Here is a 57,671-nt window from a genome sequence, read left to right as displayed (position 1 = left end):
TATCTTTAGGCTGAGCCAATTGACAAGCCGTTTTAATTGCCTGTTTTCTATCTGTAATTCGCAGCATTTTTTTATAGTTCTGAGGCTCAACTCCCTGCTCCATTTCATCCAAAATAACTTCTGGATCTTCATTTCTTGGATTATCTGAAGTCAAAACTGCTTTATCACTCATATCTGAAGCAATCTTTGCCATTATTGGACGTTTTGTTTTATCACGATTTCCTCCACAGCCTACTACAGTAATTAGCTGTTCGTTTTTAGTGCGAATATCATTTATCGTTTTCAAAACATTCTCCAAGGCATCTGGCGTATGTGCGTAATCTACAACAGCAGTAATTCCGCCATCTGATACGATATACTGAAAACGTCCTGAAACACTTTCTAAATCAGACAGTAAACGCAACGCTTCAAGACTATCAATTCCTAGTTCTACAGCAGTTCCATAAATCGCTAAAACATTGTATGCGTTGAAAGTACCAATCAGTTTTACCCAAACTTCATTATCGTTAACTTTCAACAATAATCCAGACAATTGGCTTTCTAAAATCTGCGCTCTATAATCTGCATAAGATTTTAAAGCGTAAGTCAATTTTTTAGCCACTGTATTTTGCAGCATCACCGATCCATTTTTGTCATCAATATTCGATATAACAAAAGCTGATTTTGGAAGAGAATCAAAAAATGACTTTTTAACATCTCTATATTCAGCAAATGTTGGGTGATAATCTAAGTGATCGTGAGAAAGATTCGTGAAAATTCCGCCCACAAAATGCAAAGCTTCTGTACGTTTCTGGTGAATTCCATGCGAACTTACCTCCATAAAACAGTGCGTAACTCCCGCTTCAACCATTTCATTCAAATAATGATTAATAGTTAAAGAATCTGGTGTTGTATGCGTTGCTGGATATTCTGTTTGATCTACTACAATTTTTACCGTTGACAATAAACCAACCTTAAACCCTGCTTTTTGAAACAACTGAAATAATAAGGACGCAATAGTTGTTTTTCCATTTGTTCCTGTTACACCCACTAATTTTAACTTTGCAGATGGATCTTCAAAATAATTAGCGGCCATAAAAGCTAAAGCCGTATTGGTATCTTTTACTTGAATATAAGTTACTTCATTAGCTGTATTTTCAGGAAGCGTATCACAAATAATCGCTTTAGCTCCAAGCTGAATTGCTTTTTCGATATAATCGTGTCCATCTGAAAGTGAACCGCGAATTGCCACGAAAATATCATTTGCTTCTACTTTACGAGAATCAAATTCGATTTTCTGAATAGCAATATCTGTTGAACCTTTTACAGATTCAATAGCTACTTTATATAATATGTCTTTTAATACTTTCACGATAATTCTAATACAATTGTTGTGTTTTTACTTATACTGGTTCCCGCTTGAATCGATTGATTCTTTACTTTCCCCATTCCATTTACTTTTACTTTCAAACCTAAATTTTCTAGTAAAGCAATCGCGTCCATTCCTGGCATTCCTTTTAAATTCGGAATCTGGTTAAGCTTTTTATTAGCTTCAGCCGTATATTTATCATAACTAGCATCCTGCTTCGGAATTCTAGAATCTAATTTTTTGATTTTATTTGTCGAAGGCGCATCGGTAAAAATCTTTTGCGCAATTCTCTTAAAAACCGGTCCGGCAACATCTGCTCCATAGTAATTATTTCTAGACGTATTAGGTTTATGAACTACTACAATACAAGAATACTTTGGATGATCAGCTGGAAAATAGCCCGCAAAAGAAGATGCATAATACATTCCTTCTCTTCCTGCGTTGCCATAATTCACCATAGCTGTTCCCGTTTTTCCTGCCATTGAAAAATCTTTCGAATACAACTTAGAACCTGTTCCTTTTTTCACCACATTCGCCAAAACTGCTTTTACTTTTTTAAGTGTCTCTGGTGAACAAACCTTTGGATTCATTACTTCTGTATCAAACTTTTTAATGGTTTTGTTCCATTCTTTAATTTCTGATACAAATTGCGGTTTTACCATTACCCCATTGTTTGCAACCGCATTATACAAAGTTAAAGTCTGCATTGGCGTAACCGAAACGTTATATCCAAAAGCCATCCAAGGAAGCGTAGTTCCCGACCAATGTTTGTCTCCAGGCTGCGGAATATAAGGCCTTCCTTCTCCTTTAAAATGCAATCCCAATGGTTTATTTAAGCCTAAATTATTGATATGATTTACAAATTTAGAAGGGTTGCTTTTGTAATTTTCGTAGACTGCCTGAACCATTACGGTATTGGACGAAAGCTCAAATCCGCGTGCCAAAGTAACTTTCCCGTAACCACCTCTATGCGAATCACGAACAGCTCTTCCATAATATCTAATTTCTCCGCCATGACTATCGTAAACTGTACTTGTATCAGCCACCTTATCTTCTAAAATCGCCATTAAATCAACTAATTTAAAAGTCGATCCAGGTTCGTGAGATTCAGCAACTGCATAATTGGTTGTTTCATAATAAGAACCATCTTCTGCTCTTCCTAAATTTGAAATCGCTTTTATGTATCCTGTTTCTGTTTCCATTACTACCACACAACCGTGATCTGCTTCGTAATCTTCCAATTGTTTCAACAAAGCGTGGTGTGCGATATCTTGAATGAAAACATCTATAGTCGAAATCACATCGTAACCGTCAATTGGATCCACTTCGTTTACATCACGAATTGGTTTCCATTGTCCTTTTGCAATTTTTTGCTTTAGAATTTTACCATCTTTTCCGTTCAAATAGCTTTTAAAAGCCCATTCAATTCCTTTTCCTACTTCTATTCCAGTTGCTGGATCAATACGGTCGTAGCCAATTGTTCTTTCTGCAATTTTACCTATTGGATGTTTTCTAACAGTTTCTTGCTCAACAATAATTCCACCTTTGAAAGCACCTAAATTGAATAATGGAAACCCTTTAATTTTTACATATTCCGTATAACTCAAATTGCGGGCAATCAAATAATAACGGTTTTTATTCTCTCGTGCTTTTCTTAATTCTTTTTGAAAATAGCCACTTGGCTTATCTAAAACAGTTGCTAGAGAATCTGACAATTGTTTTACATACTTTTCGAATGTTTCTTTTTTTGGCGCTTTTGCATCAAAACGAATTTCATAATTCGGGATAGATGTTGCCAATAAACTTCCATCAGCAGAATAAATATTTCCTTTATTGGCAGGAATTACAAAATTTCTAACGGTACGCTGTTTCGCCAGTTTTCTGTAATAATCTCCATCAACCCACTGAATATTGGTTAATTTAACGACAATAGCAATTGCCATCAAAAAGATGAAAACTGCTACGAGGTAAATTCTGTAGGATATATGTTTATCGTCTACTGCCATATTCTTTTAAAGAAACTTTTTTCTTCTTCTTTTTTAACTTCTATTTTCACTGGAGGAACCGTCGACGGAAAAATTTGTTTTTCTAACATTTTATCCGAGATAGTTGACTCCATTTTTAACTTCATCAATTCTGAACGGCGATCTACAAATTCAGATCTTAGTTCTTTTACTTCATTATTTAATTTCGCGATTTCAAAAACCTTTTGTTCGTATCGCTGTGTATTGGCAATCATCAAAATGGCCAGCAGAATTATAAAAACGATAAATCGCCAATTTTTTACTGCATCTTCATGAATCAGGAATCTTGCTTTTAATATGCTAAATACACCACTTTTCATTATTTCCTACCTTAATATATATTATAGCTTTTCTGCGACTCTTAATTTGGCACTTCTTGCTCTATTATTAATTTTGATTTCTTCGTTGTCTGGAACAATCAGTTTTCCGATAGTTTTGAATGGAACTGAAAAATTTCCGTAAAAATCTCTTTCTGGCTCTCCTTCAAACATTCCGTTTTTAATAAACCTCTTTACCAAACGATCTTCTAAAGAATGATACGAGATTACCGAAAATCTTCCTCCTGGTTTTAAAACTTCCAACGACTGCTCAATAAATTCTTTTAGAACATCCATTTCCTGATTTACCTCGATTCGAATTGCCTGGTATATCTGAGCCAAAACTTTGTTTCGAACTTTCTCTGGCAAAAACTTTTTCAGAACATCTTTCAATTCTTCAGTCGTTTTGATTGGGTAATCTTTTCTTGCCTCAACAATTGTTCTAGCCAAAACCGGTGCATTTTTCAACTCCCCATAATCAAAAAAAACACGACGTAAATCCTGTTCTTCATATTCGTTAACCACTCGATAAGCATTCAAATCATTCTTTTGACTCATCCGCATATCTAGTTCGGCATCAAATCGGGTAGAAAAACCTCTTTCTGGAACATCAAACTGATGTGATGAAACTCCCAAATCTGCCAAGATTCCATCTACTGCTTTTACTCCGTGAAAACGTAAAAACCTTTTTATGAACCTAAAATTTTCGTTTATCAAAGTGAACCTTTCGTCTGGCAGTGCATTGGCAAGCGCATCTTCGTCTTGGTCAAATGCAAACAGCCTTCCGTTTGGCCCTAATCTTTTTAAAATCTCTTTTGAATGACCACCGCCTCCAAACGTAACATCTACATACACACCATCAGGTTTAATATTTAAACCATCTACTGTTGGATGAAGCAAAACCGGATTATGATATTCCATCTTCGTCGTCATTAATATTTCCCATTACTTCTTCGGCTAGATCTGCAAAATCCATATCTTCGCCACTAATTGATTTCTCGTATAAATCTTTGTCCCAAATCTCAACAATATTAACCGCAGATGAAAAAACCACATCTTTAGAAATACTTGCAAACGTTACCAAATCTTTTGGAACAAGCAATCTTCCTAATGCATCAACCTCAACCACTTTAACACCAGCAGTAAACCTTCTAATGAAATCGTTGTTCTTTTTTACAAAGCGATTAAGCTTGTTGATTTTTTTCATCATCGCATCCCATTCTACCATAGGATACAATTCTAAACACGGCTGAAAAACAGAACGCTTCAAAACGAATCCGTCTTGAAGAGAAGCCGTCAACTGCTTTTTTAAAGGTGCAGGCATCATTAGCCTCCCTTTAGCATCGACTTTACATTCATATGTTCCAACAATTGTGTTCAAAAAAAACTAGTTAACATGTTATACAGCAAAAATATAAAAAATATTACCACATATTACCACTTTATACCACTTTGTTAATAAGTTTAACCACTTTGCTACCACTTTCCATAACCTGCATTTAATCAATACTTTAACTATTAATTAACAGATTCTTAAATACGTTATTCATTCAAAAAAATAATGCGCTAATTTTCTTAAAAAATTGATTATAATGCACATTTCTTAACATTTACGTATTTTAACAAATATCATCTTAATTACTGATTTTTAACATTTTACATATTCTACTGAAATTATCTAGTTAAAAAATGGCATCAAAAATTCATTTTTGTTGAATTAACCCTATATTTGTCGAAATTGAAATTGGCATTAGATTAGATGGACAAACACTATAAAAAAGAAGGCAAATACAGCTATTTCGAAGCTGGAGAAGGAACTCCGATCGTTATTCTGCATGGTTTAATGGGAGGTCTAAGTAACTTTGATGGTGTAGCACAATATTTCCCAACGAAAGGATATAAAGTTGTTATCCCAGATTTGCCAATATACACCCAAAGCATTTTAAAAACGAACGTAAAAAGTTTTGCGAAATACGTAAAAGACTTTATCACTTACAAAGGGTTTGACAAAGTTATTCTTCTAGGAAATTCTCTTGGAGGGCATATTGCTTTGTACCATACAAAACTTTATCCTGAGAAAGTTGCCGGACTTGTAATTACTGGAAGTTCTGGACTTTACGAAAGCGCAATGGGAGATAGCTATCCAAGAAGAGGCGATTACGAATACATCAAAACAAAAGCTGAAGCTGTATTTTATGACCCAAAAATTGCAACTCCCGATTTGATTGATGAAGTTTACGCTACAGCTAATGACCGCATCAAATTAATCAAAACTTTAACCATTGCAAAGAGTGCCATTCGCCATAATATGGCTAAAGATTTGCCAAAAATGGACGTTGAAACTTGTATTATTTGGGGTCGAAATGACTCTGTAACTCCTCCAAATGTAGCTGAAGAATTTGATAAATTGTTACCAAATTCAACTTTATACTGGATTGACAAATGCGGACACGCAGCGATGATGGAACACCCTCAGGAATTTAATGAAATTCTTGAAAAATGGCTTACTGAAAAGAATTTTTAGCCGTCAAAATTTATTTTTTTTAGGAGGTTTTAAAACGAAAGAACATGAAAATTAACACCGCCGAATTTATTGTCAGCAATTCTGATGCATCAAAATGTCCAAAGGATTTTTTGCCAGAATATGCTTTTATAGGAAGATCAAACGTAGGTAAGTCATCTTTGATTAATATGCTTACCAACAATAAAAACTTAGCCAAAACATCTGGAAAACCAGGAAAAACACAATTAATAAATCATTTCAAAATCAATAACAATTGGTTTTTGGTCGATTTGCCTGGTTATGGTTACGCTAAAGTTTCTAAGAAAACAAAATCAGTTTTTCAGCAATTTATTACTGATTATTTTGAAAACAGAGAACAACTGGTTTGTGCTTTTGTTTTAATTGACATTCGCCACGAAGCTCAAAAAATAGATATCGAATTTATGTCTTATATGGGCGAAAGCGAAATTCCGTTCTGCATTATTTTTACTAAAGCAGATAAAATTAGCAAAACAAAAATAGATTCGCATATTGCAGCTTACAAAAAACAGATGTTTGCCAACAACTGGGCCGAAATGCCTCAATATTTTGTAACCTCATCTACAGAATCTACCGGAAAAGAAGAACTATTATCTTATATAGATGAAGTGAATCAGGAAGTTTTTAAAAACAACTCGGAGTTTTAAAATTTAAATTCCAATTTTTTGAAATTCCAAATTCCAAACTTACGAACTCACAATATTAAAATCCCAAATTCCAATTGTAATCCTGGAATTTGGGATTTTTATTTTTGAAAGTAAAACCTTAAAATAAATCGTTTTTTATAGCCTGAAAACTATCTTTTAAACTACATTTGGCACAACCAAAAATAGTTTATGAAGAACCCAAAACCATTCTTTTTTATTTTCTTGACTCTGATCCTTGCATCTTGCAAAACACCAACTTATATGTTTACATCTGGACCAAGATCCGGTGTTAATTTTACCTCAGGAAGATGGTTGATGAATGAATTAGATTGCCCTAAAAAATCCAAAGACAAATTAACGGAAGAATCTTTAGCCTTTTTTAAAAAGAATTTGGGAGACCGTTTGTTTTATATAAATGATGTTAACGGACTATTAATTAGCCGAAAGATTCATTTAAATCCTAATAAAACAAAATTAAAAGAACTAAAAGACGGAACCGGTTTTGATTTTTTTATCAATATCTCAACTACAAAACGCAAAAGTGATTTCTCATACATTGAACTCTATCAATCCGATGACGAAGTAGGAAAAAACGAAGCCGCCGTACTTGTTGAAATTTACGATCTAAACTCTCAAGAAATCATCTATTCTCAAAATGTGGTCGACATTTCTCAAAAAACAAAAACCGAACCGATGTGGTCTACCGAAAAATCAAACAAGTTTATTGATAATGTAGAGTTCTATAAAACATCAGATAAATTAATGAAAGGAGCTTTAAAAAAGATATTCAAAGATTTAGACAAAAGATCTGTCAAATAAAAAGAAACAACAATCCCGAATCTCAATTGCAAACTTGGAATTTGGGATTTTTTTATTGGAATTTTTTCTTTGCTGTTCTTCTAAAGTTTAAAGCTTTCCATTCTTTATAAATCAAAAATTGATAAAGGATATAAAAGAGCGAATTGAAAAACCAGAAATCAAGCACAAACGGTTCGGTAAAAATTACCGATTCGGTATTTCCTGATAGAAAAATACCCGCACTACTTGTTACGTAGATAATTAACCCATTACAGAAATAGAAATAATTATGCTTATGGTTTTTTAAATTTGAAACAATAAAATAAACCGCATAACACAATAGCGGAATAGACGTTAGAGCTATTTCTACTAAATTAAATTCCCAATAAAGCGAGGGCTTGCTATAATATTGATATCCTAAAAAAAGCAGCACCGAAACGAATACCAGTATCATAACCTGCTTTAATTTCTGGTTTGAAAAACTTTTATAGAAAAAGAGATTAAGTGTGATAAACTGGAAATTAAAATAATAGTGCGAAAGGAAGAAATTAGAATTCGGATAAAGGAATCCGATGATATTACAAAGCAATTCTATACAAAACAGCAGAACCAAATAAGTGGTTACAATACGATACAATACATCTCTGTTTTTGCACGTCATGTAAAACCGTATCGCATTGGCAAGTAAAAAAAACAATCCGACAAGGCTTACAAGAAAAGGAAATAGCATAGAATTTGTTTTACTCAGACAATTTACAATAAAAAGCAAAAAATCCCAAACCCAATCTTTGAAATTGGAATTTGGGATTTTTTATATTAGAATTTCTATTACTTTGTAAGCTCCAGTTTTTCTGCAAAGTAGTCACAGAAATCTTTCATAGTGTCAGACATTTTTTCGTCGTCTGTTGCACGTTTAAAAGTATCAGCCATTGCAACTAAAGTCTGGTGGAAGAAAATCTTCATTTCATCTACCGGCATATCTTTTGTCCACAAATCAATACGCATTGTTTCTTTTACCTTACTATCCCAAATAGACAGCATGATTGCTTTTGCTTCTTCAGCTTGAACTCCACCATCTTGTGCACTCCATGTTAATTTTTCAGGAACACGGTTTTCGTCCAATTCTATATTAAATTTAATCTCTGAGTTTATATTTGCCATTATTTCTTAGGTTTATATTTTGATTTTTCGAAGATTTCTTTTGGCTCAAGCTTGAATAATTCAGCCAAAGTTACATCACTATTGTTTTTCATGTAAGAACGTACCATCTGCCAGCCAATCCAAGCTCCCACTCGTCCTGGAGAATCGTTATCTATTTCTAAAAAGAATTTAGAAAAAGGCGCTGGAGCTATAAATCGTGCTCTCAGCTTTGGATCTTCGTTGTAAAGCATTTCATTTTCTATGAAATAACGCCACATATAGGCTTCGTTTTCTTCACACCATTTTATCTGCTCTGGAGTATATCCCATTTTTTCTGCATCTGTATATTCAGGAATCAGCAAATCTTTTGCGTAAAGCTGTTTCCCTTCAAAAACCATTTGAGCAACCAAACTCTTATCTATAGAATTTGGAATATTTCGATACGAAAAACTAGAGACCACGTCTGGCATAATTTGTCTTTCTTCAAAGTTCTCTTTTAAGTAATTTGGAAACTCATAAAACTTATGGTTTTTACCTAAATACAATTCTAAAGCTACCACTACAAGACTGTCTGCGTAAATAGATTTTGCATTATAATCCATTTCTCCAATTACCGTAATTACCTTCGGAATTTTAGTTTTAGGAAAATAGTATTTTACATGCTGAAAAAGTTCATTAAACTCTTTGCGAACCGGCTCAAAATTGCTGTACTTTTTCTGAACTTCTGTATAAACTTCTCTCCAGATTGGATCGTTCATTTTCTGAACCCAAACGTTATCATCATTACCAGGAAAGAAAAACGGATATTGTTTTTTTACTTTCGCAAGATCTTGAGGTTTAGTTTCAAAAAACACCTTATCAAATCGTTCTACTTTAATATCAACAGGAATTTCTTCCACTTCTTTTTCAACCTTACTTTTTTGGTTGCAAGACAAAAAAAACAGGCATAGAACCACTGCAAAGCGATATATTTTCATTTTATTTTAATTAGATTTGTGTTATCAGAATTTTAAGTAGTTGCATACTCAAAATAATTCTGCAAATATACATCCCTGCATCTTAAAACTTAAACTATTATGGCTAAAAAAAGCACAATTCAGACAGAAAAAGTAAATACGCACATTGTAGAGTGGTTAAAAAATTACGCTGCTAATGCAAAAGTAAATGGTTTTGTAATTGGAATCTCAGGAGGTGTAGATTCTGCAGTAACTTCTACTTTATGCGCACAGACAGGACTGAATGTTTTATGTGTAGAAATGCCTATTCATCAGGCAGAAAGTCAAGTTTCGAGAGGAAGAGAGCATATTGAACAGCTTAAAAAACGCTTCCCGAATGTTTCTGACGTTAAGACCGATTTGACCCAAACTTTTGAATCTTTTAAAAGCGCAGTGCCTTCAACTGAAGATGCAGCAAAAGTTAATTTAGCGTTAGCAAACACACGTGCACGCATTAGAATGACTTCTTTGTATTATTTAGCAGGAATTCATGGTTTACTTGTAGCCGGAACAGGAAACAAAGTAGAAGATTTTGGGGTAGGTTTTTACACCAAATACGGAGATGGCGGCGTAGATTTAAGTCCGATTGCCGATTTAATGAAATCTGACGTATATGCTTTAGGAGAATTTTTGCAAATTCCACAATCTATTTTAACAGCCGCACCTACAGATGGATTATTTGGAGACAATCGTACAGATGAAGATCAATTAGGTGCAAGTTATGATGAATTAGAATGGGCGATGTTAGCCGCGGAGTCAGGAAAAACGGCATCTGACTTCGAAGGGAGAGAAAAATCTGTCTTTGAAATCTATAAACGATTAAACACCAGCAACAAGCATAAAATGGATCCAATTCCTGTTTGTTTAATCCCAAAAACGTTAAAATAATACATTTTAACATTCTCTGCGAGTTATTACAGAATTTATTTATTAATTTTACCATTCCAAAAACATGAACAATTCTAAAAAAGGTAAAAATTATGATTAAAGTATGTCTAGCAGACAATCATCCTGTGACGCACTTTGGCGTTAAGTCTTATTTTAAAGACCACGATCAAATTTCAATTGTTGCCAACGTAGGCAATTTTTCAATGGTTAGAGATATTCTTCAAACGAAGGAGATCGACATTTTAATTCTAGATTTAGAGTTAGAAGGTCTTTCAAGCATCTTTGAAATTAAATCTATCTTAAAAAATTTCCCAAAAACAAAAATTGTTATTTTCAGTGATCTTGCTGAGCAAATGTACGCTCCAAACGCAATTAAAGCAGGAGTTTCTGGGTATGTACACAAAACAGAAAAACTTGAAACATTAGGTCATTCTATTATTAAAGTACACGAAGGAAAAATTATCATCAACGAAACAGTACGTAAAAACATGGCACTTATTGCTAAACAAAGCAAAAGTGAGCGTCTGTACAGAAAACTTTCTAACCGCGAAATCGAGGTTTTACGTTATTTAAGCGATGGTAAGAAAAACAATGAAATCTCTAAAATCTTAAATCTGAACGAAAAAACAATCAGTACTTACAAACTGAGATTATTAACAAAATTAAATGTTACTAATCTTGTTGACTTAGTGAACAAAGCTAAGACTTTAGAAATTATTTAATCAAGTCGAAAATCTTAGCCTTTTAAGAGAATCGAAAAATTATAAAACTCTATCTATTTTGAATTATCAAATTAGATAGAGTTTTTTCTTTTAGTGATAAGGCACTACTACTCGACCTAATTTTTTCGAAAAGTTATTCAGCAATTTAGAATAATCGATCACCATACTCAAAACTTCTGAATTATCTTCCTGCGGATCGGTTAAAAGAGAATTCTTTAATTCTGCTATAATTCCAGACACCAAATACCATCTCATAGAAAATATCGTATCTGAAACATTCTGCTCAATGGTTTCACTTTTATGTTTTGGGTAAATATTCTGCCCTTCCCAATTATGAATGGTTAATCTTTCATCTTCCATCAAAATATTGGTTACTTCTTGAGCAAAATCAGGTTCTAAATGCATCAAATATTTATCGAGACTAAATGTTTCATTCTGATTATAAAAATCAATGATGTTCGTGTAAATATTCTGAAACAAAATATTAGACAACTGCACCTCATCTTCTTGAAGACTTAGATATATTTTTTCGAATACCTTATATTGTCTTTTTTCTGAAACTTCTTTTACATTTCCTTCTTCATCTGCCCTTAAAAAAACATCTTCAAAATTTTCTACTACACTTCCGTACAATAGCAAAATCTCAATGACTTTTCTTTCGAAACCATATAAAATATCTACTTTTTGATTTTGTTCTTGCGGAAAATATCCTGGATCTCCCGGATAATCGTAACCTTCGGGAGGGCCAGTTCTTGGATCTTCTGGATCTCCTCCTGAAAATGAACCTGCCTGCGGAGGCTGATTTCTAACTACCTCAAAAGGTTTTTGTTCTTGTTTCTGCTTTTTATTAGCGTCAGCTATATCTTTCTGAATCAGCTGTGCCAAAGTACTCGTCAAGACCTGCTCCGAAATATCCATGATTCGAGCACATTCCTGAATATAAACTTCACGCTGAATACGGTCTGGAATTTTAGAAATACTCGTAACCATATCGCGAATCAGATCTGCCTTTTTTATTGGGTCATTCTTAGCTTCGCCCATTAAAATCGAAGCCTTAAATTGTATAAAATCTTTACTGTTGTTTTCTAGATAAGCGACTAAATCGTCATGAGAATTTTTACGCGCAAAACTGTCCGGATCTTCTCCCTGAGGAAAAGAACAAACACGAACATTCATACCTTCTTCCAAAATCAAATCAATCCCTCGAATGGCCGCTCGTAAACCAGCTGCATCTCCATCAAAAAGAACGGTGATATTTCGCGTCAGACGATTTATCAAACGAATCTGATCTGGTGTTAAAGCTGTTCCAGATGAAGCCACAACATTTTCTATACCTGCTTGGCTAAACTGAATCACATCGGTATAACCTTCAACCAAGTAACAGTTATTTTGTTTGGCGATAGATTGTTTTGCATGATAAATTCCATAAAGGACTTTACTTTTATGGTAAATATCACTTTCAGGCGAATTGAGGTATTTTGCAGCTTTTTTATCATTCGTTAAAATACGTCCTCCAAAACCTAAGACACGACCCGACATACTTTGAATCGGGAACATTACACGCCCTTTAAATCGGTCAAATGGTCGATCTTCTCTCGGAATTGTCAAACCTGTACTTTCTAGAAATTCTAATTTATATCCTTTCCCTAAGGCTTCTTTCGTCAAAGCATCCCAAGTTTCTGGAGAATATCCTAAATTGAATTTTTTAATGGTTTCATTCGTAAATCCTCTTTCTTTAAAATACGATAAACCAATTGCTTTTCCTTCTTCAGAATTAACCAAAACATCCTGAAAATACTTAGCAGCAAATTCAGAAACCAAATACATACTTTCACGAAGATCTGTATTGGCTTTTTCTGCTTCAGTCTGCTCCGTTTCTTCAATTTCGATATTGTATTTTTTAGCTAAATAGCGAATGGCTTCTGGATAGGTAAATTGTGAATGTTCCATTAAGAATTTAACAGAGTTTCCGCCTTTTCCGGTACTAAAATCTTTCCAGATTCCTTTTGCCGGAGAAACCATGAACGAAGGAGAGCGCTCGTCTGAGAACGGACTCAGCCCTTTAAAATTACTTCCTGCACGCTTCAAATTCACAAAATCGCCAATAACCTCCTCTACTCGAGCAGTTTCAAAAACAGAATCAATGGTGGTTTGTGAAATCAAAGTGTATTAAATTTTAGAAGTTGAGAGCTTGCAAAAATACGTAAATCTTGTTGGAATTTTAATCATTTTTAAAGCAAAAAAAGCATCCCTCACGAGATGCCCTTTTACTAACTAAACTTAATTTTCTTCTTAGTTGAAATCGAATCGAATACCTAACGAAATATTATTCTCATCGACAGCATTATTTTTAAATATTGGATTTAAATCATATTTCAAATACAAGCTTATTTCTTTGTAACCTATATAAGAACTCAATCCGTAAATGAAATTATTTACATTGTAATCGCCTTTTGTTTTTTGCGTTGTTTTATAGTCGTTATCTTCAAATTTTAATATCTGTTTCGATTTTACATTGATTCCCGCATAACCTCCAAATCCCATTCGGAATCCTTTATGTGTTCTAAAATAGGATTTCCCGTCGTGGTTTCCGTCTTTCGAAAAATCAAATTCTAAATGAACTGGCGCCACTAAATACACATTTCTAAAACGAGATTCTTTTAAATGTATCGGATTTGTCACTAAATCTGTCTGGTCGCCATTTACAACAAAACTGCGATTGTCTGTTGGTCTAAGATTATTATACATTAATGAAAGTCCGTATTTGGCGTGCAGCAAATTGTTGTCATTCAAAATTCTGGAATTAAGAGTTAAACCCCATTCGTAAAAATGGGATCCGATAAAATCATAATTGGAATCCTGCAGTTTACCGTCAGCCATTGTACTGTTTAAACCCATTGCAAACACAAATTGAGAAGTTGTTCTTTTAGATTCTCTCTTCACTTTATCATCTTGACCGTTGTACACCTTCATTGCAGGAATCTTTATTTCGGTTTCATGCTGTCTAATCGAATCGCTGCCTGTACCAATTAACAAAACCGTTCCTCCTTTTTCTTTATTATAACTCACTTTGCCATCGACTTTTTCCTGAACCAAATCTTGCAATTTCTCCTGTTCTACAGCTACTCTATTCTCTATATTGCGCGCTCTTTTTTCTGCAAACTCTTTTTTCTTTTTTTCTGCTTCTTCTTTAGAAATTGTTCCTTCTACCAATTGATTGTTAACCTCATCGACTTCTTTCTTTAATGCCGCTTTTTCTTCATTGGTTATATTTTCGATATTAACTGCAATTGTTTTTGCTTTGTTTTCAAAAGTTTCTTGCCCTACCATTTTAGTAACAAACAGGAATACTAAGAGAAATAGATAAATTGTAAAATTTTTCATGATTACTTTTTTTGATTGATTGATTTGATTGATGATTTAATTTTTAACGTTTCGATTTTCAACAGCAACTTTAACGGTCTGGTAGCTTTTATTGATTTTTGCAATCATTTTTTCTCTAAAAGAAAGCTCCAGTTCGCCGTCAACTTGATCTAATAAATCGTTAGAATTAATTTTGATTTTTGATTTTGATTTAACTGCATTTTCTGCTAAAATTTTAGTTTCAGCTTTTTCCAATAATTGATCGACATTATCTTGTTTAGACGTTTCGGCAATTAAAGTTGGATTGTTTGTTGATTGTTTTTCTTGATTGTTTTTGATGATTGAAGACTCCGTTATTTGATTGGATTCATTTTGAGTGTTTTTATTTGAAATTGGCTCCGAAGTTTCGGAATTGCTTTTTTTGTTTTTGTTTCCTGTTTCTCCCGAAGTTTTTTCGGCAATTGCAGTTTCCGTTTTTACTGAATCAACAGTGTTTAAAACAGGTTCTGTTACCGATTCTTTTTCGGCTTCGGTTTGTTTTTCTTTTTCAACAACTATCGTTTCTGGCGTTTTAACTGCATTTTTATTTTGATTGAAAAACAGCGTTCCAACCAATAGAAACCCGACGAAACTTGCTGCGATATACAGCCATTTCCTTTTCGTTTTTTTTGAATTAAGCTTAACTGGTTCTTTTTCTTCTGCTACAGCCAGCATCGCATCCAATCGATCCCAGGCTTTGTTGCTTGGCTCAATTTCGCGTTGATTTAGTTTTTCACGGAAATCCTTTTCAAAATTATTCGGTTCCATTATCTTGTTTTTTTAAAATAGTAATTTGTGTTTGCAGCATTTTTCTAGCGTGCGATAATTGCGATTTCGATGTTCCTTCATTAATTCCTAACATCTTGGCAATTTCATTGTGTTTGTAACCTTCAATTGCATATAAATTGAAAACCATTTTATAGCCGTCGGGCAAAGCATCAATTAAATACTGAATTTGTTCTACTGTAAATTGGCTGTCGATTTCATTGAAGCTTTCTTCTACAAAAAATTCATCTTCGGCAAATTTTACTTTTTTCTGAACTCTTAAATACGAAATGCATTCGTTAACCATAATTCGGCGGATCCAGCCTTCAAAACTTCCCTTGTGTTCAAACTTGCTTAAATTGGTAAACACTTTCATGAAAGCCGTTATCATTACATCTTCCGCCAATTGTATGTCTTTTATGTACTGACGACACACACTTAACATTTTAGAAGAAAACTTACTATAAATCTGTTGCTGCGCCTGACGATTGTTCTCGACAGCCAGCTTTATGATTTTGGTTTCTTCTTGATGTAACTGGATAATTTTCATTAATAAGCTTTTCGGTTTTTGGTTTTAGAAACAGACTTCTACTAGCATAGACGATTGTCGATTTGAAATGGTTGCATGGGCTTAAAAAAAAATCAAATTTTTAAATTCCAAATTCCAACATACAGCAATACACAACTGATTTACAACAAAGTAAACCAATTATTTAATTGACACATTTTCTGATTATCTAATTTAAAAAGATTATTTTTTTCTCTCAATAACGTAGTTGACCATCAAAGTCAAAGCGTCTTTGTACTCCGAATCTTCGAAGTTTTGAAGTAATGCAAGTGCTTCTTGCTGGAATTCGACCATTTTGTTTTCGGCGTAAGCCAAACCATTATTATTTTTTACAAAGGCAATAACTTCTTTTACGCGTTTTTTGTCTTTGTTGTGGTTTTTGATGGAGTTTATCAGCCACTTTTTTTCTTGCGGAGTACAAGTATTTAAAACGTGAATTAAAGGCAAAGTCATTTTTTGCTCTTTAATATCTATTCCTGTTGGTTTTCCAATGGCTTCTTCGCTGTAATCAAATAAATCATCTTTAATCTGGAAAGCCATTCCGATCAATTCACCGAATTTGCGCATGTTTTCTACCTGAGCATCATCTTCTATTACAGCTTTCGCGCCAAGCGCACAACAAGCAGCAATAAGCGTTGCGGTTTTCTTTCTGATGATTTCGTAATAAACATCTTCAGTAATATCAAGTCTTCTTGCTTTTTCGATTTGAAGCAATTCTCCTTCGCTCATTTCGCGAACGGCTACAGAAATAATTCTTAACAGATCAAAATCGCCATTATCTATAGAAAGCAATAAACCTTTAGACAATAAATAATCTCCAACCAAAACGGCAATCTTATTTTTCCAAAGCGCATTGATTGAGAAAAATCCACGACGGCGATTACTGTCGTCTACCACATCATCGTGTACCAAAGTTGCAGTATGAATAAGTTCTATTACCGAAGCTCCGCGATAGGTTCTTTCGTTTACAGCACCTCCAGAAACCATTTTTGCAGTAAGAAAAACAAACATCGGACGCATTTGTTTCCCTTTGCGGTTTACGATATAATAAGTGATTCGATTTAGCAACGCAACCTTAGAAGTCATCGATTCATGGAACTTTTTCTCGAAAAGTTCCATCTCGGTAAAAATAGGCTGCTTTATTTGAGACGTAATATTCATTTAGATTCCAAATATACTATTTTAAATAAAAATACGTTGTTTATTTTAGGTTAGGATTTAAATATTTTATGTTTTAACCTGAAAAAAAACGCCAAAAATAGCTCTAACTAATACTGATTTGAATTCATTAAGTTAAAAGAAGAACCTAAAACCATTTTTTTATGAAAACAAAACTTTTATTAATTAGTACTTTTATTACTATGTCTTTTTTCATCAGCTGTAATTCTGATGAAAAAACAAATGACGGATCGGGAGCTGCGATTACCAACGAGGAGATTGTAACCAACGCTAAAATCGATGCTTCTGTTGAGGATGTTACGGATATTGCTGAAGATCAGTTTAGCTCTCAATTGAATGTAAATGCCAAACCAAACGGACCTATAAAAAAATATCTTCCTAGCTGTGCTACAATCACTACAGTTTTAACCAATAACACTTGGACAAAAACAGTAGATTTTGGTGTGGAAGGCTGCACTCTTAATAACGGAAATACAGTAAAAGGTAAAATGGTTGTTTCTTTTTCAAACGATTTTACTTCTTCTACACAAACCATTAGCTACACTTTTGAGGGATTTTATCATAATGGTAAAAAAATTCAAGGAAGCAAAAGTATCGTGAGAACTATTAAAGAGACCAATTTATTGGTGACAGCACATCCTGTTTCTACAGCTTCTATAGATTTAACCATTACGTTTGATGATGGAAAAGTGTATACTAGAAAAGGAACCCTAACAAAAGAAATGACTTCTGGCTATGACACATGGTTTGATTGGGATGATAACGTGTTTGTGGTTACCGGAAGCGGTTCTACAACTTTCCCGAACGGAGATACTTTTTCGGCAGAAATTACAACTCCTCTAGAGTTTAATGCATCCTGCAGAAAATCTATTGCAGTAAAAGGAATTGTTTCTATAACTAAAAATGGCGCTACAGCAACTCTTGATTATGGTAGCGGAGAATGCGATACGCTTGTAAAAGTAACAAAAGACGGCGTTACTGAAGAAGTAGATTTGAAAAAATAAGCATCCTTTTTGTCCAGAAAAAAAGCATTAAAGACAAGATATTTCTCGTTTTTAATGCTTTTTGTTTTTATAATCTTAAAAAGACTATGCTTCTTTGTTGGCTAGTTGTCCACAGGCAGCGTCGATGTCTTTTCCTCGACTGCGTCTTACTTTTACTACTACTCCAATATTTTCCAATGCTTTTATGTAGGCCATAATCGATTCTTCTGAAGCTTGCTGGAATTCGCCATCATCAATTGGATTGTATTCGATCAAATTAACTTTACAAGGTACATATTTACAGAATTTAACCAACGCATCAACCGAAGCTTTATCATCGTTAATTCCTTTCCAAACTACATATTCGTACGAAATTTTACTTTTGGTTTTTCTATACCAATATTCTAAAGCTTCTCGTAAATCTTTTAAAGGGAAGTTTTTACTGAAAGGCATAATGCGAGCACGAGTTTCATCTATAGCTGAGTGCAGTGAAACTGCCAGCTTAAACTTCACATCATCATCGGCCATTTTTTTTATCATCTTCGGAATTCCTGAAGTCGAAACCATAATTCGTTTTGGAGACATTCCTAACCCTTCTTCTGAAGTAATCATGTCTATTGCTTTAATGACATTATTATAATTCATTAAAGGTTCTCCCATTCCCATGAAAACAATATTAGAAAGCGGATGATTGTAATACAAACGGCTCTCTCTATCAATAGCTAGAACTTGATCGTAAATTTCGCCAGGTTCTAGATTTCGCATTCTTTTTAATCTTGCTGTTGCGCAAAAATTACAATCTAAACTACAGCCCACTTGACTAGAAACACAAGCTGTAGTTCTAGTGTCTGTCGGAATTAAAACAGACTCTACAACAAGTCCATCATGAAGCCTAACAGCATTTTTTACTGTTCCATCACTACTTCTTTGCATTGTATCAACCTTAATATGATTGATAACAAAGCTATTTTCAAGCATAGACCTTGTAGCTTTGGCTACATTTGTCATGTCTTCAAAACTGTGGGCTCCTTTGCTCCATAGCCATTCGTAAACCTGATTTCCGCGGAAAGCTTTATCTCCATTTTCAACAAAAAAATCGCGAAGCTGTTCTTTTGATAAGGCTCGTATGTCTTTTTTCTCCATTTGCATGCTGCAAAGTTAGTTTATTTCCAGTATTTTCTAAAACTTAAAGCACTTTCCCGCTTTTTTTATTGATTTCTTTCCAAAAAAATTGGGCTGAAAAAACAGTACGAGATGTTTTCGATCCAAACACACAATAAACTAATAGGCAATTACTTACATCTTATTTTATTTCCTTTAAAGATAAAATCTTAGTGTTAATAGGCCATTCCTTCCTTTACTATAACAATTTAATAAAACTTTAGCCATGATTTTTATCATTTCGTTTTCTTCGCGCGCGCGATAATTTTGGTCTAAGAAATAAGGATAATTTTTTGATTCTGCATCCACTAACTGAATTTTAAAATTTCCTCATTTAAATGATTAACCTATACTTTATCAACATGAAAACAATTCAATCATTTTTACTGACCGTAATTTTTACAACAATAGCATTACAGGCAAATGCTCAAAAAAATTATAGTGTAGCTGCAAACTCAACCTTTGAAGTAGCAGGAACCTCTACAGTACACGACTGGGTAATGAAATCTACAGAAGGAACTGGAATGGCCAACTTAATAGTTAAGGATTCTAAACTTGCTACGATAAATAGTTTAAGAATTTCAATATTGGCCGAAAGCTTAAAAAGCTATAAAGCGAGTATGGACAAAGTAGCTTACGAAGCTTTGGATACCGAAACACACAAGAATATTGAATACGTTTTAAAATCTGCTGAAAAGATAGATGATAACACTTGGAACTTAACAGGAGTTTACACGATTGCAGGAGTAAGCAAAGAATACAAAACCCAAGTAAAAGTAACCACTAGTAAAGGAAATATTATTCTGCAGGGTTCTAACCAAATTACTTTTGGAGATTTTGAAATGACACCTCCTAAAGCAGCTCTTGGAGTTGTTAAAGCAGGAAAAGATTTAACTGTAATCTTCAATATTATTTTAAGCTAAATCAAATCGACTTAATGTTAAAAATTGTCTCTCTTTTAAGATTTTTAATTTTTAGAAAAATGTTAAAAAATGACAATTTAATAAAAATCAATACTCTTTTTTGCTTTAGTAATCGATTATGCAGAAAATGAAAACGTTGTAGTTATTAAATACCAATTTAATAAAATTTTAACAATGATTTTTATCATGTACCAAGCTGGTTTATAAGTAGATCTTTGATACAAGTTAAAAACAAACAATAAACACTTAGAGATAGAATTGGCCGAGTTTATCTATTTTTTTAATCAAAATCCATAATTAAAATGAAAACCCATAAAATGAAATTATTCGCCCTTGTTATTGCAATTTTCGGAATTACCTCATTTGCGACAGCACAAAAATCATATGCCTTAGATAGTAAATCAACTTTTTCTGTAGCTGGTACATCTACACTTCACGACTGGGAAATGAAATCGGCGTCTGGAACTGGAACAGCAACTCTAAACATTGCTAACGGAAAGCTAACTGACATAGACGCTCTAACCGTTACTCTATTGGCAGAAAGCGTAAAAAGTGAGAAAAAAAGCATGGATAAAGTGGCATACGAAACGCTAAAAACAGATAAAAACAAGCAAATAAAATATGTTTTGAAGTCTGCTGAAAAAGTAAACGAAACTACTTGGGAACTAACTGGTACTTACACCATTGCCGGCGTTAGCAAAGTTTACAAAACTTCTGTAAAAACGACTGTTACTGCAAATGGATTAAATCTTCAGGGAAGCAACAAAATCACTTTCGCAGACTTCGGAATGAAATCGCCAACAGCAATGCTTGGAACAATCAAAACAGGACAAGACCTGACTATCAAATTTAATTTAAACTTTAATTTATAACCGCCATGAAGAAGATTTATATCCTATTTATTACAGTAATAAGTACGTTCGCTGTAAATGCACAAGTAAGCTTTGGAAACATGCAAAACCAAATTTCTAGAGGGAAAGACGGCATCAACGTTTTTGACGTACAAAAAGACAATAGAGAATTTAAAGGCCTTAGCATTGACTTTGGTGGTGCCTTCAACATGGATTTTCAAGCAACAAATTCATTCAACAACCAACCTGCTAGTTCTACGACTACGACCACTACAGCTACCGGGACTATTACTAGAACAATTACTGGATATCGTTTAATGAATACTGAAAACAATTTTACTCTTCCTGCAGCTGATATGTATATTGGTGCACAATTGTTTGACGGAGTACGAGTAAATTTAGATGTTTATTTAGCTTCAAGACACCACAATGATTCTTATGTAAAAGGTGGATACTTACAAATTGACAAGTTAGACTTCATCAAAAAAGACTTCTTGGCTGATGTAATGAAATATGCTACCATTAAAATTGGACAAATGGAGAACAATTTTGGTGATGCTCACTTTAGAGGTTCTGATAATGGTAATACCATCAGAAATGCATTTGTTGGAAACAACATCATGTATTCTTTCACTACAGAAATGGGTATGGAGGTTTACTACAACAGAAATGGATTGGTAAGCATGTTAGGTGTTACAAATGGTAATTTAAATCAAAGTAATGAGGAAGTTTTTTATACTAATGGTCCAAACACCAATACAACACATAGCCCTTCAATCTTAGCTAAATTGGGTTATGACAAACAGCTTAATGAAGATTTAAGAGTAAGATTAACTGGTTCTTATTACCATAATGCAAATCTTGGTAACGCAAACATATATTCTGCTAATAGATCAGGATTTGGTTATTGGGGTATATTGAATAATAACGCTTATAAAAATACGATTACTAAGACCGATGCTAATGGTACTGTTATTTCTACAACTACTACTGATGTTCCTACTAGTTTCAGTAAAACATCTACTCCAGAGGCAACGTTCAATCCTAATTTCAAAAACTGGGCTACTACATATATGATTAACCCTTTTGTGAAATATAAAGGACTTGAATTCTTCGGAACAATCGAATTAGCTTCAGGAGGAGATAAAGCGGGTACTGACGAAAAACGTACTGCTAATCAATATGCTTCAGAACTTATTTACAGATTTGGAGGAACTGAACAATTCTATATCGGAGGAAAATACAATACCGTATCTGGAAAATTATCTAATGCTGATGCTAAAAAGGTTACCGTAGATAAATTTGAAGCAAGTGCTGGTTGGTTTATGACGAAAAACATTTTGGCTAAATTAAACTACGTGAATCAAAAATATAAAGATTATTCACAGTTTGTAGGAGATCCTGCTACTGGAAATGTAAACAACTTTTATGGCGGTAAGTTTGAAGGTATAGTATTCGAAGCAACCATTGCGTTCTAATATAAAAAAAAATGAAAACGAGATTTCAAATATTAATAATGGGTTTAGCAATGTTCTTTTTACTAGGAAGTGCTAAACCCACTTTTTTCGCAGAAGATAGCGCTGTGGCAATTAATAAAATTAAAATAGAAATCACAGGACTATCTACAGTTGGTAAATATAATTGCTCCAATACCTTTGCTATAAAGGATACTGTTTATGTAAACTCAGTTAAAAAAAACACCTTTAATACTGATATCAAAATGTCAAAATTTGATTGTGGCAATAAGGTAATGACCAAAGATTTGCAAGGAACGGTAAAAGTCAAACAATTCCCAAACAGCACTGTTTCTATAAGCGACATAAAGCCAATGGGAAAGAATTACAAATGCAGACTCAACTTTTTCATAACCGACAAGACGCTCAAATACAAAGATTTTATACTATATAATACTGATGATAAGATTCAAGGAACGCTTAGTTTAAAATTTTCTGATATTGAGTTGGAACCACCAGTAAAAATGGCTGGCTTGATTAAAGTAAAAGACGACATTGTAATTAATTTCAGTTTATATAAAAACTAAATTTTCTTGTAGAAAAAAATGAACACCAAGCTAAAAAAGTCAAAATTTGGCACAAGAATTGTTTTGCTCTTAAAAGAAAAATAATCTTACAAAGAGCTCAATCATTTTAAAATTTGTAATTTTATTTTCAGCCATTTAACCTTTAAGTTTTATCAACCTAAAAAAATGTAATTATGAAAAAACAAATTTTAAGTTTAGCTGTTATTGCCTTATTAGCATTTGCTGTTCAGTCATGTGAAAAAAAAGAAAATAAACCAGCCGAAGATGAATTAACGCTAGGCAATAAAGTTGATTCTCTTACAACAGATATCGAAGAAGTAAAAGACAGTGCTGTAAGCAAAGCAGAAGGCGCTGCCGCTAAAGCAAAAGATGCTACAGAAACTGCTGCTCAAGATGTAAAAGACGCTACTAAAAAAGCGGCAAACGATGTTGAAAATGCAGCTAAAAAAACGGCAACTGATGTAAAAGATGCTACTAAAAAAGGAGCTGAAAAAGTTGAAAATGCGGCTAAAGCAGCCAAAGACGGAACTGTAAAAACAGCCAAAGACGTAAACGAAGCTTTGAAAAAATAAAGCCTTTTTAAATCTTAAAATAAACCATTCGCAAAACGAATGGTTTTTTTATGCCCAATCGCAAGCAGATATTTTTGTATTTTTGCCTTCCAATTACAAGATACTACAACATGCATTTTATATCACAAGAATTAGAAGATTATATCGAACAGCATTCTGAAAATGAACCAGAATTGCTAGCCAAACTTAATAAAGAAACGTATCAGAAAATACTTTTGCCTAGAATGCTCAGCGGTCATTTTCAAGGACGTGTTTTAAGTATGTTGTCAAAATTGATTCGTCCGGTTAATATTCTTGAAATAGGAACTTATACTGGTTATGCTGCTTTGTGCTTATGCGAAGGAATGCAGGAAAATGGTCAACTACACACCATTGACATCAAAGAAGAATTAATCGATTTTCAGCGAAAATATTTTGATATGTCTCCTTGGGGAGAACAGATTTTTCAGCATTTAGGAGAAGCATTAAACATTATTCCAGATTTAGACTTAAAATTTGATTTAGTTTTTATTGATGCTGATAAAGAAAACTACTTGAACTACTGGGAAATGATTGTTCCAAAAATGAATAAGGGAGGTATCATTTTATCTGATAATGTTTTGTGGAGCGGAAAAATCCTAGAGCCAGTCCACCCAAATGATGTTAGCACAAAAGTACTTTTAGAATACAATCAGCTTTTAAAAGACGATCCAAGAGTAGAAACCGTTCTAGTGCCAATTCGTGATGGGTTGACGGTTTCTAGAGTATTGTGATTTTTTAAGATGCTAAGGTTCTGAGATGCTGAGATTCTAAGTTTTTTTTAAAGATGCTAAGGCTCTAAGATCCTGAGCCTCTCAGTTTTTATACTGAATGATATATTATTGAGTTTCCTCTAGAACTGGAGGAACATAATTTAAGATGAAGACTTCCTCTAGCTAAGGCTGGAGGCAATTCAACAACTATTAAAGATGAATTATAACACAGAAATAAGCGCTGAAGGTTTTTCAATCATAAATAATGTTTTTACAGAAAATGAAATTCAGAATCTAATTTCGCTGATTGAAAACAAAACTGCAGATAATCAAGAAAATACGACTTTTAGAAAGTCTCAGGATTTATTTGCGATTAGACAATTTCATAAAGAAATACCTGAAACACTTCCTTTCATTTTTAATAAAAAACTGCAGGATATTATCGAATCTACTTTTGGCGAAGGCTTTTTTATAACAAAATCTATTTACTTTGATAAACCGGAAAAATCGAATTGGTTTGTGGCTTATCATCAGGATTTAACGATTTCTGTTGACCAAAAAATTGAAGTGGAAAATTTTGAAAACTGGACTGTAAAACAAAATCAATTTGCGGTTCAGCCACCTACAGAAATATTAGAAAATAATTTCACTATAAGAATTCATATCGATAAAACTACTAAAGACAATGGCGCTTTAAAAGTGATTAATAATTCTCATGCAAAAGGTATTTTACGAATTGAAAATCTAGATTTTGAAAATCAAAAAGAAACAATTTGTGAAGTCGAAAAAGGCGGTATTATGATCATGAAACCCTTATTATTTCATGCATCAAACAAAACCACAAACAACGAACGCAGAAGAGTCATTCATATTGAATTTAGCAAACAGCAACTTCCAAATGGTTTGGAATGGAGCGAAAAAACAATCATTAACTAAGGTTCTGAGATACTAAGATTCTGAGAAGCTAAGATTCTAAGATACTAAGTTTTACACTAATTACCCATAAAAAAACCTCCAGCTAAAGCTGGAGGCAATTTATAATATATATCTTTAAACCTTAGTATCTTAGAACCTCAGCTTCTCAGAATCTTAGTATCTCAGAATCTTAGAACCTCAGCATCTTAGAACCTCAGCATCTTTAAAAAAACCTTAGTATCTCAGTATCTTAGAACCTTAGCATCTTAAAAAAAATCTATCCTGGAAAATACTGCGGTTTCAGTTTTCTGTAAACTAAATAAAGTAAAAATCCGAATAGTGCTCCGAAGAAATATCCCGTAAGGATATCACCTGGAAAATGCAATCCTAAATAAATTCGGCTGTAAGCAAATATTAAAGGCCAAAGAAATATGAATCCGAAATATTTGAAATAGCGTTTTAAAATCAAAAACAAGAAAGCTGCAACCGCCATAGTGTTAGCAGCATGTCCAGAGAAAAAGCTATACGATTTTCTAACCTGAACAACTCTAATAATTGTATTTACTTCTGGATCATTGCATGGTCTCAAACGCTGAAAAGTGTGTTTAAATAAATTGCAGGTCTGATCTGTAAAAGCAATTAGAACAGCTATAAAAAGCAACAAATACAGGGTTTGTTTTCCTCCTATTTTTTTATAAATAAGATAGAATAGTAATAGAAAAAATGGCGTCCAATACAACTGATTGGTAATAATAAGCCATAATTTGTCGTATGTTTCAGAACCTAATCCGTTAAGAAAGATTAAAAGATCTTTATCTAATTCCTGTATTTTTTCAAGCATTACATTTGGCGTTTAATAGGTCCAGAAAGAGTATCAATATCTTCTTTTACTTTTTCGATTTCAGCTGTAGTGTCTCCTAAAAGGTTTCCAGTATCTCCAAGCAAATTAGATTTTGCATTATCAATTTCTGCGTTGATATTTCCAGTAATATCATTCAAAGATTTCGCGTCAAGACCATTAGCCTCTGCTCCTTTTTGAATTTCACTTTTAATATCATTAGTTGCATTTTTTAACTGAGCCATAGCCTTTCCCATTGTACGTGCAATTTCAGGCACTTTATCAGAACCAAAAAGCATTAGCACTATAAACAGTATGAAAACTAATTCTCCTCCTCCTATACCAAACATAACTTTTATTTTTGTTGTCGCAAAGATATTAAACTTTTCAGGTTAGAGTTTTAAAATTAACTTAAAAAGTCCTTGAAAATACATTTAGTTAAAATAAAAAAGCTCATCAAGCTTTTATAAACCTGATGAGCATTTTATTAATTTCTATTTTATTTAGTCAAATTTTGACTTTGTTTCTGCTTTTGGCCAAGAGTTATTGGTCACATCAATATCTGCTGTTAGCAATTGTGGATCAATTTGAATGCTCTTAATTGCTTTTGTAGTAGCATATACTTTTTTAGCTGTCTCGTTACTTTTTCTCCAGATTTGTGCTGGATATTTGTAATTATCTTTAGAACCATCTTCATAAGTAATCTCAACTAAGATAGGCATAATCATTCCGCCTGGTTTGTTAAATTCTACTTCATAGAAGTATTTAGGAGATTTAATAGAAGCTTTTTCTTCAGCAGTAAAAGTCTGATCTACGTAATCTGCCAAAGACTTGAAATCTTGCACTTTTAAAGCTTTTTTCTTAGAATCGTTTACTTCTGCATTATCTCCAGAAACTAAGTAAACAAAAGGTCCTTTTTCAAAACCAAAACGTCCTTTTCTAACTTTTACATCTTTTATATCTGTAGTTGGCGTATCTGAAACGTAATATTGTTTTACGTCTTTAATTCCGATATCTACAAAATCTGTTGAGTAGAACCATCCTCTCCAGAACCAATCCAAATCTACTGCCGAAGCATCTTCCATTGTTCTAAAGAAATCTTCTGGTGTTGGGTGCTTAAACTTCCATCTGTTTGCATACGTTCTGAATGCGTGATCAAACAATTCTCTTCCCATAACTACTTCTCTCAAAATATTAAGACCTGTAGCTGGTTTTCCGTAAGCGTTATTTCCAAATTGGTGAATAGTCTCAGAGTTTGACATAATTGGCTCTAAAAACTTTTGGTCACCGCTCATGTAAGGAACGATATTTTTTGCTGGTCCCCTTCTTGAAGGGAAATTTGGATCTAATTCCTGCTCTGCCAGATATTCTAAAAATGAATTCAAACCTTCATCCATCCAAGTCCATTGACGCTCATCTGAGTTTACAATCATTGGGAAGAAAGTGTGTCCCACTTCGTGAATAATAACACCAATCATTCCGTTTTTAACTTCTCTACTTGTCACTCCATTTTCATCAGGACGACCGTAATTCCAACAAATCATTGGATATTCCATACCTTGATCTTCTGCCGAAACAGAAACTGCTTTTGGATAAGGATAATCAAAAGTATGAGAAGAATAGCTTTTTAAAGTATGCGCTACAACCATTGTAGAAGTTTCTCCCCACAGTGGGTTTGCTTCTTTTGGATAAACAGATTCTGCCATAACTGTTCTGTTTCCAATTTTCACAGCCATTGCATCGTAAATGAATTTTCTAGAAGAAGCAATTCCGAAATCTCGAACATTTTTTGCACTAAATTTCCATGTTTTTTTCTTTTCAGAAAAACCTTTTTCAGCAGCTTCTGCTTCTGCCTGCGTTACAATAACAACAGGTTTGTCGAATGATTTTTGAGCTTGCTCGTATCGTTTAACTTGTTCAGCAGTAAAGACTTCGCTTCTATTCATTAATTCACCAGTTGCATCGATAACGTGATCTGCAGGAACTGTAATATTTACATCAAAGTTTCCGAAAGGAAGAGCAAACTCTCCGCTTCCCCAGAACTGCATGTTCTGCCACCCTTCAACATCGTTGTAAACTGCCATTCTTGGATAGAATTGTGCGATTACATATAATTTATTTCCGTCTTTCTCGAATAATTCATATCCTGAACGACCGCCTTCTTTTCTGTAGTTATTGATATTGTACCACCATTTTATAGAAAAAGAAATTTTTTCTCCTGGTTTTAAAGGCGAAGTCAAATTAATACGCATCATGGTTTCGTTGATCGTATAAGACAATGCACTTCCTTTAGCATCTTTAACTTGTTCAATATTAAAACCGCGCTCTAAATCTTTTTTCAAATATTTAGAAGAAAAACCATCCAATGGAAGAACTTGACTTATTTTGTCACTTTCCGCTAATGAAGATTGGGTATTTGCTTTTGCTTGATTTTGATCTAATTGTACCCATAAATACTCCAGACTATCTGGTGAATTATTAGTGTAGGTAATAGTTTCAGATCCGCTTAATTTTGAATTTTTATCATCCAATTCAACATCAATTTTGTAATCTGCTTGCTGTTGGTAATAAGCAGGCCCTGGAGCTCCAGAAGCCGTACGAAACATATTTGGTGTTGCCAGCAAATCGTACATTTGGCTAAACTTGTTCGTATCGTACTTTCCCTGTTGTTTGGTTGGTGTGGTTGTTGCTTTATCCTGCGCCACTAACATTGCAGGAAAAAGTAATAATAATGAAAGTTTTTTCATAAAATTTTAATGGTAATTTCTTTAGGCTGTGAAAATAGTAATTAAAACATTAATTTTACCAATACATTAATATTTTAACAATTCTTTCCTTGAAGATTCTGTAAAAAGAACACTTCTTTTCGTATCAAATGCTGAAATATGTGTAATGTTTTGCTGTTCTGAATTCCAATCTACCAAAATCGTATTTGAAATTTCAAGTGTTTTAAACTTATCTATATCCTTAATTCTGGAATAACAGACCAAAACATCATCAGCTTCGACTTCTTTGGATAAAAAATTTATTGCTTTTGATTGCCCGTTTACTTTAATCAGAAAGTGCTCTGATAAATATTTTTTTAATAATTCAACATCTGCCGGAGTTTCCTTGCTTGTACCAACAAATGTCTTTTTGTGATACTTTTTCTCCATTGCATTATTCAAATCATCAATAAAAATGCGTGAAGTAATTTGCAGCATTTTCTTTTCTGCCGCATAATTTACCTGAAAAACACCAACATAAAATTTATGAAAAGCAAATGCCGAAGACAATACAAACAAAACTCCCAGCAAAGGGAAAACTAACTTTTTTTTCATTTTTGAGTAGCCTCAGCTTTCTTAAATTCTTTATTCTTATTAATCATAAAATCCATTAACTGAAACTTCTGATCTGGATCTACTAAGTCTTTAGAATGCGGATCGTTTGAGCAATACATTAAGAAAAGCTCTACTTCATCATCTTTCAGATTAAGCGTTTTAGAATAAAAATCTTTTGTAAAATTATCTTTAGCGTATTCTACAAAAGCAATATCTGTAACTTCTTCCTCTCTTACTTCGTCTTTTTTACTCAAAAGTTTTTTGACATCTTTAAATATTCGAACAAAATCAGTTCCGTACTTTATAGTCTGATCAGAAAGCATTGCATTGTTTTTTGCAGTAGACTGTTGATCGTCTTCAAACTGCATATCTACATATTTCTGCGAACCGCCTTGTAACGCTTTTACTTTTAATTCTTTATGAACAACAACTTCTTTAAGCTGATTATTAACTAAATCTAATTTTACTTTTAAAAGGATCTCAGCACAATCTTTTTCGGTTAAAACTATTTTTTTTGATTGAAATGTAAGGCCTGAGAATAATAAAGTATCTTTTGGCTGTGCAACAATATCAAATAAACCGCCAGAACCAATAAATGTCCTAACATTAGCATTAATATTCATTACATAACCACTTTCTATGGCTAAAAAATCATTTATAACCTGACCGTGTAATGGTTTCCTGAAACCGTTTTGTCCTAATACAATTTGACAAAATAAGCATACAACGAGTACTCCTAATTTATTTTTCATTTTCGAGAATTGTTAGATATTTTCTTGCTAGATCTGTGATTAAAAACATACTCATTGTTTTGTTTTTGATATTCAAAGATACAGCAAAATCAGCATCATCCACACAAAATAATTGAAATCCTTTAATATCATCAACTGGAATTTTCAATCTATCTGTATAATAATTCTCCTCAAAAAGGTATTCCAATTTTCTAAAAAGCGCTTCTTTTTTCTCTACATTAACCTCTTTTTTCAGCATCGAAGTTCGTCCCGAAATCGCATTTAACAACTTATCTACAGAAGTCGAATTTGCAGTATAAAGTTTTCGTTCTGCAGGCGTATATTTTTTTTGCCCGTACGGAATAATTCCTAAATTCTCAGCCGTTATATTCGCATTTTCATTGACAATCACTTCTTTTAACTCCACTTCCTTAGCCGTCATTTTTATAACCAAAGAACTAACAGTCAAATCTTCTGCCGATATTCTTCGCTTAACAGGCTCTAAGTTTACAGCAGAAAAAACCAAAACGTCTCCTTCATGCACTGCAATCGAAAAATTACCATCAGAATCTGAAACCGTAGCAGCTTGTGTAGCATTATTTATAATATTAACACCTTCAATCGAGGTCGACTGTTCTTGCACTCTTCCCACTAATAACTTCAAATCTGTTTTTTGCCCAAAACCAACCTGAACAAAAAAAAGAAAAACAATAATCGATATAATCTTATTTACCCTCACCAGCAATCATTTCTTTATATTTTACAGCCAATTCTCCTAAAAGAAATTCTGTAGAAGTTTTATTTTTAGAGTTCAATATCACCGTAAACTTATCATTTTCTATCGCATAATATTCAAATCCCTTTACATAATCTGCCGGAATTTTTAATCGGTCAATAAAATGATCCAGACTAAACATGTTTTCTAGAAGCCTCATGAAAAATTCCTTTTTCTCAACCGCAACTTCTTTCTTAAGCATAGCTGTTCTTCCTGAAAAGAAATTCAGCAACGGATCTGCAGAAATAGAACCGCCGGCCATTGATCCCGCATTTGCAGTAGCATTTAACGCAGTCGCCGTCTGCAATTTACGTTCCGCTGCAGTATATTTCTTTTGCCCCATAGGAATTATCCCCAAACTTTCGGCATTAATATTATCATACCGTTTTACCACAACCTCTTGCAATTGATACATAATCATAGTAAGATTAACGGCAAAATTAAGATTTGAAAAATCTTCTTGTTTCAGCATCACTCTTTTTTCTTTAAAACTTATTGAAGAAAAAACCAGAACATCAGTTGGTTTTGCTAAGATTGAAAAAGATCCAGACGCATTTGTTGTTACTGTTTCTTCTGTTTGCGCATTGATCACATAAATACCTTCCAAATCTAAAGTGCTCGAAACCACTTTTCCATTCAAAACGGAACGATCTTCACTTTGAGACCAACAAACCTGGCCCGCGACCACAATTAAAAAACAAGTAATTTTCTGAAACAAAATAAAATAAATTAGAAATATTCTTAAAACGGTAAAAATATCTCAAGTCCTTCCAAATTTAATACTAATGACTTCGTAAAAATATGTTAATTAAACCATTAAAAACTTAGACAAAAACAGAGTTTTTAATATCTTTAACAAACAAAATTTGAGTCTAAAAAATCATGAAAAGCGTTATTATTGCAAGCACCTCTACTTTACACGGAGGCAACTACTTAGAATATATTTTACCTACTTTAAAAACACATTTTAAAAACTGTAAAACCATCTTATTTATTCCGTATGCGCGTCCTGGCGGAATTTCGCATGATGAGTATACCCAAAAAGCTGCGGAAGCTTTTGCGAGCATCAACATTGATGTTAAAGGAATTCATGAATTTGAAAATCCGCAAGATGCTGTAAAAAATGCGGAAGGAATTTTCACAGGTGGAGGCAACACGTTTTTACTGGTTACCCAGCTTTATAAAAATAATATTATGCAGTTACTTTCTGAAACTGTAAAAAATGGAACGCCTTATTTAGGATCAAGCGCAGGAAGCAATATTTGCGGTTTGTCAATGCAAACTACGAATGACATGCCTATTATTTATCCTCCAAGCTTTCAGACTTTAGGATTAATTCCATTCAACTTAAACCCGCATTATCTGGATGCCGATTTGCAATCTAAACACATGGGAGAAACTCGCGAAACAAGAATTAAAGAATTTCATGCATTCAATTCGATTCCGGTTTTGGGCTTAAGAGAAGGAAGCTGGCTTGAAGTAAAAGGCGAAAAAATTACTTTGAAAGGTTCTTTATCTGCGAGATTGTTTAGACAAAATCAAGAAGCGCAAGAATTAGAACCAGAAAGCGACTTAAGCGATTTAAAGTAAAATCCAATTTTAAAATTCCAAATTCCAAAATTAAGTCAACATAAGGAATACAGAATTGGAATTTGGACCCGAGCGATAGCGAACAGGCGAAGCAATTTTAAAAATATTTAGAATTTAGGCTTAGTCTAAAAACAAAAAAGCCTCAAACAATGTTTGAGGCTTTTGAAGAGCGAAAGACGAGGCTCGAACTCGCGACAACCAGCTTGGAAGGCTGGAGCTCTACCAACTGAGCTACTTTCGCATTAACCGGGTGCAAATTTAAAAATTTTAATTTTAAAAACAAATAAAAATCAAAAATTTTATTTTCACAAAAACAAAACTAATAAGTTTGTTTTCTAGAGCGAAAGACGAGGCTCGAACTCGCGACAACCAGCTTGGAAGGCTGGAGCTCTACCAACTGAGCTACTTTCGCATTGGTTGTGCAAATATAGAAAGAAAGTTCAGTTAAAAACAAGCTTTTCGGCAAAAAAAATTAATAAAAAACAACAATTATTTATAACTGATTTAAAATTAAAAAGTTATAAATACAATATTTTTAAAAAAAATCATGATCACAATTAAAGAAATTACGTCAAAAGAAACTTTCGCTGTTCGCCAACCTGTATTAAGAAAAGGAAAACCTATCGAAAGTTGCGTGTTTGAAGGCGATGATTTAGAGTCTACTCATCATTTTGGTTTATTTGAGGATAAAGATTTAATAGGAATTATTTCATTATTTGACAAAATCAACACTATATTTGCCGCACAAAATCAGGCGCAAATTCGTGGGATGGCGGTTTTAGATACCCATCAAAAAAAGGGGTTTGGAGAGGCTTTGGTAAAACATTGCGAAACCTATTGCAATGAAAATCAAGTGGATCTGATTTGGTTCAATGCAAGAACAGCCGCCGTAGGCTTTTATCAAAAAATGAACTACCAAACAGTAGGTGAATCGTTTGATATTAAAGATGTTGGCGAACATTATTTGATGTTTAAAAAATTATAATATGAAAAAAATCTACTTTTTAGTAGTAATATGTATTCTTGTGGGCTGCAAAAAAGAGCGCCCCGAAATCACACCCATTGTCAAAAAAAAGGTGCCAGCAATTATACTTACTGATGAGAGAAAAGTTGAAATAGATACTGCAACGATAAATGTTTTTAAAAGCGAAACGTTGAAACAATTCTATATTGCATCTGAAAACCAAACGGTTTGGGGAAATCTTAAAAAGAGAGCTTTTGTTTTATTACAATTAGAAAAATCTGAAGAACTAGGCTTAGAGCCAGAAGATTACAAAATATCTCAGCTTAAAAAATTTGAAAGCAAAGTGACTACACTTAGCGATAAAGATTTGGCCGCTTATGACATTTTACTGACTTATAATTTTGAGAAATATCTAAATCATATATATAAAGGAAAGCTAGACCCTAAAAAATTATATACCAATTGGGATTTGGACGCGAAGGAATTTGATGTAAATTCTGTTTTAATTAAAGGATTCAACAAAAACAAATTGGACAGCGTTGTTGAAAACATTCAGCCTAAAACACAAATTTACAAAGAGTTGCTAAAAGCACTTGAAATCATAAACACTTTTCCAGATGACCATGTAAAAACGATTGAAGCTGCTGATAAAATCGTTTTAAACGATACTAATCCTGCTTTAATAAACATCAAAAAAAGGCTTTTGTATTGGAACTATATGTCAGGAAAAGACAGCCTTACAACAATTTACAATCAAAAAACTTTTGAAGCCGTTAAAAGATTTCAAGAAAGACATGGCTTAGCTTCTGACGGCGTTATCGGAGTAGGAACTATCCGCGCTTTAAACTATTCTAAAGAAAGCAGAAAAAAACAGATAATTGCCAATTTGGAGCGCTGGAGATGGTATCCGTCAGAATTGGCTGAAAATTATTTCATTATTAATATTCCCGATTACAGCTTAAACGTTGTTGAAAGTCAGGACACGACTTTGGTTCGAAATGTTGTGGTAGGAACTAGTAAAAGAAGAACACCTATTATTACTTCGTTTTTAAAAACGGTTGTTTTTAATCCAACTTGGACTGTTCCTCCAACGATCTTAAAAGAAGATGTCGTTCCAGCAATGAAAAGAAACCGAAATTATCTAGCCAATAAAAATATTACGATTTATGATACTTCTGGAAAGGTAGTTTCTCCAATGGCATGGAATGAAAACAAACCTAATAATTATCGTTACGTACAAAGCCCTGGTTCTGATAATTCGTTGGGATTAATGAAAATTTTGTTCCCAAACCATCACAGTGTTTACCTGCATGATACCAATCACCGTGGTATTTTTGGACGTAATAATCGTTCTATGAGTTCTGGATGTGTGCGTGTTGAAAATCCATTAGAACTAGCACAACACATATTAGATGTTGATGGAAACTGGCCTCAAGACAGAATCGACACAATTATTGCAAGCAAAACAACGATGAGCTTTAAGATTACCAAAAAATATGCTTTATATCAATGGTATTGGACGGCATGGAGCAAAAAAAATCAGCTCATTTTCAGAGCTGATATTTATGATTTAGATTCGGATTTATATGATCAATTAAGAAATTAACCTCTCCTCCATCGAAAAGCTTCTAGATGGATGATAGATATATAAACACGATTTGTCTTTTATTAATTGAATAATTTCATTTGTCAATTCAACCGGAACTGCAGGACAGCCTTGACTTCTGCCTAATCTTTTATGATCTCTGATGAAAGATTCAGATACATAGTCTGCACCGTGCATTACAACACCTCTTTCGCGAGCATTGTCGTTTACGCCATTTTCTAGGCCATCTAAACGAAGTGAAGCACCATGTTTTCCTTGATAGATTTCGCCAGTTGCATAAAATCCTAAACTACTTTTAAATGAAGAATTAAGATTTGAAAATGCTGAAGCAAATTCTTCACCCGTATTTCTTCCGTGAGCTACAAGCGAATTAAACAAAATGGTATTGCTAGTCAAATCAATCACCCACAAACGTTTGGAGTTTGATGACAAACTAAAATCAATCAGTGTTAAGATATTTTTCTTAATCACTCCTTTTTCTTTCAACAAATAAAATCCTTTTAAAGCTTCCGAGAAAGTTTTAAGTTCGGGCATTTTAAAGTTGTTTGAATTTAATGAATTATAAACGCTCTCGATTTTAGAATCTACTGTAACTTTTTCGACTTTAGCAATCGCTTTTACAGTGGCATTTTTTTTAAGGTCGGGTGTGCTTTTTGAATCTTTTCCAAAAGACAACAGCAAAAACACAAATAGCGGATAAATTTTGTAAATCATTGAATTTCTTTAGGTTAAACAAAAAATTTGGGTATCGCAAAAATATAAAAAAATCACGCCTTGCAAAATACAAGCCTGATTTTCAGGCCTTTTTTACTTAAACTTTAACATTATTAACATAAAAATGCTTTTTCTGTAAGATTTTGCCTTACAGAAAAAATCACAACATTTTGGCCTATTTCTTAAAAAAAATGAAACAAAAATGGAAATCTTGAAACAAAAACTGTAACAAGTAGAACAAAATAGAGTCTATTGCTACTATAAAAAATACATTTGCATTTTATTTCGCATCAAAAAACCAATGAAAAAAATTCTATTCTTCTGTTTTCTAATATGCTCTGTATGGAGTTATGGCCAGAAAAAATCAATTCAGGCACAAGTAACTTCGCACACTATTTCTATTGATGGAAAACTAGATGAACCTGCTTGGGAAAATGTACCAGTTGCTACAGACTTTATCATGCTGGAGCCAGACAATGGAAAAGCTATTCCGCATGAAAAACGTACAGAAGTAAAAGTCCTATATAATAATGACGCCATTTATATTGCCGCAATGATGTACGATGATGAGCCTTCTAAAATTTTAAAGGAAATCTCTCAGCGTGATAATTTTGGAACGGCAGATCTATTTGGTGTTTTTATAAACGGCTTCAATGACGGACAACAGGACTTTATGTTTTACGTTTCTGCGGCCGATGTTCAAGGCGATTGTATCATGACCGATGCAAATGGTGAAGATTATTCTTGGGATGCGGTTTGGATCAGTAAAGCCGCTATGGCAGAAAATGGATGGGTGGTTGAGATGAAAATTCCGTACTCGGCGTTGCGTTTTTCAGGAGAAAACAAACAAATTTGGGGAATCAATTTCTTTAGAGAAATTAAACGTGACCGTTATAAATATACTTGGAATTTTGTCGACAGAAAGATTGGCACTTTTACACAACAAGCTGGAACATTGGAAGGAATTGAAAACATCAAACCTCCTACTCGATTGTTCTTTATGCCTTATGCATCGTATTATTTAAATGCTGCCGAGGGACAAAAAACATACGGAACAATTAAAGGCGGAATGGATATCAAATATGGTATAACAGATGCTTTTACAGTTGATGCTATTTTAATTCCAGATTTTGGACAGACAAAATATGACGATCAGATCTTAAATCTTGGCCCTTTTGAACAACAGTTTAACGAAAATAGAGCATTCTTTACAGAAGGAACAGATTTGTTTAGTAAAGGAAATATTTTCTATTCTAGAAGAATTGGTGGCACTCCATCGATCGATCCATCATTAAATGAAAATGAAGAAATTACCGAATTGCCCGCCGCAGTAAATTTAGTTAACGCTTTAAAATTATCAGGAAGAACAAAAAACGGACTTGGAATTGGGGTTTTAAATGCTGTTACAGAAAAAACTTTTGCCACCATAAAAAATACCGAAAACGGCGAAACGAGACAAGTAATTGTAGAGCCGCTCACCAATTATAATGTATTGGTTTTGGATCAGCGTTTTAGAAAAAACTCATCGGTTACTTTTATCAATACCAATGTAACTCGAAATGGCCATACTAGAGATGCAAATGTTACTGGTCTGGCTTGGGATTTAAATACAAAAGCCAATACTTATAGTTTATTTGGAAACGTAAAATACAGCCACATTAATGATCTTCAAGATAAAAATGGCTTTTATTCTACTGTAAGTTTAGCCGAAACCAGTGGAAATTACAGATATAGCATAGGTTCTGATTTTGTTACGAAAGATTATGATCCGAATGATCTTGGGATTAATTTCTATACCAATTATTACAACTTTTACGGAAATGCCAATTATAGAATTCTAAATCCAACTAAACGTTTTAATACATTTAGAATCAATTATAATATGTATACCGAATTCAACAAAGAATCTGGAAAACTGCAGGACAATAGTGTAAATGCGAACTTAAATCTAACTACCGTAAAAAATAATTACTACGGAACCGGAATCACTTTTTATCCTATAGAAATTAATGATTATTACGAACCGCGTGCCGACAACAGATATGTAATAATTCCGCGAAAAATAGAAACTTGGGGAAGTATTTCAACCAATTACAATCATAAATTTGCGATTGACCTAAATGGAACACTGAATGTGTTTGATGAGTCTGAACGCATTACGTACGGCTTTGATATTGGCCCGAGATATCGTTTCAGTGATAAACTTTTACTGACTTATTTCTTTAGTTATTTAAGAAAAAACAACAATAAAGGCTACATCGATCAGATTGATGCTGACGATAATGATGCCACCCCAAACGATATCATTTTTGCAAACCGAAACGTCATTACGTATTCTAACACTTTAGGGGGAAAATATGCCATAAACAGCGCAATGACTATAAATCTAGCGGTTCGCCAATATTGGTCTTATGCAGACAATAAAGATATTCTGACTTTAGAATCAAACGGAAATCTTAGTCCGTATCCACAATATACAGACAACAAAAATTCAAGTTTCTATTCTTGGAATGCCGATTTATCTTATTCTTGGTGGTTTGCACCTGGAAGTCAGCTTTCGGCCCTGTATCGAAATAATGCAGCTAATTTTGAACGAGTTATTGATAAAGATTACAGACACAATGTGGCAGGATTATTAAATAATGATGCCCTAAAACATATCTTTTCTATAAGTGTCAAATACTTTATTGACTATAATGCCGTCAAAAATAAAGTCAGAAAAAGAGCTTAGCGTGAATTAATTTTAAAAAATAAAGGCTTCTTTAATTAAATCAATATTTTTTTTTATAGTTCATTTTATTAAATATAAATGTAACATTCCTAAGGTTTCAAACTTTAGAAATGCCTTATATTTGTAGAAAACAAAAATGTAATGAACAAGAAAGTTATCCTTATGATTTTAGATGGTTGGGGAAAATCTCCTGACCCTAAAGTATCTGCAATAGACAATGCAAATGTTCCTTTTATAAACAGTCTATACAAAAATTACCCAAGCGCTCAACTTAGAACTGACGGATTAAATGTTGGTCTTCCAGAAGGACAAATGGGAAATAGCGAAGTTGGACACATGAATCTTGGTGCTGGAAGAATTGTATACCAAGATTTAGCCAAAATAAATTTAGCTGTAGAACACAAAACTTTAGCAAAAGAGCAAGTTTTAATTGATGCTTTTACTTACGCTAAAGACAACAATAAAAAAGTACACTTTTTAGGATTAGTTTCAGATGGTGGTGTTCACTCACATACTTCACACCTTCGCGGATTAATCGATGCTTCTCAAGAATACGGTTTAGATCAGGTTTACATTCACGCTTTTACAGACGGACGTGACGTTGACCCTAAATCGGGAGGAAAATACATTCACGATTTAGAAGAATATATTAAAGATACTCCAGTAAAAATTGCTTCTATTATCGGTCGTTATTATGCAATGGATCGCGACAAACGTTGGGAACGTGTAAAATTAGCTTACGATTTAGTGGTAAATGGTATGGGAACTCCATCAACGAACGCTGTTGCAAGTGTTCTGGACAGCTATTCAAAAGACGTAACAGACGAATTTATCGAACCAGTTGTTATTGTTGACGCAAATGCAAAACCTCTTGCTACAATTGTTGAAGGCGATGTTGTAATCTTCTTTAATTTTAGAACAGATAGAGGACGTGAACTTACTGAAGCGCTTTCTCAGCAAGATTTCCACGAGCAAAACATGCACAAACTAAACCTATATTATGTAACATTGACCAACTACGACGAAACGTACCAAAACGTAAAAGTAGTTTACAATAAAGATAATATCACTGAAACACTTGGTGAGGTTTTAGAAAAAGCAGGCAAAAAACAAATCAGAATTGCGGAGACTGAGAAATATCCTCACGTAACATTCTTCTTTTCTGGTGGTAGAGAAATTCCTTTTGAAGGTGAATCAAGAATCTTAAGAAACTCTCCAAAAGTAGCAACTTATGATTTGAAACCAGAAATGAGCGCTTATGAATTGGCTGATGCTCTTGTTCCGGAATTGAACAAAGGCGAAGTTGATTTCGTTTGTTTAAACTTCGCAAATGGCGATATGGTTGGGCACACAGGAATTATGGAAGCTGCAATTAAAGCTTGTGAAGCTGTTGACGCTTGCGCGAAAAAAGTTATCGATGCTGCTCTTGCAAATGATTACACAACAATTGTAATTGCCGATCACGGAAACTGCGAAACCATGATTAATCCTGATGGTTCTCCCAATACGGCTCACACAACAAACCCAGTGCCGATTATTTTAGTTGACAAACAATTAAAAAGCATTCAAGACGGTGTGTTAGGTGATATCGCTCCAACAATTTTAGAATTAATGGGAGTTCAGCAGCCAAATGCTATGACTTGTCATTCGCTTTTGTAGAAAATTTAAAACCATAAAAGTGATATAAGTTCATTTAAACGGAACTTAAAAAAATCTCGCAAAGACGCTAAGTCGCAAAGAATATTAAACTTTGCGTCTCTGCGTCTTTGCGAGAACTATTTTATACATACTCTTATTATCATCCTGAGCGAAGTCGAAGGCTTATGAAACGTAAATGGGCTTCGACTTCGCTTAGCCTGACAATCGTATACTTGGAAATATTTTTTATCAAACAATAAAATAATGATAAATCTGCTCCACTCCATAAATAATAAGTCCAATAACTCCACCAACCAAAGTATCATTAACTTTAATTCAAAAGAAAAATCTTACTTTTGTTTTAATTTAATTATCTTAAAATGAAAAAGGAAATTTTAAACAGAATAGAACAGTTAGGTGGAAATATCAAAAATGTAAAAGGTAATTCGTTATTAGAAGATTTACAATCAATAACTTTTGATTCTGTTTTATATCAACGCCCAAAGGATACTCCTTGGGCAACTGCAGAACAACAAGAACCAATTAATGGAATTGGGGATTTTATCGACGAAAACGAATCTCTTTTTAAAGAAAACAAAGACGCTTTTTACGATAAAATCATTCAAAAATATTTTAGATTAACAGAAGAAGGATTTGGGCAAATGTTTTGGCAAGCTTACCCTTTTACTCCATTCAAAGTAGGCACGGAAGATTATGAAGAATGGAATGATGAATTTATAGATGAAGAAACTGATTTAAGTGAAATCATAAAAGTTACAAATGATTCAAAACCAGATTTCATTTTACTTGTTACAAACTACGGTTTTCCCGATAATTTTTATATTACTTTATCTGACCCACAACCTGAAAATCCAACTTTATTTGGTACAGATCATGAAGTCTTTTTCAGAGAAGTTACTAACGAAGGAAATCTAGAAGATTTCATGAATACTTTTATGACAAAAGAAGAGCTTTTGGAAATTATAAAAAAGAAAATTGAAAGTTAAATAACCGAATTTTTCTTCATATTGTCATTTCGACGAAGAAGAAATCACAATAGAAATTCCGCAAAGTATGTCGCTAATCTTTGTCGAGTTACTTGCGGAGATTTCTCCTTCGTCGAAATGACAAAACTGTGCGCACTTCTTGATAATCTTAGACAATAAAATAATGATAAATCTGCTCCACTCCATAAATAATAAGCCCAATAACTCCACCAACTAAAGTTCCGTTGATTCTGATGTATTGAAGATCTTTTCCTATTTCCAATTCTAATTTTTCTGAGACTTCTTTCCCATCCCAACTTTTTACGGTTGAAGAAATCAAATCTCCAATTACTTTTTTATTATTTAAAAGGACCGATAACAAATCATTTTTTATAAAACTGTTGATTTTATCAATCATAACAGGATCTTCCTTAATTCCGTTTCCGAAAGTTTGAACTAAATTTGAAATGCTATTTTTTATGGAAGAATCATCGCCTTTGTTCAAATCGTTTGTAATAGACAATTTTATTTCATCCCAAATTCCGTTGATGTAATCTTGAACTTCTTTTTTTCCAACGAAACCTAAAATCATATCATTGATTTTAATTCTCATTTCTTCGGAGTTTTTTACTTTCTCCAAAAAATTAAAAATATATTCGTCAATTTTTAAACGAACTGCACTTTCAGGCTTTTTAGCTTCATTTAAAAAATCCTGCAAACCATTAAAAACACCTTCTGTGATGCTTTTATCTGCCAATCCGAAACTTAAAAGCGGAGTCGAAGCTTTTACTTTTTGCCTGATTAAATCTTTATTATTGGTCAATTCGGCACTCATAACTCCGAGAAGATTAGTCAGCATTTGATTTTTTAATTCTCCTTTTTGCAAAGGTTCCAAAGCAACAGCAACCCAATTTCCGAAATTAATTCCTTCTATTTTTTCTTTAAATTGAACCTGAATAAATCTTTTGACATCTTCGTCTTTAATAGTTCGTAAAATTCCGGGAATAATATTTACGGCAACAACATTTGCTATTTTATTAGCATTTTCTTCGTTTGAAATCCAATCTGAGGCTTTAACAGCAAAATTAAATTCGTCCAATTTAACCTCCATTTTTTCGCGATTCAGAAATTCTTCAGAAACAAAATTTCCAAGGTTTTCTCCTATTTCATTTTTCTTGGTCGGAATAATCGCTGTGTGCCAAATCGGGATTCCCATCGGATGACGAAAAAGTGCCACAACCGCAAACCAATCGGCAATTCCGCCAACCATTGCCGCCTCACTAAAAGCCTGAAGTATTGGAATTTTAAAATAAATGGCAATTATAAAAAGAAGCACCGCAAAACCCAAAAGCGACAAAGCAGTTGCTTTCATTTTCTTTAATGCTTTTACTTTAGCTATATCTTGATCAGTTGAAATTTCCATAAATATAAATATTTGCACTACTAATTTATGGCTTTTTTCTGAAAGCCTCACGAGTTATTAGCCACGAATTCACGAATTATATCAAAACTTCACCTTTAAATTCTTTATTAATGAAGTTTGTGAAATTCGATTTTTAAGATTTTTATTTGAGATAATTTGTGAATTCGTGGCGAAAAAAAATTACATAAAAAATGAGATAAAAATTGTACTTTTGCGAACTGAAAAATGGAAAAAATATGATTATCCAAAAAACTAGAGAGGAAATCGAATTGATGCGCGAAAGTGCTTTAATCGTATCAAAAACATTAGGAATGATTGCTTCTGAAATTAAAGAAGGAGTAACTACATTATATCTTGACAAATTAGCCGAAGAATTTATTCGCGATCATGGCGCAGTTCCAAGTTTCCTTGGATTGTATGATTTCCCGAATTCGCTTTGCATGAGTCCAAACGCTCAAGTTGTTCACGGTATTCCTAATAATACACCTCTTAAAAATGGTGACGTTATTTCGGTTGACTGTGGCGCATTCAAAAATGGTTTCCACGGAGACCACGCTTACAGTTTCGAAATTGGAGAAGTTGCACCGGAAGTTAAAAAACTTTTGCGCGTAACTAAAGAATCTCTTTACGTTGGAATTAGAGAATTTAAAGCCGGAAATCGTGTAGAAGATGTTGGAAATGCGATTCAAAAATATACTGAAGCTCACGGTTACGGAGTAGTTCGTGAATTGGTTGGACATGGTGTTGGGCAAAAAATGCACGAAGAACCAGAAATGCCAAATTACGGAAAACGCGGACGCGGAAAGCTTTTTGTAGAAGGAATGGTTGTAGCAATCGAACCTATGATCAACATGGGAACTAGAAACATCAAACAACTTAAAGATGGCTGGACAATCTTGACTGCAGACGGAAAACCTAGTGCACATTTTGAGCACGATGTAGCTTTAATTGATGGAAAACCTGAGTTACTGTCAACTTTCAAATACATCTACAAAGCCCTTGGAATTGAGAGCAACGAAGAAGATGAATTTAGACAAGTTCCTTTGGTATTATAACACAAATTTCACAAATTAACACGAAATAATATTTTGTCGAGATTTCACTGAAATGAAAGAATGAAGAATGAGTGAATTATATTTAAAAGAGGAATCCTATAAAATTATTGGGATTTGTATGGAAGTCCATAAAATTCTAGGAAAAGGACATAATGAAAAGGTTTATGGTGATGCTTTAGAATATGAATTTAAACGAAATGAAATTCCTTATAATCGAGAATTAAGATATAATATCGCTTATAAAGACATTATATTGCCGAGTTACTATTTTGCAGATTTTGTGATTTTCGATGAAATTATTTTAGAACTTAAAGCAATTACATCATTAACAACAAGCGAGATAAAACAAACATTAAATTATTTGGCTGCATCAAAAAACAAACTTGGTTTATTAGTCAATTTTGGAGAAGACAGCCTTAAATACAAAAGAATAATATTATAACCCAAATCAAAGTTCGTGAAATTTCACCACAACGATAATTAGTGTCAATTTGTGAAATTCGTGTTCAAATTTATTTAACTGTGAAAAAACTTTTCAAATTAGTTTTAAATACAATCCCGCGTCCTTTATTAATTCGTTTGAGTTATGTGGCGCGTCCAATTTTAGCTTTCTCTTTAAAAGGAGATAAATTTACAGATCCGATTGACGGAAAAAGCTTTAAATCGTTTTTGCCTTACGGATACGGAAAACAGCGTAATAATGTGCTTTCGCCAAGTACGCTTTCTTTAGAAAGACACCGTTTACTTTGGCTGTATTTAAATGATCAGACTGATTTTTTTACAGCACCAAAAAAAGTATTGCATTTTGCTCCGGAACAAGCTTTTTACAAAAGATTTCGCAAGCAGAAAAACTTAGATTATACAACAACTGACTTACTTTCGCCATTGGCCGATGTAAAAGCAGACATCTGTAATTTACCTTTTAAGGATAACGAATATGACGTTATTTTATGCAATCACGTTTTAGAGCACATTCCAGACGACACAAAAGCAATGCAGGAATTATACCGTGTTTTAAAACCAGGCGGAATGGCAATTTTACAGATTCCTCAGGATTTATCTCGCGAAGTTACATTTGCTGATGATTCGATTACAGACCAGAAAGAACGCGCAAAAATCTTCGGACAATATGATCACGTACGTGTTTACGGACGCGATTATTTCGATAAATTAAGAAGCATTGGATTTATTGTTATCGAAGAAGATTATACAAATAAAATTGCACCAGAATTGGTTGAGAAATACTGTTTAGCCAAAGGCGAAATTATTCCGCTTTGCTTTAAACAGGAAAACTAATTTTTCACCATATAAGTTCATTTAATAAAGAGTTTTCAAAATATTTAGATTTGAAAACTCTTTATTTTTTTGCCCAAATCTCAAATACAAGCCTAACCAAATCCCTAAATCTTGGAACCTACAAAATCATTTCAGTTCTGTTTTGACATCAGTTTGGAAAAAAATCTGAATGTCTACATTCCAACCGCGTACATTGTTGAGAATACTAGCGAAATCAAATACTTAGATAAAAAAGCAAGTCCAGATGTGCTTGAAAGTTTCGGAATCATTTTTGACAATTTAGATTCCAATTCAAAAAGAATATTAACCGCTTGCGACTCTCTTAAACCTGAATTTATTTTTAAAAAATTCGGCGCAAAAATCAAATCGGCTAAAACAATTGCTGATTTACAGAAAGATTCGAAAATTGAATTTGCCATTCGCCAGCATTTAAAATTCAATTTAAGTTCGTTTTACGATTTAATTGTAAAAGAACAATTTCCTTTATCTTTAAACCTTGGCCCAGAAAAAGATTTTTATCGTTCTCGAATCAGCATTGAGCCTCTTGATTTTGAACCTCAGATTCAATTTGACAAACATGCCGAAGGAATCACTTATACGCTATCTTTAAAAGAAAATGAAACTATTTTTCCTCCAATGGACAGCAAAGTTGATATTCTTTTAGACGAACCAGGCTGGCTGATTATCAATAAAAAATTAGGACAGTTAAAAGAGCTTAATTCAAAAAAATTAATGCCTTTTTTAAAGAAAAAATCTATTGAAATTCCATCCAAATTAGTTGATGATTATTTCAAGAGTTTTATTCCGCAAATTGCAAAGAAAATAGATATTGAAGCAACTGGTTTTGAGATCGAGCTTCGTGATAAAATCATTTCGTGCACAATCCAGCCTATTCATGATTTCTTCAAAAACTGTTATTATCTCAATCTTTATTTTGATTATAACGGCTATTCATTTGACGGAAGTAAAGCTAAAAAATCACATTCTTTTGTAGATTTCAGCGTTGCCAATGAACCTAAAATAATTCAGTTTAAAAGAAATCCTGACGAAAATTTATATATCGATAAATTAAGTGAAATTGGTTTAACCAAAATCAAAAACGAATTATTTGGATTAAATTCAGAAACTGAAAATACAGATCCATACACCAACATTCAACTGATTATCAATCATAAAGAAGAACTGAAACGTTTAGGTTTTACCATTGAAAATCTAAAGCTGGAAAGCAAAGAAATCATTACAGAAAACCATACCATTTCTGCTTCAAAAGAAACAACTGGAGATTGGTTTGACATTAAAATAATTATTACCGTTGGAAATTATAAAATTAATTTCAACGAAATTATTCCGAATATAAAAAGCAAAGAAAGACTTTTTGCATTGCCTGACGGAAACTACTTTTTGATTCCGCTAGAATGGTTTAGCAAATACGGTTCTTTGGCAAAATTAGCTAAAACAGAAAATGGTGTTTTACTTTTACGAAAAAGCAATTTTACTGCTTTGGACGGAATTTCAGAAATTGATAATGATTTAGATCAAATTCATCAAGCCGAATTTACAGCTTCAGACTTAATAAAAGCAACTTTAAGACCGTATCAAATTGATGGCGTAAAATGGCTTTTAGGACATTTTAATTCCAATATGGGCGCGTGTTTGGCTGATGATATGGGACTTGGAAAGACGTTGCAAACTTTATCTGTTTTAGTTTCTGTACAAGAACAATTAGGTTTTACAACCAAAACCACCAATTTTGATTTGTTTGCCAACGAAACCACTATCGAAAGAGAACCGCTTAAAGCTTTGATTGTTCTACCTTCTTCGCTGGTTTTTAACTGGTTTAATGAAGCAGGAAAGTTTACGCCTCACTTTTCGAAAATGCAATATGTGGGGAATGACCGAAAATCTTTAGCAAGCAGAATCAATTCAACCGATTTGATTTTTACAAGTTACAGCATCATTCACCGAGATATTTCCATTTTAGAAAAATACGATTTCCGTTATTTGATTTTGGACGAAAGCCAGTACATCAAAAACAAAAATTCTAAGATTTTTAAAGCGATCAATAAAATAAGCACAGGACATAAAATTGCTTTGAGCGGAACGCCGATCGAAAATTCGCTTGACGATTTATGGTCACAAATGCAATTTATCAATCCGGAGATTTTAGGAAGCTACGCTTTCTTTATGGAGAATTTTAAAAATCCGATTGAGAAAAAACAGAATGAAGAAGTTTTAGCAGAATTAAAAAATTTGATTCAGCCTTATATTTTGCGACGAACTAAAGAACAGGTTTTAAAAGATTTACCAGAATTAACAGAACAGATCTATTACTGTGATATGGATCCTGAACAGGAAAAATTATACGAAAAAGAAAAATCTAAAGCTCGTAATTTCCTTCTTAAAACCGACGGATCTCCAGACAAAATTAGCATTATCAATACTTTGATGAAATTACGCCAGTTGAGTAATCACCCAAAAATGGTCGATGCAGATTCTGAAATTGATTCTGGGAAATATATTGCGGTTACCAATTATTTGGAAAGTTTAGTAAAAGGAAAACAGAAAGCGATTATTTTCAGTTCGTTTGTTACCAATTTAAGTTTTTATACTGATTGGTGTAAAGAAAACAAAATTGATTTTTGCGAAATTACAGGTGAAACGCCTGCCGATAAAAGAGAACAGCAAGTAAAATTATTTCAGGAAAAAGAAAACCCGTTGTTATTCTTTATTTCGCTAAAAGCTGGTGGAGTCGGCTTGAATATCACCAAAGCTTCTTATGTATTATTCTTGGATCCTTGGTGGAATCCTTTTGCAGAAAAACAAGGCGTTGGACGTGCGCATAGAATTGGACAAATGAACAAAGTAAACGTGATTCGTTTTATTTCTAAAAACACAGTTGAGGAAAAAATCATCAAACTGCAGGAAAACAAAAAACTATTGTCTGATTCCCTTTTAGAAGAAAGCTATATTAATGATGAGATTGAAGGTAACTTAGAATATATTTTGGGTTCATAATCGTTAAATCCAATAGAATGGCATCTTTTTCGTTATATAAAATTGTTATATTTACAATCTTACAATGTTTTAAGATGCCAAAATTTTTATATACAAGCTTTATTTTTCTTTTTATTTTCACTTTAGCGAAAGCTCAAGAAAAAGAAATCGATCCACCGTATAATATTAAAACGGTTTCGTTTATCCAAAATGGCAGCAATGTTCCTCCTATTTTCGAATTAGGCTCTGCATTTACCTTTCAATTTGATGATTTATTTGGTAATGAAGCCAATTATTATTTTGAAGTTATTCATTGCGATTACAACTGGTTCCCAACAAATATTCCAAAAACAGACTATGTTCTTGGGATGGATAATCAGAGAATCACCGATTTTTCGAATTCGTTTAATACCCTACAGGTTTATTCGCATTACAGACTTTCTTTTCCGAATCAGTTTACACAGTTGCTGAAGCTTTCGGGCAATTATATGTTACGAATTCTAAATGAAGACAAAGAAGTTATTTTCTCTAGAAAATTCATTTTGTATGAAAACCATTGTACAGTGGGAGTTCAAGTAAAAAGAAGCCGCAACCTCAGTAATATTGAGTACAAGCAGAATCTTGATTTTGCCATTTTGTCTAATGATATTGTTTTTCAGACTCCATTACAAAATGTAAAAGTGCTTTTACTTCAAAGTGGCAACTTTCATACCGAAATAAAAAACATTGTTCCTCAATATACAATTGGCAATCAGCTGGTTTATAAATACGACAAAGAAACCCAGTTTTGGGGCGGAAATGAGTTTTTGTATTTTGAAAACAAAGACATTAGAGCAGCCAATAATAATGTGGCCAAAATAGGTTCGAACAATGATATTTACAATGCGTTTTTGTACACCAATGCCGCGAGAGGAAATCAGCTTTATACGAATTATGAAGATGTAAACGGAAATTTTGTAGTTAAGAACATCAACGGTTCTAACAACGATATTGAAGCCGATTATGCTTGGGTTTATTTTACTCTTTCTGCTCCCGCTTTTAGAATGAACAAAGACATTTATATTACCGGAATGTTCAATAATTACAGCCTTTCGCCAGAATATAAAATGGATTACAATACTGATAAAGGCGTTTTTGAAAAAGCGATTATGATCAAACAAGGTTTTACTAATTTTCAGTATACCGTTGCAGACAAAAAAGGGGTTGTTGATTTTGAAAATGCTATTGACGGAAACTTTTATCAGACTGAAAACGAGTACACCGTACTGGTTTATTACAAAGAAGCAACAGACCGTTATCAGCGTGTAATTGGAAAGGGAAATGCAAACTCTATCAATATAGTCAATTAAAACAATGTTAAGGTTTTAGTTTAAACGATTTTTTTTCGTAGCTTTGCCACTATAACACTCACATATATACGGCGTTAGTATGGTTTCTCAAATTACACGAGGCATAAAAATATCTGTTTTGACTAGTTTTGAAGGTACATACTTCAAAAACTACAAGATTCATTTTGCTTTTAGCTACGTAGTTACCATCGAAAATCACAGTAAAGATTCGGTACAATTAACTTCTCGCCACTGGGAAATTTTTGATTCTCTAAACGATTTAGAAGTTGTAGATGGTGAAGGTGTAATTGGTAAAAAACCAGTTCTAAAACCTGGAGAAAATCACACTTACAGCTCTGGCTGCCTATTATCATCACCTTACGGTGCAATGAAAGGTCATTTCAATATGATCAATTTTACTACCACAAAAACATTCAAAGTAATTGTTCCTACTTTTAGAATGTGCGCTCCTTTTGCACTAAATTAAGATATAGTTTACAACTATTGCTTTTATCGTTATCTTAATCATAAAATTGTCAATTTATTAATTTATCCTTTGTACTTTTGTGCAGCGTTAGATTATTCGTAACAAAACAAATCGTCTAACTTTAAATTGTCTAATTCACAAATTTTAAATAACATGCTTAAAGGATTTTTTCATGTACCAAAAGCGGTAAACGAGCCTGTAAAGAGCTACGCACCAAACTCACCAGAAAAAGCTGCTGTTCAGGCTGCTTATACCACAATGTGGAATTCTCAAATTGACGTTCCTTTATATATTGGAAACGAAGAAATTAGAACTGGAAATACAAGAAACATTACAGCTCCTCACGACCACAAACACGTTGTTGGGAAATACCATTTAGCTGAAAAACAACATATTGAAAAAGCAATTGCTAATGCACTTGAAGCAAGAAAAGCATGGGCTAACATGGCATGGGAACAACGTGCTGCTATTTTCTTAAAAGCTGCAGAACTTATCGCAGGACCATACAGAGCTCGTATTAACGCTGCTACAATGATTGGTCAATCTAAAAATATTCACCAAGCAGAAATTGATGCATCTTGCGAATTAATCGACTTTTTACGTTATAATGTTGAGTTTATGACTCAAATCTACAACGATCAGCCAAAATCAGACTCTACTGTTTGGAACCGTGTAGAATACAGACCATTAGAAGGTTTTGTTTACGCTATTACTCCTTTTAACTTTACTGCTATCGCTGCAAATCTTCCTGCAAGTGCTGCTATGATGGGGAACGTTGTGGTTTGGAAACCAAGTGATAGCCAAGTATTCTCTGCAAAAGTTATCATCGATGTTTTCAAAGAAGCTGGAGTTCCAGACGGAGTTATCAATGTAGTTTTCGGAGATGCTTTAATGATTACAGATACTGTTTTAGCTAGCCGTGATTTTGCTGGAGTACACTTTACAGGATCAACTCATGTATTTAAAGATATTTGGGCTAAAATTGGTGCAAACATCAACAATTACAAAACGTATCCAAGAATCGTTGGTGAAACTGGAGGTAAAGATTTTATCATTGCTCACCCAAGTGCAAACGTAAAACAAGTAGCTACAGGAATTACTCGTGGAGCTTTCGAATTCCAAGGACAAAAATGTTCTGCAGCTTCTAGAGCTTATGTTCCGCAAAGTTTATGGCCAGCCGTAAAAGAGCAATTAATTACTGATGTGAAATCTATGAAAATGGGTTCTCCAGAAGATTTTGGAAACTTCATTACAGCAGTTATTCACGAAGGTTCTTTTGACAAATTAGCTAGCTATATTGACCAAGCAAAAAAAGATGCTGACGCTGAAATTATCGTTGGAGGAAATTACGATAAATCTGTAGGATACTTTATTGAGCCAACAGTTATTGTAACTACAAATCCTAAATATACTACAATGGAAACTGAGTTGTTTGGACCAGTTATCACGATTTATGTTTACGAAGATGCTAAATGGGAAGAAACTCTTGAATTAGTAGATACTACTTCTGAGTATGCTTTAACTGGAGCTGTTTTCAGCCAAGATCGTTATGCAATTGAAGTAGCAACTACTAAATTACAAAACTCAGCTGGTAACTTCTATATTAATGACAAACCAACTGGAGCTGTTGTAGGTATGCAGCCATTTGGTGGAGCAAGAGCTTCTGGAACTAACGATAAAGCAGGTTCTGCATTGAACTTATTGCGTTGGGCTTCTCCAAGAACTATCAAAGAAACTTTTGTAACTCCAGAAGATTACAGATATCCATTCTTAGGTTAATCTGATTATAGAATTCAAATTATAGAATTATATAAAGGCTTAAACTTCATTTTGAAGTTTAAGCCTTTATTTTTTAATTAAAGAATCTAAGCATTTACTTTTCCCGCAAATAAATCGCCAATTCCTTTATCATAAATATATCATTTCCTACATTAAAATAATTTGACAAATATTTTTTTGTAATACTTTTCTTATTTATTTGTAAATCAACACTTTAAAGAATTTAAATGCCTTATTTTAATACTTTAAAAGCTTTTTGTTCCAGTCAAAAAAAAATCATCCTTATAAATTTGCCTCAATCTTAAATGATATTAAAAGATTTAATACAATAAACAATATAAGAATGAGAAATCTAAACAATGTTCCTAAGATTATTATGGAATCAAAAAGTATTGGACATCCAATAGATTACAAATGGACAAAAAGGAAAATAAACGAACTTTTAGATCCTTCAGAAGAAAATATTAACCTTGAAGACACTCTAATGCAAATTAATCACAAGGGATCAATTGGTTTAACTGCTGCATTGCTAGAATGGATTTATTGGCGTTTTACAGGGTACACTCAAGCAACAACCGATACACAGAAACGTATTGAAGCACTTTGGTGTTCCATTAATAATCGCGAACAAACAAACCCTTTATTATTTGATACAGATTTTGAAATATCTGCTTCAGGTTCAGTAAATGGCGCATTATGGATTGCTTTAATGAATGTTAGAATGATTGATGTGAGATACAGAAAAGGTTCTTACTTTTTACAAAGCGAACTTATTGGCCTGATTCTTCTTGCACGTCATATTACTCCTAAAAAGAAAAAATTTGACAAGTGGTTTAGTCAGTCCATTATAAATTTAATTCACTCTCATCCTAATCCATACAAAAACGATGAATTAGATCAAAGCGATGAAGCTGTTTACGATTCTTCAAACGAACCTATAATTTCTAGAGAGTTTTTCTTTGATTCAGAATTCCAATACACCATTGAAGCTTCTGAAAACTCAATTCATAATTTCATTGATAATTTAAATATAAAAGCAAATCCTTTCTTAGATTTTTCTAAAAAAGCATCTTAGTTAGGCCTATTAATTCAAAAACCGGAAAGAAATTCTTTCCGGTTTTTTATATCAAATTAAGGCTTAAATTTTAAAGGAAGATGAACCACTTTTTTTGTTTCAAAAAATTCATCCTCGAATATTTCGGCTAAGTCATACAAAGTCGCGTTCGGAAAATCTTTTAATTCTTCGGCTAAATCTCCACCCTTTAAATATAAAATTCCATTTTTTAATTTGTGCTTGTGTTGCTTTTTGATTTTATCTTTTATCCAAGAAACAAAATCTGGCATATTGGTTACCGCACGGCTAACAATAAAATCGAAATCACCTTTTACCAATTCGGCACGCTTTTGTTCCGCTTTCACGTTCTTTAATTCTAACGCATCTACAACTCCTTGCACTACTTTTATTTTTTTTGCAATCACATCAATCAAATAAAAACGAGTTTCAGGAAAAAGAATCGCTAATGGAATACCTGGAAAACCACCTCCCGTTCCCACATCTAGAACTGTCGCTCCAGGCTCAAATTTCATAATCTTAGCAATTCCTAACGAATGCAAAATATGTTTTGTGTATAACGAATCAATGTCTTTGCGCGAAATAACATTGATTTTTTCATTCCAATCGTGATATAATAAGTCTAATTTTTGAAACTGTTCGATTTGAAGATCGGTCAAATTGGGAAAATATTTCAATATCTCATCCATTGCTGTAAATTTTTAACAAAAGTACTACTTTACGATTGAAATATTTAACTCAATTTTGCAAATTGAGAATTTATAATAATTACCTTTGAAACCTATTTAAAACAATTATGAATAACACGGCTCCAACTTTTGCAAGGCAAGACAATTTGAAGTTCTTCAGAACGCTTAACTCGCGGGTAAACAATTACTTCAAAGAAAATAATATCAAAAAAACCGGAAACTGGAAATTACACTTAAAAGCCGTTATTCTATTTGCAGTTTTTTTAACTCCATACTTTTTAATTCTTACACTTGACATGCCGTTTTGGGTAATGCTACTTTTATCTATCGTAATTGGTATTGGAATGGCTGGTGTTGGAATGAACGTTATGCACGATGGTAATCACGGTTCTTATTCGACTAAAAGCTGGATTAATAAATTTATGGGAGGAACAATTTATGTTCTTGCCGGAAATGTTTACAACTGGCAGGTGCAGCACAATGTATTGCATCATACTTACACCAATATTCCTGGTCACGACGAAGATCTGGATGCAGGAAGAATTATCCGTTTTACAGAACATGCAGAATGGCATAGTTTTCACCGTTTCCAGCATTATTACTCTGTTTTCTTATATGGTTTACTAACTTTTAATTGGGCCATCACTACCGATTTTAAACAGATGAGAAATTATCTTAAAAGAAAATTATCGTACGGTGAACCAAAAAGCCCAAAAATTCTTTGGACAACTCTTATTATTACTAAAGTTATTTATATCTCTATTTGGATTGTTTTACCAATGGTAATTGGAATTACGTGGTGGAAAGTACTTCTTGGATTTTTCGTAATGCATTATACTGCGGGATTAATTTTAAGTATTGTATTTCAGTTAGCACACGTTGTAGATCATACTACAAATCCTTCTCCAAATGAATTGGGAGAAATGGACAACACATGGGCTGTTCACCAATTATACACCACTACTAATTTTGCACCAAAAAATGCAATCGTAAACTGGTATACAGGCGGATTAAATCATCAAATCGAACATCATATTTTCCCAAATATCAGTCACATTCACTATGGTAAAATTGCAAAAATCGTGAAGGAAACTGCAAAAGAATGTAATTTACCCTATTACGAATACAAAACAATGGGAAGCGCTATTGTAGCCCACTTCAAACATTTACGTGACTTAGGAATGAAACCTGAATTATCTGTTTAAACTAAAAAAAATCTATTAATAATTAACCTTCCTTAATAGGCGCAGCAAATTAAGGACATTCAAAATTTTTATAATGAATCATATTCTTTCGGACAGAATCAACAATCTTGCAACTTCGCAGACATTAGCAATGGCCGCTTTGGCAAGAGAATTAAAAGCACAAGGAAAAGACATTATCAGCTTAAGTTTAGGTGAGCCAGATTTCAATACGCCAGACTTTATTAAAGAAGCAGTAATAAAAGCAGTAAACGAAAATTATAGCACTTATTCTCCAGTAGAAGGTTACCTTGAATTGAGAGAGGCAATTTGCAGAAAATTCAAAAGAGACAACAATTTAGATTATAAACCATCACAAATCGTAGTTTCTACAGGAGCAAAACAATCTTTATACAACATTGCACAAGTAATGTTAAACGATGGAGACGAAGTTATTTTACCAGCTCCATACTGGGTTTCTTATTTCGAAATCGTAAAACTTTCTGGAGGAGTTCCTGTTGAAGTTCCAACATCAGTAGACACTGATTTCAAAATTACACCAGAGCAATTAGAAGCTGCAATCACACCAAAAACAAAAATGATGTGGTTTTCTTCTCCATGTAATCCTTCTGGATCTGTTTACAGCAGAGAAGAATTAACAGCATTGGCAAAAGTTTTAGAAAAACACCCAAATATTTACGTAGTTGCAGATGAAATCTATGAGCATATCAATTTCTCAGGAACTTTCTGCAGTATCGGTTCAATTCCGGGAATGTTCGAAAAAACAATTACTGTAAACGGAGTTGCAAAAGCATTTGCAATGACAGGATACAGAATTGGGTACATCGGAGCTCCTGAATTTATCGCAAAAGCTTGTACAAAAATTCAAGGACAAGTAACTTCTGGTGCAAATTCTGTAGCGCAAAGAGCTACTATTACAGCTGTAGATGCTGACCCAAGCGTATTAAACGAAATGGTTCAAGCTTTCCACGGACGTAGAGATTTAGTAGTTGGATTATTAAAAGAAATTCCAGGAGTAAAAATCAACGTTCCAGAAGGAGCATTTTATGTATTCCCAGACGTTTCTTCTTTCTTCGGAAAAACATTAAAAGGAACTGAAATCAAAGATGCAAACGACGTTTCGATGTATCTTTTAGCTGAGGCAAACGTAGCAACAGTAACGGGAGACGCTTTCGGAAATCCAAACTGTATTCGTTTCTCTTATGCAACAAGCAACGACATTTTAAAAGAAGCATTACGCAGAATCAAAGAAGCTTTGACTGCATAACCATATTCTAAGTTTTATTAAAAACGGCTTAAGGTTCAAAAGTTTCATCACTTTTATACTTTAAGCTGTTTTTTTTATGTGCTTATTCGACAAAGATTGTTCAAAATCAACTTTCTCTAATCAATCAAAAGAGTGGCAATATCTTTTGTAATAGTCGTTGGAGAATTACATTCGCAATTACTCAAACCTACCACATAAATTTGTTCAATTGGCTCATAAACTCCCATAGATTTAAAACCAAAAATACTTCCTCCGTGCTCGCGGATTGTTTTGTTTTTCACCTTTTCTAAATGCCAGCCATATCCATAATCTATATGTGTTCCGTTATTTAATTTATAATTCGTAAAAGCTTTTTCCGTGTAAACAGGACTTAATACTATATTAGCGTTTATCGCATTTTGCCATTTCAGCAAATCATCTACGGTTGACATGATCGAACCCGAAGCATACGGAATAGAAAAACTAATATAATTTGTATTTACATATCCATTCCTGTCACGATAACCAGAAACCCTGTTTTTTATAATCTTATCATGGCTTGCATAATAACTGTTTTGCATTCCGATTTTCTTAAAAATATTTTGAGTTATAAATTCCTCATAAGTCTGCCCAGACACCATTTCAATAATATAGCCTAAAAGCACATATCCTGAATTGCAGTATTTATATTGCTCGCCAGGTTTAAAATCTATCGGTTCATTCTTAAAAAAATCTACTAATTCTTTAGGTGTCAAATCTCGTCTGGCAATATCTTTAATCGATTTCATACTCGTAAAATCCTTAATTCCCGAAGTATGAGTCAGCAAATGATGCAATGTGATCCTATTTCCATTTGTTGGATAATCTGAAATAAACTTCGTAATTTCATCATCAAGCTTCAGTTTTCCCTGTTCAGCAAGCATCAAAATAGAAACAGCCGTAAATTGTTTGGTCATCGAACCAATTTCAAAAACAAATTCAGGCTTCATTTTAACATTCATTTCCAAATCAGCCATTCCAAAAGCTTTTCTATAAATCACTTTTCCATTTTTAACTGCAAGAAAAACAGCTCCAGGATTTTCGGGTTTAAACTTTGAAGTAATTAAGCTATCTATTTTAGTTTCCAGATTTTGAGCCGATAAACCTGAAAAAGCCATTATAAATAAAACTATAAACGATTTTAAGAATGTTTTCATTTTGCGATTATTTGAGTTTGATTGATAAAGCTTTGACGGCATCAATTGATTATAGGTTACAGAAAGTAAATTTCTATAATTTTTGGGCGTGTTTCGCCGCGGCGAATCGGGCTATCCGTTACAAGTCCTCGCACTTCCTTCGTCAGGCTGTGGGCTTTCCACTGCTATCCCTCACGCAAAACGGAAAACGAGAAAATTCATTTTCAAAATAAAAAATCTGCTGAATCTGCGAGAGAAACAAATTAGCACTTTCAAAATTCCCATTCCACAATATTATAAAACCCCAAATGTAATCCTGTAAAACATTCCATTCTAGAAGTCCCCATCTTTGTAATGTATTAATTTAAAAACTATTAGTCATGATACATACAGATGAAACCACACAAGAAGCAGTTAAAACTTTAGAAGGATTGATTTCAATTCTTGAAGACGGAAAACTAGGATATACAGATGCTGCAGAACATGTAGAAAATACAGCAATAAAAACCGATTTTCTTGA

General features: G+C 33.3%; 55 protein-coding genes and 2 tRNA genes (2 of these 57 cut by a window edge). 30 read left to right on the top strand and 27 right to left on the bottom strand.

Translation table 11 applies throughout. From position 1 onward, the window contains the following. The 5 genes in view from SOM12_RS06480 to SOM12_RS06460 are tightly spaced (at most 21 nt apart) and all read right to left on the bottom strand, a layout consistent with a single transcriptional unit that may run on beyond the window. Nucleotides 1-1,351 carry the 5' portion of a UDP-N-acetylmuramoyl-L-alanyl-D-glutamate--2,6-diaminopimelate ligase gene (locus SOM12_RS06480; RefSeq protein ID WP_320492813.1) on the bottom strand. The gene continues 113 nt to the left of window position 1, outside the view, so 1,351 of the gene's 1,464 nt are visible here — the first part of the coding sequence; it begins with the start codon at nucleotides 1,349-1,351; the stop codon falls past the left edge of the window. Then, nucleotides 1,348-3,354 (bottom strand): penicillin-binding protein, encoded by a 2,007-nt coding sequence (locus SOM12_RS06475; protein ID WP_320492812.1) that lies wholly within the window; start codon nucleotides 3,352-3,354, stop codon nucleotides 1,348-1,350. The genes SOM12_RS06480 and SOM12_RS06475 overlap by 4 nt, the downstream gene beginning before the upstream one ends. Continuing rightward, nucleotides 3,345-3,692 (bottom strand): FtsL-like putative cell division protein, encoded by a 348-nt coding sequence (locus SOM12_RS06470; protein WP_008467159.1) that lies wholly within the window; start codon nucleotides 3,690-3,692, stop codon nucleotides 3,345-3,347. The genes SOM12_RS06475 and SOM12_RS06470 overlap by 10 nt, the downstream gene beginning before the upstream one ends. Before the next feature lie 21 nt (nucleotides 3,693-3,713). Next, nucleotides 3,714-4,622, bottom strand: a complete 909-nt coding sequence (gene rsmH / locus SOM12_RS06465; protein WP_172426853.1) for a 16S rRNA (cytosine(1402)-N(4))-methyltransferase RsmH — start codon at nucleotides 4,620-4,622, stop codon at nucleotides 3,714-3,716. Continuing rightward, the gene (locus tag SOM12_RS06460) at nucleotides 4,597-5,070 is read right to left on the bottom strand and encodes a division/cell wall cluster transcriptional repressor MraZ (protein WP_035691746.1); all 474 of its coding nucleotides are present in this window, start codon (nucleotides 5,068-5,070) and stop codon (nucleotides 4,597-4,599) included. Before SOM12_RS06460 ends, rsmH begins: the two co-directional genes overlap by 26 nt. Nucleotides 5,071-5,448: 378 nt before the next feature. On the opposite strand from SOM12_RS06460, the gene SOM12_RS06455 reads away from it, so the two are divergent. The 3 genes from SOM12_RS06455 (at nucleotide 5,449) to SOM12_RS06445 (ending at nucleotide 7,697) form a co-directional block, all read left to right on the top strand. Further along, the gene (locus SOM12_RS06455; RefSeq protein WP_095928582.1) at nucleotides 5,449-6,213 is read left to right on the top strand and encodes an alpha/beta fold hydrolase; all 765 of its coding nucleotides are present in this window, start codon (nucleotides 5,449-5,451) and stop codon (nucleotides 6,211-6,213) included. A gap of 44 nt (nucleotides 6,214-6,257) precedes the next feature. After that, on the top strand, nucleotides 6,258-6,878 hold the full coding sequence (yihA, locus tag SOM12_RS06450; protein ID WP_095928581.1) for a ribosome biogenesis GTP-binding protein YihA/YsxC: 621 nt from the start codon (nucleotides 6,258-6,260) through the stop codon (nucleotides 6,876-6,878). Between the two features lie 189 nt (nucleotides 6,879-7,067). After that, nucleotides 7,068-7,697 (top strand): hypothetical protein, encoded by a 630-nt coding sequence (locus SOM12_RS06445; protein ID WP_320492811.1) that lies wholly within the window; start codon nucleotides 7,068-7,070, stop codon nucleotides 7,695-7,697. 52 nt (nucleotides 7,698-7,749) lie between these two features. Here SOM12_RS06445 and SOM12_RS06440 read toward each other — a convergent pair whose 3' ends face one another. The 3 genes from SOM12_RS06440 to gldB form a co-directional block, all read right to left on the bottom strand. Beyond that, nucleotides 7,750-8,406, bottom strand: coding sequence for a hypothetical protein (locus SOM12_RS06440; protein ID WP_320492810.1), 657 nt, complete (start codon nucleotides 8,404-8,406; stop codon nucleotides 7,750-7,752). 98 nt (nucleotides 8,407-8,504) lie between these two features. Beyond that, nucleotides 8,505-8,837, bottom strand: a complete 333-nt coding sequence (gene gldC, locus SOM12_RS06435; RefSeq protein WP_172426852.1) for a gliding motility protein GldC — start codon at nucleotides 8,835-8,837, stop codon at nucleotides 8,505-8,507. Next, the gene (gene gldB / locus SOM12_RS06430) at nucleotides 8,837-9,793 is read right to left on the bottom strand and encodes a gliding motility lipoprotein GldB (protein WP_095928578.1); all 957 of its coding nucleotides are present in this window, start codon (nucleotides 9,791-9,793) and stop codon (nucleotides 8,837-8,839) included. The genes gldC and gldB overlap by 1 nt, the downstream gene beginning before the upstream one ends. Nucleotides 9,794-9,892: 99 nt before the next feature. Here gldB and nadE point away from each other — a divergent pair, with 99 nt between their 5' ends. Next, entirely contained in the window at nucleotides 9,893-10,699 is an 807-nt protein-coding gene (gene nadE / locus SOM12_RS06425; protein WP_320492809.1) for an NAD(+) synthase, read from the top strand. A 92-nt stretch (nucleotides 10,700-10,791) separates the two neighbouring features. Beyond that, nucleotides 10,792-11,421, top strand: coding sequence for a response regulator transcription factor (locus SOM12_RS06420; protein WP_008467169.1), 630 nt, complete (start codon nucleotides 10,792-10,794; stop codon nucleotides 11,419-11,421). 90 nt (nucleotides 11,422-11,511) lie between these two features. Here the strand turns inward: SOM12_RS06420 and dnaG are convergent, their stop codons facing one another. The 5 genes from dnaG to SOM12_RS06395 form a co-directional block, all read right to left on the bottom strand. Further along, a complete protein-coding gene (dnaG, locus tag SOM12_RS06415; RefSeq protein WP_320492808.1) occupies nucleotides 11,512-13,584 on the bottom strand; it encodes a DNA primase in 2,073 nt (690 codons plus the stop codon). A gap of 129 nt (nucleotides 13,585-13,713) precedes the next feature. Next, nucleotides 13,714-14,805, bottom strand: a complete 1,092-nt coding sequence (locus SOM12_RS06410; protein WP_320492807.1) for a hypothetical protein — start codon at nucleotides 14,803-14,805, stop codon at nucleotides 13,714-13,716. Between the two features lie 36 nt (nucleotides 14,806-14,841). After that, entirely contained in the window at nucleotides 14,842-15,591 is a 750-nt protein-coding gene (locus SOM12_RS06405; protein ID WP_320492806.1) for a hypothetical protein, read from the bottom strand. Next, nucleotides 15,578-16,138 carry an RNA polymerase sigma factor gene (locus tag SOM12_RS06400; protein ID WP_320492805.1) on the bottom strand — a complete coding sequence of 187 codons (561 nt, stop codon included), beginning with the start codon at nucleotides 16,136-16,138 and terminating at the stop codon, nucleotides 15,578-15,580. Before SOM12_RS06400 ends, SOM12_RS06405 begins: the two co-directional genes overlap by 14 nt. 201 nt (nucleotides 16,139-16,339) lie before the next feature. Then, nucleotides 16,340-17,317 (bottom strand): polyprenyl synthetase family protein, encoded by a 978-nt coding sequence (locus tag SOM12_RS06395; RefSeq protein ID WP_320492804.1) that lies wholly within the window; start codon nucleotides 17,315-17,317, stop codon nucleotides 16,340-16,342. A 161-nt stretch (nucleotides 17,318-17,478) separates the two neighbouring features. Here SOM12_RS06395 and SOM12_RS06390 point away from each other — a divergent pair, with 161 nt between their 5' ends. Beyond that, nucleotides 17,479-18,339 carry a hypothetical protein gene (locus tag SOM12_RS06390; RefSeq protein ID WP_320492803.1) on the top strand — a complete coding sequence of 287 codons (861 nt, stop codon included), beginning with the start codon at nucleotides 17,479-17,481 and terminating at the stop codon, nucleotides 18,337-18,339. Between the two features lie 84 nt (nucleotides 18,340-18,423). Here the strand turns inward: SOM12_RS06390 and rlmN are convergent, their stop codons facing one another. Further along, nucleotides 18,424-19,467, bottom strand: coding sequence for a 23S rRNA (adenine(2503)-C(2))-methyltransferase RlmN (gene rlmN, locus SOM12_RS06385; RefSeq protein WP_320492802.1), 1,044 nt, complete (start codon nucleotides 19,465-19,467; stop codon nucleotides 18,424-18,426). Between the two features lie 374 nt (nucleotides 19,468-19,841). Between rlmN and SOM12_RS06380 the strand changes: the two genes are divergently transcribed. The 7 genes from SOM12_RS06380 (at nucleotide 19,842) to SOM12_RS06350 (ending at nucleotide 25,533) form a co-directional block, all read left to right on the top strand. After that, nucleotides 19,842-20,402, top strand: coding sequence for a YceI family protein (locus SOM12_RS06380; protein ID WP_095928569.1), 561 nt, complete (start codon nucleotides 19,842-19,844; stop codon nucleotides 20,400-20,402). Between the two features lie 302 nt (nucleotides 20,403-20,704). Beyond that, nucleotides 20,705-21,274: a YceI family protein gene (locus tag SOM12_RS06375; protein ID WP_253251762.1), complete on the top strand. Its 570-nt coding sequence runs from the start codon at nucleotides 20,705-20,707 to the stop codon at nucleotides 21,272-21,274. Nucleotides 21,275-21,279: 5 nt separating this feature from the next. Further along, nucleotides 21,280-22,731, top strand: a complete 1,452-nt coding sequence (locus tag SOM12_RS06370) for a hypothetical protein (RefSeq protein ID WP_320492801.1) — start codon at nucleotides 21,280-21,282, stop codon at nucleotides 22,729-22,731. Between the two features lie 11 nt (nucleotides 22,732-22,742). Further along, nucleotides 22,743-23,294, top strand: a complete 552-nt coding sequence (locus SOM12_RS06365) for a hypothetical protein (RefSeq protein ID WP_095928806.1) — start codon at nucleotides 22,743-22,745, stop codon at nucleotides 23,292-23,294. A 173-nt stretch (nucleotides 23,295-23,467) separates the two neighbouring features. Then, nucleotides 23,468-23,866 carry a hypothetical protein gene (locus tag SOM12_RS06360; protein ID WP_250834024.1) on the top strand — a complete coding sequence of 133 codons (399 nt, stop codon included), beginning with the start codon at nucleotides 23,468-23,470 and terminating at the stop codon, nucleotides 23,864-23,866. Nucleotides 23,867-23,976: 110 nt separating this feature from the next. Further along, on the top strand, nucleotides 23,977-24,618 hold the full coding sequence (locus SOM12_RS06355; RefSeq protein ID WP_320492799.1) for an O-methyltransferase: 642 nt from the start codon (nucleotides 23,977-23,979) through the stop codon (nucleotides 24,616-24,618). 195 nt (nucleotides 24,619-24,813) lie between these two features. Next, nucleotides 24,814-25,533: a phytanoyl-CoA dioxygenase family protein gene (locus SOM12_RS06350; protein ID WP_320492798.1), complete on the top strand. Its 720-nt coding sequence runs from the start codon at nucleotides 24,814-24,816 to the stop codon at nucleotides 25,531-25,533. Nucleotides 25,534-25,789: 256 nt separating this feature from the next. Here SOM12_RS06350 and SOM12_RS06345 read toward each other — a convergent pair whose 3' ends face one another. From SOM12_RS06345 to SOM12_RS06315, 7 genes are all read right to left on the bottom strand, one after another. After that, complete coding sequence (locus SOM12_RS06345; protein ID WP_320492797.1) at nucleotides 25,790-26,353, bottom strand: phosphatase PAP2 family protein; 564 nt, start codon at nucleotides 26,351-26,353, stop codon at nucleotides 25,790-25,792. Continuing rightward, the gene (locus SOM12_RS06340; protein WP_095928562.1) at nucleotides 26,353-26,700 is read right to left on the bottom strand and encodes a Sec-independent protein translocase subunit TatA/TatB; all 348 of its coding nucleotides are present in this window, start codon (nucleotides 26,698-26,700) and stop codon (nucleotides 26,353-26,355) included. The genes SOM12_RS06345 and SOM12_RS06340 overlap by 1 nt, the downstream gene beginning before the upstream one ends. 153 nt (nucleotides 26,701-26,853) lie before the next feature. Then, a complete protein-coding gene (locus SOM12_RS06335) occupies nucleotides 26,854-29,097 on the bottom strand; it encodes a M1 family metallopeptidase (RefSeq protein WP_320492796.1) in 2,244 nt (747 codons plus the stop codon). A gap of 66 nt (nucleotides 29,098-29,163) precedes the next feature. Further along, on the bottom strand, nucleotides 29,164-29,670 hold the full coding sequence (locus SOM12_RS06330) for a DUF6702 family protein (protein ID WP_320492795.1): 507 nt from the start codon (nucleotides 29,668-29,670) through the stop codon (nucleotides 29,164-29,166). Next, the gene (locus SOM12_RS06325) at nucleotides 29,667-30,422 is read right to left on the bottom strand and encodes a hypothetical protein (protein ID WP_320492794.1); all 756 of its coding nucleotides are present in this window, start codon (nucleotides 30,420-30,422) and stop codon (nucleotides 29,667-29,669) included. Before SOM12_RS06325 ends, SOM12_RS06330 begins: the two co-directional genes overlap by 4 nt. Further along, entirely contained in the window at nucleotides 30,412-31,065 is a 654-nt protein-coding gene (locus tag SOM12_RS06320) for a carboxypeptidase-like regulatory domain-containing protein (protein ID WP_320492793.1), read from the bottom strand. Before SOM12_RS06320 ends, SOM12_RS06325 begins: the two co-directional genes overlap by 11 nt. 61 nt (nucleotides 31,066-31,126) lie before the next feature. Further along, entirely contained in the window at nucleotides 31,127-31,894 is a 768-nt protein-coding gene (locus tag SOM12_RS06315; RefSeq protein WP_095928558.1) for a carboxypeptidase-like regulatory domain-containing protein, read from the bottom strand. A gap of 164 nt (nucleotides 31,895-32,058) precedes the next feature. On the opposite strand from SOM12_RS06315, the gene pepE reads away from it, so the two are divergent. Further along, nucleotides 32,059-32,766, top strand: coding sequence for a dipeptidase PepE (gene pepE / locus SOM12_RS06310; RefSeq protein ID WP_320492792.1), 708 nt, complete (start codon nucleotides 32,059-32,061; stop codon nucleotides 32,764-32,766). Between the two features lie 168 nt (nucleotides 32,767-32,934). Here the strand turns inward: pepE and SOM12_RS06305 are convergent. Both SOM12_RS06305 and SOM12_RS06300 read right to left on the bottom strand, forming a co-directional pair. Further along, nucleotides 32,935-33,007: transfer RNA gene (locus SOM12_RS06305), tRNA-Gly, on the bottom strand. 98 nt (nucleotides 33,008-33,105) lie between these two features. Further along, nucleotides 33,106-33,178: transfer RNA gene (locus tag SOM12_RS06300), tRNA-Gly, on the bottom strand. A 135-nt stretch (nucleotides 33,179-33,313) separates the two neighbouring features. Here SOM12_RS06300 and SOM12_RS06295 point away from each other — a divergent pair. Both SOM12_RS06295 and SOM12_RS06290 read left to right on the top strand, forming a co-directional pair. Next, nucleotides 33,314-33,751 carry a GNAT family N-acetyltransferase gene (locus SOM12_RS06295; protein WP_320492791.1) on the top strand — a complete coding sequence of 146 codons (438 nt, stop codon included), beginning with the start codon at nucleotides 33,314-33,316 and terminating at the stop codon, nucleotides 33,749-33,751. 1 nt (nucleotide 33,752) lies between these two features. Next, a complete protein-coding gene (locus tag SOM12_RS06290; RefSeq protein ID WP_320492790.1) occupies nucleotides 33,753-35,336 on the top strand; it encodes a L,D-transpeptidase family protein in 1,584 nt (527 codons plus the stop codon). Here the strand turns inward: SOM12_RS06290 and SOM12_RS06285 are convergent. Beyond that, entirely contained in the window at nucleotides 35,325-36,050 is a 726-nt protein-coding gene (locus tag SOM12_RS06285) for a murein L,D-transpeptidase catalytic domain family protein (RefSeq protein ID WP_320492789.1), read from the bottom strand. The two genes, SOM12_RS06290 and SOM12_RS06285, sit on opposite strands and share 12 nt — an antisense overlap. 301 nt (nucleotides 36,051-36,351) lie before the next feature. Between SOM12_RS06285 and SOM12_RS06280 the strand changes: the two genes are divergently transcribed. From SOM12_RS06280 to SOM12_RS06270, 3 genes are all read left to right on the top strand, one after another. Further along, nucleotides 36,352-38,781, top strand: a complete 2,430-nt coding sequence (locus SOM12_RS06280; RefSeq protein WP_320492788.1) for a DUF5916 domain-containing protein — start codon at nucleotides 36,352-36,354, stop codon at nucleotides 38,779-38,781. Between the two features lie 141 nt (nucleotides 38,782-38,922). Further along, nucleotides 38,923-40,440 carry a 2,3-bisphosphoglycerate-independent phosphoglycerate mutase gene (gpmI, locus tag SOM12_RS06275; protein ID WP_320492787.1) on the top strand — a complete coding sequence of 506 codons (1,518 nt, stop codon included), beginning with the start codon at nucleotides 38,923-38,925 and terminating at the stop codon, nucleotides 40,438-40,440. A gap of 359 nt (nucleotides 40,441-40,799) precedes the next feature. After that, nucleotides 40,800-41,426, top strand: a complete 627-nt coding sequence (locus SOM12_RS06270; protein ID WP_320492786.1) for a hypothetical protein — start codon at nucleotides 40,800-40,802, stop codon at nucleotides 41,424-41,426. A 148-nt stretch (nucleotides 41,427-41,574) separates the two neighbouring features. Here SOM12_RS06270 and SOM12_RS06265 read toward each other — a convergent pair whose 3' ends face one another. Further along, entirely contained in the window at nucleotides 41,575-42,828 is a 1,254-nt protein-coding gene (locus SOM12_RS06265; protein WP_320492785.1) for a DUF445 domain-containing protein, read from the bottom strand. A gap of 236 nt (nucleotides 42,829-43,064) precedes the next feature. Between SOM12_RS06265 and map the strand changes: the two genes are divergently transcribed. The 8 genes from map (at nucleotide 43,065) to SOM12_RS06225 (ending at nucleotide 52,842) form a co-directional block, all read left to right on the top strand. Next, a complete protein-coding gene (gene map / locus SOM12_RS06260; RefSeq protein ID WP_095928550.1) occupies nucleotides 43,065-43,883 on the top strand; it encodes a type I methionyl aminopeptidase in 819 nt (272 codons plus the stop codon). Between the two features lie 67 nt (nucleotides 43,884-43,950). Further along, nucleotides 43,951-44,325, top strand: a complete 375-nt coding sequence (locus SOM12_RS06255; protein WP_095928549.1) for a GxxExxY protein — start codon at nucleotides 43,951-43,953, stop codon at nucleotides 44,323-44,325. An 80-nt stretch (nucleotides 44,326-44,405) separates the two neighbouring features. Continuing rightward, entirely contained in the window at nucleotides 44,406-45,179 is a 774-nt protein-coding gene (locus tag SOM12_RS06250; RefSeq protein ID WP_008467221.1) for a class I SAM-dependent methyltransferase, read from the top strand. A 111-nt stretch (nucleotides 45,180-45,290) separates the two neighbouring features. Next, nucleotides 45,291-48,194, top strand: coding sequence for a DEAD/DEAH box helicase (locus SOM12_RS06245; RefSeq protein ID WP_320492784.1), 2,904 nt, complete (start codon nucleotides 45,291-45,293; stop codon nucleotides 48,192-48,194). A 74-nt stretch (nucleotides 48,195-48,268) separates the two neighbouring features. Next, nucleotides 48,269-49,522 (top strand): DUF5103 domain-containing protein, encoded by a 1,254-nt coding sequence (locus SOM12_RS06240; RefSeq protein WP_320492783.1) that lies wholly within the window; start codon nucleotides 48,269-48,271, stop codon nucleotides 49,520-49,522. A 79-nt stretch (nucleotides 49,523-49,601) separates the two neighbouring features. Then, entirely contained in the window at nucleotides 49,602-49,988 is a 387-nt protein-coding gene (gene apaG, locus SOM12_RS06235; protein ID WP_008467225.1) for a Co2+/Mg2+ efflux protein ApaG, read from the top strand. 153 nt (nucleotides 49,989-50,141) lie between these two features. Further along, nucleotides 50,142-51,767: an L-glutamate gamma-semialdehyde dehydrogenase gene (pruA, locus tag SOM12_RS06230; RefSeq protein WP_320492782.1), complete on the top strand. Its 1,626-nt coding sequence runs from the start codon at nucleotides 50,142-50,144 to the stop codon at nucleotides 51,765-51,767. A gap of 343 nt (nucleotides 51,768-52,110) precedes the next feature. Then, entirely contained in the window at nucleotides 52,111-52,842 is a 732-nt protein-coding gene (locus SOM12_RS06225; RefSeq protein WP_320492781.1) for a hypothetical protein, read from the top strand. A 56-nt stretch (nucleotides 52,843-52,898) separates the two neighbouring features. Here the strand turns inward: SOM12_RS06225 and rsmG are convergent, their stop codons facing one another. Beyond that, nucleotides 52,899-53,528 carry a 16S rRNA (guanine(527)-N(7))-methyltransferase RsmG gene (gene rsmG, locus SOM12_RS06220; protein WP_095928545.1) on the bottom strand — a complete coding sequence of 210 codons (630 nt, stop codon included), beginning with the start codon at nucleotides 53,526-53,528 and terminating at the stop codon, nucleotides 52,899-52,901. A 107-nt stretch (nucleotides 53,529-53,635) separates the two neighbouring features. Here rsmG and SOM12_RS06215 point away from each other — a divergent pair, with 107 nt between their 5' ends. Both SOM12_RS06215 and SOM12_RS06210 read left to right on the top strand, forming a co-directional pair. Further along, the gene (locus SOM12_RS06215; protein ID WP_095928544.1) at nucleotides 53,636-54,733 is read left to right on the top strand and encodes a fatty acid desaturase family protein; all 1,098 of its coding nucleotides are present in this window, start codon (nucleotides 53,636-53,638) and stop codon (nucleotides 54,731-54,733) included. Nucleotides 54,734-54,806: 73 nt separating this feature from the next. Then, nucleotides 54,807-55,997 carry a pyridoxal phosphate-dependent aminotransferase gene (locus SOM12_RS06210; protein WP_095928543.1) on the top strand — a complete coding sequence of 397 codons (1,191 nt, stop codon included), beginning with the start codon at nucleotides 54,807-54,809 and terminating at the stop codon, nucleotides 55,995-55,997. A gap of 116 nt (nucleotides 55,998-56,113) precedes the next feature. On the opposite strand, the gene SOM12_RS06205 is transcribed toward SOM12_RS06210, so the two are convergent. Then, nucleotides 56,114-57,172, bottom strand: coding sequence for a serine hydrolase domain-containing protein (locus tag SOM12_RS06205; RefSeq protein WP_320492780.1), 1,059 nt, complete (start codon nucleotides 57,170-57,172; stop codon nucleotides 56,114-56,116). A 359-nt stretch (nucleotides 57,173-57,531) separates the two neighbouring features. On the opposite strand from SOM12_RS06205, the gene SOM12_RS06200 reads away from it, so the two are divergent. Then, nucleotides 57,532-57,671, top strand: partial view of a PA2169 family four-helix-bundle protein gene (locus tag SOM12_RS06200; RefSeq protein ID WP_320492779.1) — the start only. It continues 316 nt past the right edge of the window; the window shows 140 of its 456 coding nt (coding positions 1-140); it begins with the start codon at nucleotides 57,532-57,534; its stop codon lies off the right edge, out of view.

The sequence above is a fragment of the Flavobacterium sp. CFBP9031 genome (assembly GCF_034044945.1).
In the GTDB taxonomy this organism is placed as follows: Bacteria; Bacteroidota; Bacteroidia; order Flavobacteriales; family Flavobacteriaceae; genus Flavobacterium.
Note: the sequence above shows the minus strand (reverse complement) of the source record. Positions and strands in the feature narration are given on the sequence as shown.

Coding starts and splice junctions, on each gene's coding strand:
- SOM12_RS06475 (WP_320492812.1), bottom strand. CDS start 3,354: ATGGCAGTAGACGATAAACATATATCCTACAGAATTTACCTCGTAGCA.
- SOM12_RS06255 (WP_095928549.1), top strand. CDS start 43,951: ATGAGTGAATTATATTTAAAAGAGGAATCCTATAAAATTATTGGGATT.
- SOM12_RS06405 (WP_320492806.1), bottom strand. CDS start 15,591: ATGGAACCGAATAATTTTGAAAAGGATTTCCGTGAAAAACTAAATCAA.
- SOM12_RS06285 (WP_320492789.1), bottom strand. CDS start 36,050: ATGATTTACAAAATTTATCCGCTATTTGTGTTTTTGCTGTTGTCTTTT.
- SOM12_RS06215 (WP_095928544.1), top strand. CDS start 53,636: ATGAATAACACGGCTCCAACTTTTGCAAGGCAAGACAATTTGAAGTTC.
- SOM12_RS06410 (WP_320492807.1), bottom strand. CDS start 14,805: ATGAAAAATTTTACAATTTATCTATTTCTCTTAGTATTCCTGTTTGTT.
- SOM12_RS06395 (WP_320492804.1), bottom strand. CDS start 17,317: ATGAATATTACGTCTCAAATAAAGCAGCCTATTTTTACCGAGATGGAA.
- SOM12_RS06365 (WP_095928806.1), top strand. CDS start 22,743: ATGAAAACGAGATTTCAAATATTAATAATGGGTTTAGCAATGTTCTTT.
- SOM12_RS06350 (WP_320492798.1), top strand. CDS start 24,814: ATGAATTATAACACAGAAATAAGCGCTGAAGGTTTTTCAATCATAAAT.
- SOM12_RS06370 (WP_320492801.1), top strand. CDS start 21,280: ATGAAGAAGATTTATATCCTATTTATTACAGTAATAAGTACGTTCGCT.
- SOM12_RS06330 (WP_320492795.1), bottom strand. CDS start 29,670: ATGAAAAAAAAGTTAGTTTTCCCTTTGCTGGGAGTTTTGTTTGTATTG.
- rsmG (WP_095928545.1), bottom strand. CDS start 53,528: ATGGATGAGATATTGAAATATTTTCCCAATTTGACCGATCTTCAAATC.
- gldB (WP_095928578.1), bottom strand. CDS start 9,793: ATGAAAATATATCGCTTTGCAGTGGTTCTATGCCTGTTTTTTTTGTCT.
- SOM12_RS06345 (WP_320492797.1), bottom strand. CDS start 26,353: ATGCTTGAAAAAATACAGGAATTAGATAAAGATCTTTTAATCTTTCTT.
- rlmN (WP_320492802.1), bottom strand. CDS start 19,467: ATGCAAATGGAGAAAAAAGACATACGAGCCTTATCAAAAGAACAGCTT.
- SOM12_RS06445 (WP_320492811.1), top strand. CDS start 7,068: ATGAAGAACCCAAAACCATTCTTTTTTATTTTCTTGACTCTGATCCTT.
- SOM12_RS06295 (WP_320492791.1), top strand. CDS start 33,314: ATGATCACAATTAAAGAAATTACGTCAAAAGAAACTTTCGCTGTTCGC.
- SOM12_RS06280 (WP_320492788.1), top strand. CDS start 36,352: ATGAAAAAAATTCTATTCTTCTGTTTTCTAATATGCTCTGTATGGAGT.
- SOM12_RS06470 (WP_008467159.1), bottom strand. CDS start 3,692: ATGAAAAGTGGTGTATTTAGCATATTAAAAGCAAGATTCCTGATTCAT.
- SOM12_RS06455 (WP_095928582.1), top strand. CDS start 5,449: ATGGACAAACACTATAAAAAAGAAGGCAAATACAGCTATTTCGAAGCT.
- SOM12_RS06375 (WP_253251762.1), top strand. CDS start 20,705: ATGAAAACCCATAAAATGAAATTATTCGCCCTTGTTATTGCAATTTTC.
- pruA (WP_320492782.1), top strand. CDS start 50,142: ATGCTTAAAGGATTTTTTCATGTACCAAAAGCGGTAAACGAGCCTGTA.
- gldC (WP_172426852.1), bottom strand. CDS start 8,837: ATGGCAAATATAAACTCAGAGATTAAATTTAATATAGAATTGGACGAA.
- SOM12_RS06340 (WP_095928562.1), bottom strand. CDS start 26,700: ATGTTTGGTATAGGAGGAGGAGAATTAGTTTTCATACTGTTTATAGTG.
- rsmH (WP_172426853.1), bottom strand. CDS start 4,622: ATGACGACGAAGATGGAATATCATAATCCGGTTTTGCTTCATCCAACA.
- yihA (WP_095928581.1), top strand. CDS start 6,258: ATGAAAATTAACACCGCCGAATTTATTGTCAGCAATTCTGATGCATCA.
- gpmI (WP_320492787.1), top strand. CDS start 38,923: ATGAACAAGAAAGTTATCCTTATGATTTTAGATGGTTGGGGAAAATCT.
- SOM12_RS06360 (WP_250834024.1), top strand. CDS start 23,468: ATGAAAAAACAAATTTTAAGTTTAGCTGTTATTGCCTTATTAGCATTT.
- SOM12_RS06390 (WP_320492803.1), top strand. CDS start 17,479: ATGAAAACAAAACTTTTATTAATTAGTACTTTTATTACTATGTCTTTT.
- SOM12_RS06265 (WP_320492785.1), bottom strand. CDS start 42,828: ATGGAAATTTCAACTGATCAAGATATAGCTAAAGTAAAAGCATTAAAG.
- SOM12_RS06290 (WP_320492790.1), top strand. CDS start 33,753: ATGAAAAAAATCTACTTTTTAGTAGTAATATGTATTCTTGTGGGCTGC.
- SOM12_RS06335 (WP_320492796.1), bottom strand. CDS start 29,097: ATGAAAAAACTTTCATTATTATTACTTTTTCCTGCAATGTTAGTGGCG.
- SOM12_RS06325 (WP_320492794.1), bottom strand. CDS start 30,422: ATGAAAAATAAATTAGGAGTACTCGTTGTATGCTTATTTTGTCAAATT.
- SOM12_RS06420 (WP_008467169.1), top strand. CDS start 10,792: ATGATTAAAGTATGTCTAGCAGACAATCATCCTGTGACGCACTTTGGC.
- SOM12_RS06225 (WP_320492781.1), top strand. CDS start 52,111: ATGAGAAATCTAAACAATGTTCCTAAGATTATTATGGAATCAAAAAGT.
- SOM12_RS06210 (WP_095928543.1), top strand. CDS start 54,807: ATGAATCATATTCTTTCGGACAGAATCAACAATCTTGCAACTTCGCAG.
- SOM12_RS06205 (WP_320492780.1), bottom strand. CDS start 57,172: ATGAAAACATTCTTAAAATCGTTTATAGTTTTATTTATAATGGCTTTT.
- map (WP_095928550.1), top strand. CDS start 43,065: ATGATTATCCAAAAAACTAGAGAGGAAATCGAATTGATGCGCGAAAGT.
- nadE (WP_320492809.1), top strand. CDS start 9,893: ATGGCTAAAAAAAGCACAATTCAGACAGAAAAAGTAAATACGCACATT.
- apaG (WP_008467225.1), top strand. CDS start 49,602: ATGGTTTCTCAAATTACACGAGGCATAAAAATATCTGTTTTGACTAGT.
- SOM12_RS06440 (WP_320492810.1), bottom strand. CDS start 8,406: ATGCTATTTCCTTTTCTTGTAAGCCTTGTCGGATTGTTTTTTTTACTT.
- SOM12_RS06380 (WP_095928569.1), top strand. CDS start 19,842: ATGAAAACAATTCAATCATTTTTACTGACCGTAATTTTTACAACAATA.
- pepE (WP_320492792.1), top strand. CDS start 32,059: ATGAAAAGCGTTATTATTGCAAGCACCTCTACTTTACACGGAGGCAAC.
- SOM12_RS06355 (WP_320492799.1), top strand. CDS start 23,977: ATGCATTTTATATCACAAGAATTAGAAGATTATATCGAACAGCATTCT.
- SOM12_RS06240 (WP_320492783.1), top strand. CDS start 48,269: ATGCCAAAATTTTTATATACAAGCTTTATTTTTCTTTTTATTTTCACT.
- SOM12_RS06270 (WP_320492786.1), top strand. CDS start 40,800: ATGAAAAAGGAAATTTTAAACAGAATAGAACAGTTAGGTGGAAATATC.
- SOM12_RS06400 (WP_320492805.1), bottom strand. CDS start 16,138: ATGAAAATTATCCAGTTACATCAAGAAGAAACCAAAATCATAAAGCTG.